Raw genomic sequence first — 54,867 nt, forward strand, 5'->3', positions numbered from 1 at the left:
CATCCGGGCTCCAGCGGTAGACGCGGAATTCGCGGGTGTTCTTCGCACCTGCCGGCTTCGGCCACACCTTGCCTTCGCGCATCTGGGAATTCTTGGGAAGAGCGAGTTCAACCATGTCCAGTTCCTCTTAGTACACGCGAGCCTTGGGCGCGATCTTCTTGGGATCGATGCCCTCTGCGATGAGCTCGGTGTGAACCGGGCGGTAGTCGAGCTTGACGTCGCCGGCGTCGTTGACCCAGGCGAGCGTGTGCTTGCGCCAGTTGACGTCGTCGCGCCCGGCGAATGCGCCTTCCGTGTAGTCTTCGCGTGCGTGGGAGCCGCGGCTTTCCTTGCGGGCCTCGGCGCCATAGATCGTGGTGATGGCGTTGGCCATCAGGTTCTGTAGCTCGAGCGTTTCCACGAGGTCGGAGTTCCAGATCATCGAGCGGTCGGTGACCTTGATATCACGCATTTCCTGCCAGATGGCCGAGATGCGTTTGCAGCCCGATTCCAGCGATTCCTGCGTGCGGAACACGGCAGCGTCTTCCTGCATGGCGCGTTGCATCTTCTCGCGCAGCACGGCCGTCGGCGTGCCGCCGCTGGCATGGCGAAGATCGTCAAAGCGATCCATGATCTTGTCGCAAGCGGCGACATTCAGATGCGGCACCGGTGCGGCACGGTCTATCACCTCGCCGGCGCGGATTGCCGCGGCGCGGCCGAAGACCACGAGGTCGATCAGCGAATTCGAACCGAGACGGTTGGCGCCATGCACCGAGGCGCAGCCGGCTTCGCCGACAGCCATCAGGCCGGGGATGATGCGTTCCGGATTGGCGCTGTCGGCGTTCAGCACTTCGCCCCAGTAGTTGGTCGGAATACCGCCCATGTTGTAATGGACCGTCGGCAGGACCGGGATCGGCTCGCGGGTGACGTCGACACCGGCGAAGATCTTGGCGCTCTCGGAAATCCCCGGCAGGCGCTCGTGCAGAACGGCCGGATCGAGATGGTCGAGATGCAGGAAGATATGGTCCTTGGCCTTGCCGACACCGCGGCCTTCACGAATCTCCAAGGTCATGCAGCGCGAGACGACGTCGCGCGAGGCAAGGTCCTTGGCCGAAGGCGCATAGCGTTCCATGAAGCGTTCACCTTCGGAATTCACGAGGTAGCCGCCTTCGCCGCGCGCGCCTTCGGTGATGAGACAGCCCGAACCGTAGATGCCGGTCGGGTGGAACTGCACGAACTCCATGTCCTGCAGGGGCAAGCCGGCGCGGGCCACCATGCCGCCGCCGTCGCCGGTGCAGGTATGGGCAGACGTTGCCGAGAAATAGGCGCGGCCGTAACCGCCGGTCGCCAGCACCACCATCTTGGCGGCGAAGCGATGGATCGTGCCGTCATCGAGGCACCAGGCGACGACGCCGGTGCAGCGGCTGCCGTCTTCCGACATGATCAGGTCGAGCGCGAAATACTCGATGAAGAATTCCGCGTTGTTGCGCAGCGACTGGCCGTAGAGCGTGTGCAGGATGGCGTGGCCGGTACGGTCGGCAACGGCACAGGTGCGCTGTACCGGCGGGCCTTCGCCGAAGTTCTGCATGTGGCCGCCGAACGGCCGCTGATAGATCTTGCCTTCCTCATTGCGCGAGAAGGGAACGCCGTAGTGCTCCAGCTCATAGACCGCCTTCGGCGCTTCCATGGTGAGATACTGCATGGCGTCGACGTCGCCGAGCCAGTCGGAGCCCTTGACGGTGTCGTAGAGATGCCACTGCCAGCTGTCGGGCGTCATGTTCTGCAGCGAGGCGGCGATCCCGCCCTGGGCTGCGACCGTGTGCGAGCGGGTCGGGAACACCTTGGTGATACAGGCCGTGCGGAAACCCTGTTCGGCCATGCCGAGCGTGGCGCGAAGGCCGGCGCCACCGGCGCCGACGACGATCACATCGTATGAGTGATCGACATACTTGTAGGCCTTCCCATTCTGAGCGGGTGAAGTCGATGCCATGATACGGTTATCCTACGAATGCAATTTTCAGAATGGCGAAGAGACAGAACCCCGCCATCAGGATCGAAAAGAAGGTGTTCAGCATCAGCAGGGCGAGCTTGGCGAATTCGCCATGCACGTAGTCCTCGATGATCACCTGCATGCCGAGACGCATATGAATGGTGCCGGAAATGACCATCAGGCCCATGACGACCGCAACAAACGGGCTCGACAGCGCGTGAACCACGTCCGCGTAAGGCTCGCCAGCGTGAACGATCATGAAAATGATAAAGAAGAGAAAGAGCGGCACATTGGCAACCGCAGTGACGCGCTGACGCCAGAAATGATCGGTGCCTTCCTTGGCCGAGCCAAGGCCGCGAACCTTACCCAGAGGGGTGCGCATATCCATGAGAACAACCTTCAGAAGCGAATGAGGAAGCCGATCACCCAGACCAGCACGGTCAGACAGAGCGATATGACGATCGAAGCCTGGGCCATCTTGGTCGAGACGTCCTTATCGAGGCCGTAGCCGAGATCCCAGACGAAGTGACGGAAGCCGCCGACCATGTGGTGCAGCAGTGCCCAAGTATAGCCGAGCAACACGAGCTTGCCGATGATGCTGCCGAGTATCCAGTTGACCCAATCATAATAGGCCTGGCCGGTTGCAGCTCCGATCAGCCACCAGGCGACCAGCAGCGTGCCGACATAAAGTGCGCCACCAGTAATGCGGTGGACGATCGACATGACCATCGTGGGGATAGGCTTGTAAATTTGCAAATGCGGCGACAGGGGCCGTTTATTTGTGACATTCGCCATCAGAACCTCGCGGCGTCTTCTCTGCGCTCCCGGATTTCGGAGCATTCAAGGCAACCACACGAATGACAAATTTGTTTGTGTGCGTCGCATCAATGGCGACGTTTAATCACGGAAGCCCCTAACGACAAGTATAATTGCACCCCCAATTTAATTTAATCGATTTGCGTCTCTGGGTGGCGTGAACTGCGCTTGACGGCGCGGCGGCCCCGCTGCGCAAGCGGCATGGCCAGACGTCTTCTGGACAAGCGGCGGCTTTTGGCGCATTTTGCGGTTAACGCTTTGTTAACCATCTCGTTTCCGGAGATCCGCACGATGCTGAAGACCCTATCCATGCTCGTTTCTCTCGCGGCAGCGGCTCTGATCGCGCTGCCGACCTCAGCAGGCGATTTCGGCCAGAATTCGTTCTCTCGCCACGGTGGCAAGCAATTCATGAGGCATCACGCGCCGACGATCGTCGGCCGACCCTTTCGTGGATGGAACGATGGACGCGTCCGCTTCTCAGATGGATACGGCCGGTTCGGCCATCGTCCCGGTCGCGCGGCTCTGATCAAGCGCGCCTCATGGCCGTATCGCGGCTACAATGGTTATAGCGGCTATGGCGGACGCAACGTCATCATCTTGGTTCAGCCGCAGCCAGGTGGAGGGGTCAGCGGCACCTATTCGGGATCGTCATACGTCTATGATGCCGACGGTGGGACCTATGTCGCCAGCAGCGGCTATGGCTTCCCTGCCCCGCAGCGAACCACCAACCTCGCGCCAATGGCCAAGGTGATCAACGTCACCGCCAAGAGCAGCAGCTGTTCATACGAGGCTGGCGTCTGCGTTATCAGGCCATGAGGCGCCAAACGGTCGTTTTCTTCACCTCGCTGTCTTCCAACGCCCGGGTAACGGGAACCTGATAGATTGCGCAGAATTCCAAGCGCTTCTTGGGAAGATAGGCGCGTCCCGGATCCCCAACGAGGACTGCGATACCCTGACGGCTGAGCGTCTCGAACCATGGAACGATCGCTGCCGCAAAGTCGCTGTCGTAGAAGACGTCGCCCGCGACCAACATATCCGCCTCGACCTTGTCGCCGATCAGATTAGCACCGGTAAAATCGACCTCGACCTGGTTCAGGCCGGCATTCAGTCGTACCGCGGTTTCGGCCCACGGGTCGATGTCGGCGGCAACGACCTTGGCCGCTCCCGCCATCTTTGCCGCAATCGCCACCAAGCCAGAACCTGTGGCGAAGTCGAGAACGCGCTTGCCGGCAACGATATGCGGATGATCAAGTATGTAGCGCGCCAGCCCCTGACCACCCGCCCAGGCGAAGGCCCAGAAGGGTGGCGGCAGACCGATCTCGGCAAGCTCCTCTTCCGTCTTCAGCCACAACTCATGCGCTTCGTCCGCTAGATGCAATCGAATTTCCGGCACATGCGGCGGCGCCATCGGGCTGGTGTTGGCGCGGATGAAGATCTCGGGATCGGTTTTCAACGGCGTCTCAACGCGGCGGATTATCGAGGCCACCTAGCCGGCAAATCTCCAGATACTCATCGTCAGTCACCGGCTGGACCGAAAGCCGCATGGAGGTGACGAGCGACATCTTGGCAAACCTCTCGTTGGCCTTGATGTCCTTCAGCGAAACCGGTTTGGGAATGTCGCAGACGGCGCGAATGTCAACGCAATCCCAGCGGTCGTCGCCTTTGGCTGTCGAGTCCGGATGCGACAAGACACACACCTCGACGATGCCCACGATCTCGAGACCTTCGTTGGAGTGATAGAAGAAGCCCTTGTCGCCAAGCTGCATCGCCCGCATGTTGTTGCGGGCGAGATAGTTGCGGACACCCGTCCACTCGATGCCCTTCTCGCCGGCCGCCTTTTGCTGCTCCCAGGACCAGGAAGCCGGTTCTGATTTGTAAAGCCAATGCGCCACGCTCATGCCTCCGGATTGTTGAAGACCCAATTGAAGGGCTTGATCTCGACGCTCTCAAAAAGCCCGGCCCTCGTGTAGGGGTCGCTGTCCGCCAGCGCCTTGGCCGCTTCGATCGTATCGGCATGAATGATGACGAGGCTGCCGCATGGCTTGCCCTCACCGTCGAGAAACGGGCCGGCCATCTTCAACACGCCCTCAGCATTGAGCTTGTTGAGATGTTCCACGTGAGCGGGCCGGGCCTCCATGCGGACGCTGAGATGATCGGGCTTGTCCTTGCAGAGAAGAGCAAAGAGCATATCGAAACTCCTATTCTGTGGTAATCGGGCGCGTCATGAGCTGATCGATCGCCTCGGCAATGCCGAGCTTACCGTCGATGATAGCGGAAACGGCATCGGTGATCGGCATGCTAACAGCGAGCGACTGCGCCAGGCGCGATGCAACAGCGGCCGCAAAGGCGCCTTCGACGAGCTCGCCGTGGGCAGGATCGACTGTCTCGCCGCGGCCGAGTGCAATCCCGAAGCGCAGGTTGCGCGATTGGTGGCTGGTAGCGGTCAGCACCAGGTCGCCGAGGCCGGACAGCCCGCGCACGGTATCCGCCTGTCCACCTTTGGCGACGACGAAACGCGACATCTCGGCAAGCCCGCGTGCAATCAGCGCCGCACGCGCGGAGTCTCCAATGCCGGCCCCCTCGACAATGCCGCATGCAATCGCCAGAACATTCTTCAGTGCGCCGCCGAGCTGCACGCCGACCCGGTCGGACGAGGCATAGAGCCGGAAAGTTCGACCGGAGATTGCATGTGCCAGCCTTTCGGCAACATCCATATCAGCCGCAGCAATCGCCATCGCCGTCGGCAATCCCTTGGCGATATCGGCGGCAAAGCCGGGTCCCGACAGGGCAGCAACCGCATGACCGGGTATTTCGCGCTCCAGCATGTCGGTCAGCAGATTGCCCGTCGCCCTCTCGATGCCCTTGGCGCAGGTCACGACGATGGCACTGCTCCCCAAATAGGGTCGGTACTGTCTTGCGGCATCCGCCTGCGCCTGCGAGGGCATCGCGAAGAGCACGATATCGGCATCGCCGATCGCATCGGGTTCGGCGGAAAAGGCGAGAGACTCCGGCAACGCGATGCCCGGCAAGACCGCATCGTGCAAACGCTCAGCTTTCAGGTCCGCGATCAGTTCAGGATCCCGACCGACCAGCGTCACCGCGTTGCGCTCCGTCAGGGCGATCACCGCGGCAAGCGCGGTTCCAAAAGCACCAGCTCCGACGACGGCAATCTTTTCGCTCATGCTTTCGCTCCCCGTTTGCCGAAGCCAAGCAAGGTTTCGGCGTTGGAATCCAGCGGCCAGCGCGAGCGCGGCTGCACATCGAGGTCATCAGGCGCCACGCCTGTCGCCATCCGCTCCAGACCAGCCCAGGCAATCATCACGGCGTTGTCGGTGCACAGCCGCAGCGGCGGCGCGACGAAACGAAAGCCGTGCTTGCCGCAAAGCGACTGCAGCGTGCTGCGAACCTCCAGGTTGGCAGCCACACCGCCGGCCACCACGAGGGCCGGTCTGCCGTCGACATGAAGGGACTCGGACTTGAAACGCTCCAGCCCGCGGCCGATGCGATCCTTCAGCGTCCGTGAGATCGCCTTCTGGAATGAGGCGCAGATGTCCGCCACATCCTGCTCCGTCAACGGCGCGATTTCGGTCGCGGCCTGGCGCACGGCCGTCTTCAGGCCGGAAAACGAGAAGTTGAGCTTGGCCTCTCCCACCAGTGGCCGCGGAAAATTGAAGCGATCCGGGTTACCACTCTTGGCCGCGCGCTCGACCGCCGGCCCGCCGGGATAAGGCAGACTCAGCAGTTTCGCCGTCTTGTCGAAGGCTTCGCCGAGCGCGTCATCAATGGTCGTGCCCCAGCGCTCGTATTGCCCGACACCACGGACAAGAATAAGCTGCGTATGGCCGCCAGAAACGAGCAGCATCAAGTATGGAAATGCGAGCCCATCCGTCAGCCGCGCTGTCAATGCATGCCCTTCAAGGTGATTGACGGCGTAGAGCGGCTTTCCGGAGGCCTTGGCAATCGCCTTTCCGGTCATGAGGCCGACGAGCAGACCGCCGATAAGGCCAGGCCCGGACGTTGCCGCGATGGCATCGATATCCGAGAGCGACACATTGGCACGTTTCAAGGCTTCGTCGATCAGCGTATCGAGTGCCTCGACATGGGCGCGAGCGGCGATCTCAGGCACAACGCCGCCATAGGCGCTGTGTTCCTCGAGTTGGCTCAGGACGACGTCGGAACGCACCGTCGGCCGCCCGTCGACGGCTCGCTCGACCACTGCCGCCGCAGTTTCGTCGCAGCTTGTTTCGATGCCGAGGATGCGTAGAAAGGGCGCCATGAAACCTGATCGTTGATTGCGATGGGTCTTAAACCTGTTTACGAGGAACTCCGGTAACAACGGATCAATGCGGATGCAAACAAAACCTTTCCGGATCGGCACCCGAGGCAGCCCGCTGGCACTCGCCCAGGCTCACGAAGCCCGCGACAGGCTGATGGCGGCGCACGGACTGCCGGAAGAGATGTTCGAAATCGTCGTGCTGAGCACCAAGGGCGATCGCATCACCGATCGCTCGCTGGCCGAGATCGGCGGCAAGGGCCTGTTCACCGAAGAACTGGAGCAGCAGCTTGCGAGCGGCGACCTCGACATCGCGGTGCATTCGGCCAAGGACATGCCGACACGGCTTCCGGAAGGGCTCTGTCTTTCTGCCTACCTGCCGCGCGAGGATGTCCGGGACGCGGTGATCGGACGCACCGCGCCAAAGCTGATCGACCTGCCCCACGGCGCGACCGTCGGCTCCTCGTCGCTTCGCCGCCAGGCGCTGATCCGCCGCATGCGTCCCGATATCAAGGTCATCACCTTCCGTGGCCTCGTCGATACACGGCTGAGAAAGCTGCAAGAAGGCCAGGTCGATGCCACTCTGCTTGCGCTCGCCGGATTGAAGCGGCTCGGCAAGGTCGACGTGATAACCGATATCCTCGCCGCGGAAACCTTTCCGCCCGCACCGGCCCAGGGTGCGATCTGCATCGAAAGCCGCATTGGTGACGCACGCATCGATGCACTCCTTGCCCCCATCAACGATACGGCGACCTTCGACACGGTCTCCTGTGAGCGCGCCTTTCTCGCAGCCCTGGACGGCTCCTGCCGCACACCGATCGGCGGCTATGCCATCTGTGAAGGCGACCAGGTACGCTTCTCCGGCTTGATCATCACGCCGGATGGCCGCAACCAGCACGCCGTCAGCGTTGACGGTCACAGGCGCGATGCGGCTGCGTTGGGCACGCGTGCCGGGCAGGAGATTCGGGCGCGCGCCGGCAGCAGCTTCTTCGACGACTGGAGCTGATGTCCTGATGCGTGTCCTCGTGACCCGTCCTCAGCATTCGGGCGAGCGCACCGCCGAGCGTCTTCGCGAATTGGGGCACGAACCGATATTGCTGCCGCTGTCGCAGCCGGTTCACGATGGCGATGCGGCGGTGCGCGGCCTCGAGACGACCGAAGGCGGTATTGTGATCACCAGTGCTGAAACGATCAGGGCGCTTGCAACGCATAGCGCCGAGCTCGCGGTGCATCTCACGCGGCCTGTTTTTGCAGTCGGGGATGCGACGGCCGAGGAGGCGCGGACGATCGGTTTCACCGCAGTCACGGCGTCCGGCGGCAGCGGCACCGAGCTCGCCGAGACAATCGCGGAAAGGGCAGGCGGCGGCTTTGTTCTCTACCTTGCCGGCCGACCAAGGGCCGAGACCTTCGAGAAGCGCGCGCGCGAAATCGGCCTAAGGATCACCGTCGTGGAATGCTACCGGATGGAACCGACATGGATTGCGCCGCAAACACTGCAAACGATCGTCGCGCATCAGCGGCCGGACGCGATCCTCTTTTTCTCGCGCCAGACAGCGGAAAACTTCTTTCGCGTGATCGAGGCGCACATGAGTCCCGACGGGCTAGCTGGAATGCGCTTTCTCTGCCTTAGCAAATCCGTTGCAGAAGCAGTCCCCATACCGCTGCAGGGCGCAGTAAGCATCGCCAGCGTGCCGGAGGAGCGCAGCCTTTTGTCGCTCCTTTGAACGCTTGCCCGCCCAAATTTGATCTAACCTCTTTCCTTGACTGGCATCACTGACTACTTTCGTTGCATTGCATAAATATGAGGATCTCATGGCACCAGGAAATCCGCCTCGCCACTCGAAGAGCACCGAAGAGCCGGTCACTGTCGATCTGGACGCGCAGGAATTTGCTTCTGCCAGGGACGCCGAAACGAAAGCCGATGAACCGGACGCGAGCCCCTCGGATGAGGCCCGAGCGCAGTCCGAATCGCCCAACGGACCGCCGCCTCACGAAGCGCCGACAGCTGCTGCCGACCCCGCGGCCGATGAGCCGGTTCCACCGGCGCCGCCTGCCCCGCAGCGCGGCAGCACGTCGGCTCTGGTCGCCGCCGGTATCGTTGGTGGCCTGATAGCACTTCTCGGCGCCGGGGCCATTCAATATGCAGGCTACCTGCCCGGCTCATCCGCTCCTGTTACAGCATCTGCCGATGTCACCAATCTCTCCGCCGAAATTGACGGGCTGAAGCAATCGCTCGCCAATCTCGCCGCTGCCCCCTCCACGTCCGATAACAATGCGCTAGAGCAGCGTATCGCTGCGTTGGAAACGACGGCCAAAGCACCGCCGCCTGCTGCCACCGACACGACTGCGGTCGATGCCCTCAATCAGAAGATCGCCGACCTGAACGGCCAGATCGATCAGCTGCGTGGCGCCATCTCTCAAGCCGCGGATCAGAAAACCTCCGACGGCGCCGATATCGAGCAACGTCTGACTGAGGCGGAGAAGAAGCTGAACGAACCGCGGCAGGACGTTGCTGTTGCCAAGGCGATCGCCGCCGCCGCGCTGAAAGCAGCAATCGATCGCGGCGGGCCGTTCGTTGCCGAGCTTGACACTTTTGCCAGCGTCTCCCCTGATGACCAGGCTGCCGCGGATCTGCGCAATTTCGCCGAGACCGGCGTTCCCTCACGCGCCGAGCTGATCCGCCAGCTACCGGATGTCGCAACGGCGATCGTCGATTCCGTCAATCAGGCCGACCCCAACCAGAGCTGGTCCGACCGATTGATGGCAAGCGCCAAATCGTTGGTTAAAGTTCGCCCCGTCGGCAATATCGAAGGCGAGAGCGTTGAGGCGATCGCCGCCCGTATAGAAGACAAGGTGAAGAACGGCGACCTACAGGGGGCCGCAACCGAATGGATCGATCTGCCGGCTCAGGCCAAACAGGCATCGGCCGCCTTCAAACAATCGCTGGAAGCCCGCATCCGCGTCGAGGATCTCGTGGGCAGCGCCTTGTCCAAGGCCGTTTCCAACGCCGGCAAGGAGGGCTGAGGCATGGTCAGGCTCGTCATATTTGCCTTCCTGGTGCTGGCTCTTGGCTACGGATTTTCCTGGCTAGCCGATCGCCCCGGCGATCTTTCGCTGATCTGGGAAGGGCAGCTCTACCAGACCCGGCTCATCGTTGCGGCGAGCGCCCTGATTGCACTCATTGCAGTCGTGATGATCCTGTGGCGGCTGCTGCGGATGATCTGGATGTCGCCCTATTCCATCACCCGCTATTTTCGTGCCCGCAAGCGCGATCGCGGCTATCAGGCACTATCAACAGGCCTGATCGCAGCGGGCGCCGGCAATGCGCTGATGGCGCGCAAGATGGCCGCCCGCTCCCGCGGTCTGATCCGCGCCGATCAGGAGCCGCTGATTGCCCTGCTGGAGGCGCAGGCTGCTTTGATCGAGGGTCGCCACGACGAAGCCCGCGCCAAGTTCGAGGCGATGACCAACGATCCAGAGACCCGCGAACTCGGGTTACGCGGACTGTATCTCGAAGCCAAGCGGCTCGGCGCCAATGAGGCCGCGCGTCAATATGCGGAAAAGGCTGCCGACAACGCGCCCTATCTTCCGTGGGCTGCCCAGGCGACGCTCGAATATCGGAGCCAGGCAGGTCGCTGGGACGACGCCCTACGGCTGCTGGAACAGCAAAAGGCCGGCCGCGTCGTCGAAAAGGCACAGGCCGAGCGGCTTCGCGCCGTACTGCTGACCGCTCGCGCAACCGAGAAGCTAGAGAACGATCCAGCGGGAGCGCGCGACGACGCCACACATGCGCTCAAGCTCGCCGCCGACTTCGAGCCTGCCGCCATCATCGCGGCGAAGGCGCTGTTCCGCGAAGACAAGCTGAGGAAGGCGGCGTCGATCCTCGAGCAGGCGTGGAAGTCGGCCCCGCACCCGGATATCGGCCGGACCTATGTGCGAGCCCGCAGCGGCGACTCTGCTGCTGACCGCCTGAAGCGTGCCGAGCGCCTGGAGGGGATGCGGCCAAACAACGTCGAATCCCTGCTTCTCGTGGCGCAGGCCGCTCTCGACACGCAGGATTTCGCGAAGGCCCGCGCCAAGGCGGAGGCTGCTGCCCGTGTCGAGCCACGCGAATCCGCCTTTCTGCTGCTCGCCGACATCGAGGAGGCCGAAACCGGTGATCAGGGTCGCATTCGCCATTGGCTTGCCCAGGCCCTCAAGGCGCCGCGCGATCCGGCATGGGTGGCAGATGGCTTCGTTTCCGACAAATGGCTGCCGCTCTCGCCCGTCACCGGCCGACTGGATGCTTTTGTCTGGAAGGCTCCGTTCGACCATGTGGAGAAGGCGGCCGATGAAAGCACGACGATCTCGATCGACAGCGCGCTGAGAACGCTGCCGCCGGTGCGCGAAGCCCGTTCAGAAAGCCCGGCCAACGACCACCGCATCATCGAACTCGAGCGGGCCGCCACGATCGCTGAGGCGGCGCGTCCATCTCCAAAACCGCCTGCACCAACCAAGCGGGCGGCAGAAGCTGCAATTTCACCCGAACCGCGCCCCTTCTTTGGCGGCCTGCCGGACGATCCCGGCGTTCGCAATCCAGCGGCAGAGCCAGAACCCAAGACACGGCTTCGCCTTTTCTAGACAAACAGGACCTAAATGTTCGAACGCTTCCAGGAATTTTTTCAGAATCTGACTTCCGACAATGCAAAGAAAGGCTTCGCCCCCGATGATCCGCGCATCGCGGTGGCCGCGCTCTGCATGCAGGTCATGGAGGCGGACGGTCAGGTCAAGGACAGTGAGACGAAGCGGCTTCGTAAGCTGCTCAAGGATCAGTATGGGCTCGACCGCAAGCAACTCGATGCGCTGATGGCCGCCGGCCAGGAGGCGGAAAGCGATGCCGTCGACTACTACCGCTTCACCTCGGATCTCAAGCGCCACCTCAACACGGAACAGCGGCTCGAACTGATCGGAGTCCTCTGGGACATCGTCTATGCCGATGGCGAGCGCAGCGAGATGGAGGATGACGCGATCTGGCGTATCGCCGAACTTCTTGGCGTTTCGGCTCGTGAGCGCATCCAGAAGCGGCAGGAGGCAGCGCGACGGGTCACGGATACCGAGGTAGTGCAGGACGATGCCGACTGACCGCTTTCCGGAGACGGGCGAACATCCCGTCCTGATTGTTCTGCATCAGGAGCGTTCCAGCCCTGGCCGGGTCGGTCAGCTTCTGGTCGAGAAGGGATATCGCCTCGATATCCGGCGCCCGGTTCTCGGCGATAGACTGCCCTCCACGCTCGCCGAACATGCGGGCGCCGTTGTCTTCGGTGGCCCTATGAGCGCCAACGATACAGATGATTTCGTCAAGACGGAGATCAACTGGCTCGATGTGCCGCTGAGAGAGAAACGCCCGTTGCTCGGCATCTGCCTTGGCGCACAGATGCTGGTGAGGCAGCTCGGCGGCAAGGTTCAGGCGAATGCCGACGGTTCCACCGAGATCGGTTGGTATCCGCTACGTCCCACCGAGAAGGGCCGCCTGCTGATGCACTGGCCCAAGATGGTCTATCACTTCCATCGCGAAGGTTTCGACCTGCCGCACGGTGCCGAGCTGCTCGCGGAAGGCGATACCTATCCCAATCAGGCCTTCCGCTATGGCGGCCATGCGTGGGGTCTGCAGTTCCATGCCGAGCTGACACGCGCGATGATGCACCGCTGGGTGGTTCACGGCGCCCATCGCTTCATTCTTCCGAACGCGCAGCAGGGTCGCGAGCATCTGGAAGGACGCATGCTCTTCGACGCGCCGCTGAAAGCGTGGCTGAACGAGTTCCTTGATATTGTTTTCGAGGGCAAGACGTCCAAATCCGTCGCAACATCCAGGGCCGTCCTTCCCGCTTAGCAGCGTGCGCCCGGCACAGCGTCGTGCTAGAATCGCGCACACCACCACTCTGGTAATATTCACAAGCAAAATTGCGTTCCGAGCCAAGATTAGATCTTTGAATTGCCGTGCCCGAGCAATGACGACCAAAGCTATCTCCGGAGGAATTCCATGGCTAACTACGAACAGAGACTTGCCGCGATGGGATTGGTTCTACCGCAACCCCTGAAACTGCCTTCCAACATGGTCCTTCCGTTTCCGTGGGTGAATGTGCGCGGCAATCGCGCATTCGTCTCAGGCCATGGTCCGCAGAATACCGATGGTACGCCCGCCGGCCCATTCGGAGCCGTTGGCGAGAACATCTCCATTGAGGAGGCCAAGGCATCCGCGCGGAAAGTAGCTCTTTCCATGTTAGGCAGCCTGAAGCGGGAGTTGGGCAGCCTTGATCGCATTACCGGCTGGTGCCGCGTGCTCGGTATGGTGAATTGCGCGCCGCGCTTTGCCAATCCGCCAGCCGTAATCAATGGTTTTACCGAACTGATCATCGAGGTGTTCGGGCCGGAGGTGGGCAGTCACTCCCGATCCGCGATTGGCGTTGCCGGCCTGCCGCTGAACTTTCCGGTCGAAATCGAAGCAGAGGTCATCATCTCGGCCTGAGGGCCGTCACACTTTTCCTAGCCGCTCCGGCGCATCAAGCGTGTCGATCTTGCGGAGCTTCGGAAAGCTCGTTGCCCAAATCGCCGCCACGGCAAGCGTGCCAATACCGCCGATGATAACCGCAGGGACGGCGCCAAAAATGGAAGCCATCGTGCCTGCTCGAAATTCGCCGAGTTCGTTCGAGGCGCCCACGAAGACCATGTTGACGGCATTGACCCGACCGCGCAGTTCGTCCGGCGTCCAGAGTGCGATCAGGCTCTCCCGCACATAGACGGAAATCATATCGGCCGCACCCATGATGGCCAGCGCCGCGATCGATAGCTCCGTGCTGGTCGAGAACCCGAAAACGACGGTGCCGATGCCGAATAGGGCGACGCCGACGAACATGGCGACGCCGGCACTATGCCTGAGCGGATAGGCGGCGAGAAAAATTGCCATGGCGATCGCGCCAACCCCGGGCGCCGAGCGTAGAAGGCCGAGCCCCCAAGGACCGAGGGTCAGGATATCGCGGGCGAAGATCGGCATCAGTGCCGTTGCGCCGCCCAAGAGCACCGCGAAGAGATCGAGCGAAATCGCTCCAAGCACGACTTTCTCCGCCCGAATGAAGCGGAAGCCGCCGAGGATCATGTCCCAGCTTTTGGCTTCACCAGTCGTCTTCTGCGGTGGCTTGGGGATCATATAGAGCAGTGCTGCACCAAGGGCCGCGAAGATAACAGCGACCGTGTAGGCCGTATGAGGGCTGACGCCGTATAACAGGCCGCCAAGAACGGGGCCTGTGATCGCCGCGAGTTGCAATGAAGACGAATTCCAGGCAATGGCGTTCGACAAATCCTCTGTTGGCACAAGGTTCGGCGCCAGCGACTGCACTGCCGGCGACATGAAGGCGCGCTCGATGCCGAAAACCAGCAGAACGGCAAATACAGGCAACGGCGAGAACGTGCCGGTTATCGTCATCAATAGCAGCGCCAGCGTACACATGGCGCTGACGAGCGAGCAGATGGCGGCGATCGCACGTCGATTGTGCCGGTCGGCGACGGATCCTGTGACAAGGATCAGGACCAGCGATGGCAGAAATTGTACGAGGCCAATCAGTCCGAGATAGATGGCGCTGCCGGTCTGGTCATACATCTGCCAGCCGACGGCAACACTGACGATCTGCTGCGAGAACGACAGCAGAAACCGTGCAAAGAAGAACCGGGTGTAGGACGAATGCCGGAACGCAGCAAAACGATCTCCGGTTGGCGAAAAGGACATGAAGGCTTTCCAAGGCAACAGGCCAGACGCCAACGCACGACGCCGCTGTTAAACATGATTTACAATGCGTTTCGAGACAGCACTTGCTCGTTTAGTCGTCAATGTCTACATGTCTGTCAACAACGAACTGGAGATTGCAATGCTTGCGCTTTTTCAAACCATTGATTTGGCTTTGAATCTCTACACTTGGGTGCTGATCGCCAGCGCTATCTTTTCCTGGCTGTATGCTTTCAACGTGATCAACTCCAGCAACCAATTTGTCAATTCGGTCGGCATGTTCCTCTACAACGTGACCGAACCGCTGCTGCGACCGATCCGCCGCGTGCTGCCGAACCTCGGCGGCATCGACATCTCGCCGATCATCCTGTTGCTGATCATCTTTTTCGTGCGCTCGCTGATGTGGAATTCAATCTTCCCGCTGGTGGCATGAGCCAGCCCTGGGCTGCATTCACCGACCACATCTTTCTTGCAGTTCGCCTGACGCCCAATGGCGGGCGCGACGCAATCGACGGCGTGGACACCGACGCCGAGGGCAAGTCCCACCTCAAAGCCAGAGTGACTGCCGTTGCTGAAAAGGGAAAGGCGAACAAGGCGCTGATCGCGCTCGTCGCCAAGTCGCTTGGCGTCGCGAAATCATCGATCAGCCTCGCCTCAGGCGATACGTCGCGTAAAAAAACCCTCCGGATCGAAGGCGACCCGGAGGATTTGATCAGGACATTGGGTGCTCTCGTCGAGAGCTGATCAGGCCTTTTCCTTCTTGGCGCGTTCGATCGCCTCAAGGATCAGGGCGCCGGCTTCCTTGGAATCACCCCAGCCGAAGATTTTCACCCACTTGCCGGGCTCGAGATCCTTGTAGTGCGAGAAGAAGTGCGCGATCTGCTTCAGCGTGATCTCCGGAAGGTCGGTATAGTCCTTTACCTTCTCGTAGCGCAGGGTCAGCTTCGGCGACGGTACGGCGATGATCTTCTCGTCCTTGCCGGAATTGTCTTCCATCTTGAGAACGCCAATCGGGCGCACGTTGATGACGCAGCCCGGAACGAGCGGACGCGTGCTAGCGATAAGAACGTCGATTGGATCGCCGTCTTCAGATAGCGTGTGCGGCACGAAGCCGTAATTGCCCGGATAGGTCATCGGCGTATAGAGGAAGCGATCAACGACCAGCGTCCCGGCCTCCTTATCCATCTCGTACTTGATCGGGTGGCCGCCAACGGGCACTTCAACGATTACGTTGACATCTTCCGGCGGGTTCTTGCCGATGGAGATCGCGTCAATGCGCATAGAGCTTCCCTCTAAAGGTTAAGTCGATGGTTGCCAGATACTGGGAATCATCCCGCAACGCAACACGCCCGTGCGGATTTGAGGCTGTCTTAAAACGACGGTCAAGGCAATACGCGGCTTGCGGGTCGTTGCCGCGCAAGCGCCGCACCGGATCCGAGCAACGTCCCTCGTCGTCTGATGAGATGCGGCGCAGGTACCGGCCCAGCTGCCTCAGCCTTCTCCAGAGGTGGAGACCAAGCATGACCCGACGCTGCAGCCGGTCGGCGACTATGCCCGTCACCAGCCCCGCCTATCGAGATCATGACCGGCAACGTCGCCGTAATAAAGGTCACGGGATTGCCGTTATCGCCGTGAGGCCACCGGCTCATACTGTAAGAGGAAAAACGGAGAGACCGGCCTCAACCCCAGATGAAGCCGATTTTCTTTAGCTGCTTCTGGTCGAAAGTTTCCATGCCCTCGCAATAGTCGACGCCACCGTGGCTGCGATAGAACTGCGCTCCGGTCTCGTTTTCCTCGAGGCACCAGACGACCAGTCCATTGCAGCCGAGCGACTTCAGAAGCCGTCTTGCTTCGCCGAAGAGCATGTGCCCGAGGCCAATCCCCTGGTACTCCGGCCGGAGATAGAGTTCGTAGATCTCGCCTTCCTGCGGCAGCGCACGGGCACGATTGAGGCCAAGTGTCGCGTAGCCTGCGACCATGCCGGCCACGTCGAGAACGAGTAGTGTTGCGGGTCCGCGGGTCGCCTTGCGCCACCAGTTCTCCCCGCGACGCTCGATCATTTGCCGCAACGCACGATGCGGAATAATCCCCGCATAGGTGTGCTGCCACGCAAGCCGATGCACTTCCGATATAGCTCGGGAATCCTGCGGTTCGGCCCGCCGAACATCGATCGACAACGTCTTCATAACGCTTACTCTGGTCCCATTGTCGGCAATTAACCATATGCGCCCAACGCATTCAGGTCGCTTGCCCACAGACTTAACGTGTGGACGACGGCTGAAATTTAACGCTTTTTTAACTATTGCGACAAGCCGGATTCGACGCAGCACACAATAAAAAACCCCGGCACGATGGCCGGGGTTGAAAGACTTCAAGGCGTCTGGATGGCTCAGGCGATCTTTGCCTTGCTGAAGCGCTTGCGATCGTTTGCGTCGAGATACATCTTGCGCAGGCGGATCGACTTCGGCGTCACTTCCATCAGCTCGTCGTCCTGGATCCAGGACAGAGCGCGGTCGAGCGTCATGCGGATCGGCGGCGTCAGCTTTACGGCTTCGTCCTTGCCGGCAGCGCGGATGTTGGTCAGCTGCTTGCCCTTGAGAACGTTGACTTCAAGATCGTTGTCGCGGGAGTGGATGCCGATGATCATGCCCATGTAGACCTTTTCGCCCGGCTCGATCATCATCGGGCCGCGATCTTCCAGGTTGAACATGGCATAGGCCACAGCTTCACCCGCAGCGTTTGCGAGCAGAACGCCGTTGGTACGGCCACCGATTTCGCCCTTGTAAGGCTGGTAGTCCTTGAACAGACGGTTCATCACGGCGGTACCGCGCGTGTCGGTCAGGAGTTCCGACTGATAGCCGATCAGGCCGCGCGTCGGCGCATTGAACACCAGGCGAACACGGTTGCCGCCCGAAGGACGCAGCTCGGTCATTTCGGCCTTGCGCTCGGACATCTTCTGGACGACGACGCCGGAATGCTCTTCGTCGACGTCGATGACGACTTCTTCGATCGGCTCCATCAGCTGATCGTTCTCGTCGCGGTGCATCACGACGCGCGGACGCGATACGGCGAGCTCGAAACCTTCGCGGCGCATGGTTTCGATCAGAACGGCAAGCTGCAATTCGCCACGACCCGACACGTAGAAGGAATCCTTGCCTTCTGCTTCCTCGATCTTCAGCGCGACGTTGCCTTCGGCTTCCTTGTAGAGACGATCGCGGATGACGCGCGAGGTCACCTTGTCGCCTTCGGTGCCGGCCAGCGGGCTGTCGTTAACGATGAAGGACATGGTGACGGTCGGCGGATCGATCGGCTGTGCGGTCAGCGCCTCGGTAACAGCCGGATCACAGAAGGTGTCGGCAACCGTGCCCTTTGAGAGACCGGCGATGGCCACGATGTCGCCTGCATGTGCTTCCTCGATCGAGGTGCGCTCGATGCCGCGGAAAGCGAGGATCTTCGAGATACGGCCGTTTTCGATCAGCTTGCCGTCTTGGCTCAGAACCTTGACGGCCTGGTTCGGCTTGATCGAACCGGAATTGATGCGGCCGGTGATGATGCGGCCGAGGAAGGGGTTGGCTTCGAGGATTGTGCCGATCATCGTAAACGGGCCCTCGTGGACTGTCGGCTCCGGAACGTGCTCGAGCACCAGGTCGAGAAGCGGTGCCAGACCCTGGTCCTTCGGACCTTCCGGGTTGACGTTCATCCAGCCATCGCGGCCCGAACCGTAGAGGATCGGAAAGTCGAGCTGCTCGTCGGTCGCGTCGAGGTTCGCGAAGAGGTCGAAGACTTCGTTGATGACTTCTTCGTGCCGACCATCAGGACGGTCGATCTTGTTGATCGCGACGATCGGGCGAAGGCCGACCTTCAACGCCTTGGAGACGACGAACTTCGTCTGCGGCATCGGGCCTTCGGAGGAGTCGACCAGAACGATCGCGCCGTCCACCATCGACAGGATACGCTCGACTTCGCCACCGAAGTCGGCGTGGCCGGGGGTGTCGACGATGTTGATGCGAACACCCTTCCACTCGACGGACGTTGCCTTGGCAAGAATCGTGATGCCGCGCTCTTTTTCCAGGTCGTTGCTATCCATGACGCGTTCTGCAACGCGCTGGTTCTCGCGGAACGAGCCGGACTGTTTCAGAAGCTCGTCAACCAGTGTCGTCTTGCCATGGTCAACGTGCGCGATAATCGCGATGTTGCGAAGTGCCATATGTCTATATCTCTGAGGCTGGGGCGCCGCGCTGGGAGAAGGCGCCAATTTCATTTGGGCGGCTCATACAGTGTTTTTCGCTTCTGCGAAAGGGGGGAAAGCCGATTGCCTGCCACCCATGGCGTCAACTCGATATCTGCGGGTCGATGGTCGTCCGCCACAGTTCCGTGTCGTTCCGGTCTATCAGCCGCACCCTCAGTTGCTCGGTCTGCCCATCGATATCGATCAGCCCGAAAAATTGCATGCCGGCCGATGGCGGCAGGTTCTGCTCCGGGCCGCCGGGTGCTGCCTTCATGAACTTCACCTGCGGCCGAAGGTCATGTCGAGTTGTTGCGGGCCGTAGGTTCCGGAATGGAGAGGTCCAGCCACGAATTCCCAGAACGGGAGGAACTCGCGGAACGTCGCCTTGCCGGGATCGTAGGAGTGCGCTGCCGTATAGTGCACGTCGGCCGTCAGCCAGACCATGTTGGATATGCAGGCATCGCGGACGAACCGCAGCAGGTCGGCAAACTCCAGCTCGCGACCGAGTGGCGCGCCATTGTCGCCGTTCGAGATTGACTCGCTTCCCCGCCGATGTCCGTAGTCGTCCCAGATCACAAGCCCGATCGGCAGATCGCAGGCAACCTTCCACGTCGCCGTCGAGCAAGCAGCGCCAGCGTCTTGCCCTTGGAAAGCGAAATGCCGATGCCCTTCAGAACAGGCGTTGCACCATAGTGCAATTCGACGCCGGCCCTCGAAACGGCAGCACTCGTCTATGAAGGCTGAGAGGTCATGAAAAAACCGGCATCGGTTAAGGTCGATGCCGGTTGCTTATTAACCTTCAGTGACAGTCATGTGACGAAGCGGTCAGATGTTGTCACCCGCCAATACTTTAGCTTTTGCGCATCCAAGATGCGCAAAACATGACTTGTCAGGCGTCGCTGCCGGACAGTTCTTCGAAGGTCGCAAGTCCCTTCTTCACCAGCATTGCATCCGGGCTCGGCAGCTTGCCTCGGAAGGCCTTGTAGGCATCCTCGGGATCGATGGCGCCACCGACGGAATAGATGTTGTCCTTCAGCTTGGCTGCCATTTCCCGGTTGAACGCGTCGCCCGTCTCCTCGAAGGCGGCGAAGGCGTCCGCATCAAGCACCTCGGACCACATGTAGGAATAGTAGCCGGCTGAATAACCGCCGGAGAAGATGTGCTGGAAGTGCGGCGAGGCGTGACGCATGACGATCGATTTCGGCATGCCGAGCTCCGAGAGCACCCCGGCCTGCACCGCCATCGGGTCCTCGACCTTGTCGCGCGTGTGGAACGCCATGTCGACAAGCGCGGAGGAGGTAAACTCGACCGTATTGAAGCCGGAATTGAAAGTGCGGGCCGCCAGAACCTTGTCCAGCAGCGCCTGTGGCATCGGCTCGCCGGTTTCGAAATGCACCGCATACTGCTTGAGGATCGCTGGCACCGTCAGCCAGTGCTCGTAAAGCTGCGACGGCAATTCAACGAAATCGCGCGAGACGCCCGTGCCGGAGACCGAGGGATAGGTGACGTTCGAGAGCATTCCGTGGAGCGCATGGCCGAATTCGTGGAACAGCGTGCGCGCATCGTCGAGCGACAGAAGCGCGGGCTTGCCTTCGGCAGGCTTGGCGAAATTGCAGACATTGTAGATGATCGGCAGCTCGCCCTGTCGTCCGTCCTTCAGCGGCAGCTTGTGCTGCGACTGGAATGAGCTCATCCAAGCGCCGGAGCGCTTCGAGCTGCGAGCGAAATAATCGCCAAGGAAGAGCGCCACCAGCGTGTCCTCTCGGTCGCGGATCTCGAAAACGCGAACATCGGGATGATAGGCGGGAACGCCTTTCTTCTCGACGGCACGAATGCCGAACAGCCGGCCGGCGACGTCGAAGCAGGCATCGATGATCTTCTCGAGCTGGAGATAAGGCTTCAACTCGGCTTCGGAGAAGTTGAACCGCTGTGCGCGGATCTTCTCAGCATAGTGCCGCCAGTCCCAGGGCATGACCTCATGGTTCTTGCCCTCTGCGGCGATCAGCTTGGCGATGTCGGCCTCTTCTTCGCCGGCCCGCTTGACAGCTTTCGCCCACACCTGTCGAAGTAGGTGGTTCACCGCACCGGGCGTCTTCGCCATCGTGTTGTCGAGCTTCAGTTCCGCGAAGTTACCATAGCCGAGGAGCTTCGCCACCTCGTCGCGAAGCGCAAGCATATCGCGGATGATGCCGCGATTGTCCGTCACACCATCGTTCTCGCCGCGCGCTACCCAAGCCTCGAAGGCCTGCTCACGCAGATCGCGCCGCTCGGAGAAGGTGAGAAACGGTTCGATGATCGAGCGCGACAGGGTCACGGCAAATTTGCCCTCTTCGCCTCGCTCGCGTGCAGAAGCCGCCATCGCATCCTTCAGGAATTCGGGAATGCCGTCGAGATCGGCGCCGTCGGAAAGGATCAGCGCCCAGTTCTTTTCATCGGCAAGCACGTTCTGCCCGAACTGGGTGCCGAGGCCGGCGAGCTTTTCGTTGAGGCCCGCAAGCTTCTCCTGCTCGGGCTTCGGCAGCTTCGCGCCGGATTTGACGAAACCCTTCCAGTGCCGCTCCAGCACCCGTGTCTGCTCCAGCGACAGACCAAGGCTTTCGTGCGCTTCCCACAGGGCATCGATGCGGGTAAAGAGGGCCGCATTCATGCCGATCTTGGAGTAGTGACGCGACATCTTCGGCGAAATGTCCCGCTCCAGTGTTTGGATTGTGTCGTTGGTGTGAGCGCCTGCCCGGTTCCAGAACAGTGCGGATACGCGCGACAGCTGATCGCCTGCAATCTCTAGAGCAGCGACCGTGTTCTCGAATGTCGGCGCTTCCGGATTTCCGGCGATCTCATCGATCTCCTTCTCGTGTGCGGCGAGTGCGGCATCGAAAGCGGAAGCGAAGTCACCGTCGTTGAGCGCATCGAACCGAGGCAGGCCGTGAAGGCCGTTCCATTCGAAGAGTGCCGGATTGAATTGTGGTGTGGAAGGCATGCGGACATCCTTTGTGGCAGGCAACTGAACAGGCAATATAGGGATGCCCGTACGCAATTGGTATTGCCGATCGGACGCTCTTTCCGCCGCCTGACTGTGAAAAGTTCACGGCAAGAAATGATGCATGAGAATTAACCAATCGTTAACGATTGACGCGGCTTCGGCGCGCGCGATAGCTTTGCTCGTCATCTTCTTGCAATTGGATATGGGCCATGGAAATCCTTTCTGTGCGGTCTTCGCCGAATTTCCTTTTCAGAAGAAATTCCGATAATTCTAATAGTTACAATGAATTAGAAGCCAAAATCGGCACAGCTGCGAAGCCTTCGACGGCATTCCACATTGATGAAACTGGCGGCGATACGCCGGATTTCTCCGCGATCAGCGCCAGCGAACTGCGCCAATATGCAAGGCAGAGCTTCGATGCGGGCGCGATCAATCAGGATACATTCGCCGCCATCTCCGAACCGCTGCCGATGCGAACGATCGACCCAGCCGGCAACATCCTCGACCTCTCCGATATCACCGATGCGACGAGCTTCAATTTCCGGGACTACTACAAAGATCAGCTGCAGATCGCGACGTCGATCGGCGACCCGGAAACGGTGGCAACGCTCAATTCGGTCGTCAGTTTCCTCGACGTCTGATCTCAGGCTTTCCGCCACCCGAGCAGGCCCGGTGTCGCGTGCCAGAGCGCCTGCGCTGCGAAACCCATGAACAAGACACCGGAGCAGCGGACGATCAGCCGCTCGTGCGAGCGATAGAACCGCCGCACCGTGCCGGCGCCAATGATCGTGATCAGGATCATATCGGCGACAATAAAGCCCAGAAACGAAACCGCAAGCAGGACCGGCAACGTGTGAAACTGCAACGCGCTCGCCGAGCCGGCAACGAGAGCCGTGAACGTTGCGAGCGCCACGGGATACCCTTTCGGGTTGGTGACGCCGAAGATCAGGCCACGGCGGAACGGCCGTTCGACGACCAACAAAGCCTGTCCGTCTCCTTTCGGCTTTGCCCTCACAGCATTCCAGCCGATCCAGGCAAGGTAGAAGCCACAGAGAAGACCGAGCGCGTCGAAGACAAAGGTCCCGATCGTCTTTGCGCCGATGATTGCAATCAGCGCCAGTGACGCCCACAGCAGATCACCGACCAGATGGCCACCGACGAACAGCGCGCCGGCGCGACGTCCCTGCCCCGCACCGATGCCAAGCAACGCGAGGAACGCCGGACCGGGAATCAGCACATAAAGAAGGGCAGCCAGAAAGGCGCCCGCAAGCAACGATTGGGTCATCGAAAGAACTCCGGAAGGAACCATCGCAGCTTATGCGCCAATCGAGGCCCGTCAAGCGATGATGGCGACCCATAAGATTTTTGAATTGCCGGATCACGCAGCTTCCGACAGAAGGAAGGGGTCGCCCTTTGGGCGGCTTCGCACATGCCACCAAGAGCGAGTACCCCTATGCCCCCATTCCGGATGAGCCAACGGCGAACCAGCATGCTCGGCGCGCTTCTCGCAACAATCGGCCCGATCTCGATGTCGATCTATACCCCTGCGATGCCCGAGCTCGTGCAGGCATTCCGGACGTCCGACTCGGCAATCAAGATGGCGCTCTCCGTCTATTTCGCCGGTTTCTCGGTTGCGCAATTGCTTGCGGGCCCGCTCTCGGACGCCTTCGGCCGGCGCGCGGCGACGCTCCTCTTCATCGGTATCTATGTCGCCGGTAGCCTGCTTGCCGCCTTTGCGCCTGGCATCGAATGGTTGCTCGCCGGCCGTCTCATCCAGGGCATCGGCGCCTCCGTCGGGATCACGGTCGCCCGCGCCATCGTGCGCGACCAGTTCACCGGAACCGAGGCCTCCCGTATCATGAACCTGATTGGGATCATGATCGCCATTGGGCCGGCCGCGGCACCGACAATCGGCGGTTTGGCGCTTGCCGCCTTCGGCTGGCAGTCCGTCTTCTTCCTTCTCATCGGTTTCGGTCTGCTGATCTGCCTTTCGGTGGTCGTCTTCATGCGCGAAACCAGCGTGCCCGATCGCCGCCGTGCCCTGCCCGGACCGCTTCTGGCCGCGTATACCGAGCTTGCACGTGAAAGCCGTTTCGTCTCCGCCTCGCTCGTGCTCGGCGGCTCGATCGGGCCCTCTATGCGCAGGCCACGCTGCTCCCGTTCATCCTCATCAAGGTCGTCGGCCTCTCGCCGACAGCCTTCGGCCTCGGAATGCTGCTGCAGTCCGGTTCCTACTTCCTGGGCTCCATCTGCCTGCGTTATGCGGCGCCGCGCTTGGGCGGTGACGGTTCCGTGCGCGTCGGGCTCGGGTTGCTCGGGTCCGCGGGCATCATGATTGCGCTCTCTGTCCACTTCGTGACGCCCACCTATCTCTCGATTATGGGGCCGATCGCGTTCCTGGCCTTCGGACTTGCCTTCCTGACGCCGCACATGACAACCTCGGGCCTCTACCCCTTCCCGCATATTGCCGGCTCGGCGTCCGCAATGATGGGCTTCATCCAGATGGGTGGCGGCTTTGCAGGCGGCGTCGCGGGTTCGTTGATCGGCATGCCGCTTCTGGCGTTCGGAACCGTGATCCCGACCATGGCACTGATCTCCATTGCGAGCTACGTCTGGTTCGTCCGCGCCTCACGGCGCGCCGCAAAGGTTTCCCACGCCACGATTGGCGCATGAAAAGGCCCGCCGAAGCGGTAATGCAGTTCACTTAGTGAGCTGCGGGCAAGTTTGATGGTTCAGGATGGGGATTCGTTTTCCCATCCTGTTTTTGTTTGTGATGTCACGCACCCTTGGACATTCGGCCGAATTATCGGCTCTTTCGCAGGCGATCGACCCGGACTGGATCGCTCAGGCTCTCGCCACGACAGGCAAGGCGAGCATCCGCAAGCGCAAGCTGCCAGCCGAGCAGGTCGTCTGGCTGGTGATTGCGTTGGCCCTTTATCGTCATCAGTCGATCCCGGAGGTGGTGGCTCATCTTGATCTGGTTTTGCCCGATGAGGTCAACGCGGATATTGCCAAGAGCGCGTTGACACAGGCACGGCAGCGCTTGGGTCAGGCACCGTTGGCGCAGTTGTTTGCAATGAGTGCATCATGCTGGGATGAACGCCACCAATCCGGGCGTGCCTGGCGGGGTCTTTGTCGTTATGCCGTGGACGGCAGCACGCTGCGGACGTCCGACAGCCCGGAGAACCGGGCGCATTTTGGAGCGCAGGCCTACGCGTCTGGCGTTGTCGCAAGCTATCCGCAATTGCGGCTGCTGACGCTGACGGCGCTGGCGACGCATCTGGTGCGTGATGCGGTGTTCGGAGCCTATGGCACAAACGAGATGCTCTATGCCAAAAGCCTGCTCGACCGGGTTCCGGACCATTCGCTGACGGTCTTCGACAAGGGCTTCTTCAGTGCCAGCCTTCTCTTGCAATTGCAGACGAAGGGACATGAGCGTCACTGGCTGATTCCGGCCAAAGCCAACAGCACATGGGAACGACTGGATCCGCACCCCACCGATTATCGGGTGCGCATGAAGGTCTCGCCCCAGGCGCGGCAGGCAGAACCGGACTTGCCGGCCTTCTGGGAGGTCAGGGCCATCGAGACGACCACCAGCCATGGCAAAAAGCGCATATTGTTGACATCGCTGATGGACAGACAAACTTATCCGGCAAGCGAAATCGTCCATCAGTATGAAGAGCGATGGCGCATCGAGACAAGTTATCGCGAACTCAAGCAGGAGCTTCTCGGTAGCGAACTGACCCTGCGAAGCGGCACGCCGGAGACTGTCTATCAGGAGGTCTGGGGCGCGTTGCTGGCCTACAATCTGGTGCGGCTCGAAATGGCAGAGGTCGCGACCGAAGCCCAAGTCGAGCCAACCCGACTAAGCTTTATCACAGCCCTGCATTACCTGCGTCACGAATGGGGATGGATGGCGATCGAAGCACCCGGCAAAATCCCCGCCCACCTCACCAGATTGAGAAACAGATTGGCAGACTTGCTGCTGACAGAAAAACGGGGGCGATCATGCCCCCGTGTCGTCAAAAAACTGCCTGCCAGATACCCGATAAGAGCCGTAAGCAAACCTAAGTGAACTGCATTACTGCGTAAGCGGGGCCTTTGACTCTATCGAGCTGTTCTCGCTTACTTCGTGATATTGCGCTTTGCGAGCGTGCGCAGACGCAGTGCGTTGAGCTTGATGAAGCCGGCGGCATCCTTCTGGTCGTAGGCGCCCTGGTCGTCTTCGAAGGTGACGAGCTTGTCGGAGTAGAGCGACTTCGGGCTCTCGCGGCCGATGACCATGACATTGCCCTTGTAGAGCTTCAGCGTCACTTCGCCCTCGACATGCTCCTGGCTCTTGTCGATCAACGCCTGCAGCATCTCGCGCTCCGGCGAGAACCAGAAGCCGTAATAGATCAGCTCGGCGTAACGCGGCATCAGCTCATCCTTGAGGTGCGCGGCACCGCGGTCGAGCGTGATGGATTCGATTGCGCGATGCGCGGCAAGCAGGATCGTGCCGCCGGGCGTTTCGTAAACGCCGCGCGACTTCATGCCGACGAAGCGATTTTCCACGAGGTCGAGGCGTCCGATGCCGTTGTCGCGGCCGTAATTGTTAAGGGTTGCAAGCAGCGTCGCCGGGCTCATGCGAACGCCGTTGATCGAAATAGCATCGCCCTTCTCGAAACCCACCTTGACGATCGTTGCCTTATCTGGAGCGGCTTCCGGCGAAATCGTGCGCATATGCACGTATTCAGGAGCTTCCTGCGCCGGATCTTCCAGAACCTTGCCTTCGGACGAGGAGTGCAGCAGGTTGGCGTCGACGGAGAACGGCGCCTCTCCCTTCTTGTCCTTGGCGACCGGGATCTGATGCTGCTCAGCGAATGCCAGGAGATCGGTACGGCTCTTGAAGGCCCAGTCGCGCCACGGCGCGATGATCTTGATATCCGGGTTCAGCGCATAGGCGGAGAGCTCGAAACGAACCTGGTCGTTGCCCTTGCCGGTTGCGCCATGCGCGATCGCATCGGCACCGGTCTTGCGGGCAATGTCGATCAGGTGCTTGGAGATCAGCGGACGCGCAATCGACGTACCGAGCAGATAGACGCCCTCATAGACGGCATTGGCACGGAACATCGGGAAGACGAAGTCTTTCACGAACTCTTCGCGCACGTCCTCGATGTAGATTTCCTTGATGCCGAGCATCTCGGCCTTCTTGCGCGCCGGCTCCAGCTCTTCGCCCTGGCCGAGATCGGCCGTGAAGGTCACGACTTCGGCGCCGAGCTCCGTCTGCAGCCACTTCAGGATGATCGAGGTATCGAGGCCGCCGGAATAGGCGAGCACGACTTTCTTCACGTCTTTCTTAGATGCCATGATGATGAGGTCCGTTGCAAAAGGGCGGCGGCAAACCCGCCAAGCCCGTATGGCTGGGCACTTTTAGCGAGATTGACGCACGACGCAAGGGCAACGGCGACCATAGACGGCGCGGATAATGTTTGACAGGCCGAAAGCGCAACCCATATCTGCCAGCGTCCTGACAATGCTGAGGAGAGGCTGGCCGTGACAAGAATCCAAGACATCATCAAGAAATCCAATGTTGCCGTCATCACCGGCGGAGCCTCCGGAATCGGGCTTGCCGCGGCAAAGCACTTTGCCCGAGCCGGCATGAGCGTCGCCATTGCCGATCTCGGCGGCGAACGGCTGGCAGAGGCCGCCAAGCAGCTGAAATCGATCTCTGGAGAGGAGCACGTGCTGGCCGTTGAAACCGACGTTGCGCAGAAGGACTCCCTGGACGCTCTGGAACGGACCGTGATCCAGCGCTTCGGCCGCGTGCATATTCTTATGAACAATGCTGGCATCGGCCCCGAGACGTCGATGTTCAGCGCCCAGGCCGATTGGGACAGCATCCTCGGCGTCAACCTGCTTGGCGTCGTCAACGGAACGCGCACCTTCGGCCAGCACATGCTCTCGCACGGCGAACCGGGCCTTATCATCAACACCGGTTCGAAGCAGGGCATCACCACCCCGCCCGGCAATCCGGCCTACAATGTTTCGAAGGCCGGCGTGAAGGTGTTCACCGAAGCGCTGGAGCACGAATTGCGAAACACAGAGGGCTCGACGATCTCTGCCCACCTGTTAATCCCCGGCTTCGTCTTCACCGGCCTGACAAAGGGCGATCGTGCCGAAAAGCCGGCCGCTGCCTGGACGCCGGAACAGACCGTCGACTTCATGATCGAAAGCCTGGAACGCGGCGAGTTCTACATCCTCTGCCCCGACAACGACGTGGCCCGCTCGGTGGACGAACGCCGCATGGCCTGGGCGATTGGCGACATCATCGAGAACCGTCCGCCGCTCTCGCGCTGGCACAAGGACTATGCCGACAAGTTCAAGGCCTACCTCGAACGCAAGGAATAGGTCGCATTAGAACGTTTGATTAGACATTTTCTGAAAGCCGGATATGACGCTAAGCTTTCATCCGGCTTTCGGAGTGTACCATGGACTTCCTGCCCAGCTTTCCGACGCTTCTCGCCTTTGCCGCTGCGACCCTTCTGCTTGCGGCGACACCCGGCCCCGATATGACCCTGTCCATCAGCCGGGCGCTGGCGCAGGGCAAGAAGGCGGCGTTGTTCGTCGTTCTCGGCACGAGCCTTGGCATCGTCGTTCACACCATGCTGGTCGCCTTCGGCGTTTCGGCCTTGATCACCGCATCGCCCACGGCCTTCCTGATCCTGAAGACAGGCGGTGCAGCCTATCTGCTCTGGCTTGCCGTCCAGGCAATCCGGTACGGCTCGAAGTTCTCGGTCAACAAGGTTGAAGCGTCAAAGGGCACGCCGCTTGCCAACATCTCCTCGGGCTTCTGGGTCAACCTGTTGAACCCGAAGGTTATCATCTTCTTCATGACGTTCTTGCCGCAGTTCGTCAGCGCCGGCGACCCGACAGTGACGCAGAAGCTGCTGTTTCTCGGGTTCTGCTTCATCGTCATCGGCATGCCGGTCAATGCTGCCGTCGTCTTCGCGGCCGACTGGCTTGCCGGCTGGCTGCAGAACAACAAGAAGGTTCTGCGCGGCATGGATTTTACCTTCGCCGGCGTGTTCTCGGTTTTCGCGGCAAAGATCCTGCTGACGCAGGCGCGCTAAGCGCCCCGCGGCTCAACCGATCAGCAGCGCGTCGTCATCCAAGGTCTGGCCGCGCATTTTGCGGAACATGGCGATCAGGTCTTCGACCTGCAGCGTCTTGCGGCTGTCACCGCTGACGTCGAGAACGATCTCCCCACCATGCAGCATGATCGTGCGGTGCCCATAATCGAGCGCCTGGCGCATGGAGTGTGTGACCATCAACGTCGTTAGCTTGCGTTCCGAGACGATCTTCTGCGTGAGGCCCATGACGAATTCGGCCATGCCAGGATCAAGCGCCGCCGTATGCTCGTCGAGCAGCAGCACTTCGGAGCCGGCAAGCGTCGCCATGACTAGCGACACCGCCTGCCGCTGACCGCCGGAAAGCAGGTCCATGCGGTCCTTCATCCGGTTTTCGAGGCCGAGGTTGAGCTCGGCAATGCGATCACGGAAATGCTCGCGGCGCTGCGGTCCGAGCGCCGAGACAAGGCCGCGCCGCTCACCGCGACGGGCTGCCAGCGCAAGGTTCTCCTCAATCGAAAGCGAGCCGCAGCTCCCCGTTAGCGGATCCTGGAAGACACGGGCGACGAGGCCGGCGCGGGCCGCCGTGGACTTGCGCGTGACATCGGCGTGGCCAATCAGAACCTGGCCTTCGCTGGCAAGCACATCGCCGGCCAGAACGCCAAGCAGCGTCGACTTGCCGGCTCCGTTCGAACCGATGACAGTGACGAACGAACCTTCTTCGATAGTAAGGCTAACGCCGTTCAGTGCCTGCTTCTGCAGCGGCGTCCCCTTGCCGAAGATGACCTTGATATCCTTGAGGGTTATCACGATGCGGCACCTCCGCGGCGAAGGCGGGGAAGAATGAGCGCAACGGTAACCAGGACGGCCGTCACGAAATTGAGGTCGGATGCCTGCAGCCCGATGACATCGGTCGAGAGCGCCAGCTGGATAGCGATACGGTAGAGGATGGAGCCGAGGACGCAGCCGATCAGCGCGATCAGCAGACCCCGCCGGCCGAGCAGCGTTTCGCCGATGATGACCGCCGCAAGACCGACGACGATCGTTCCGACACCCGAGGTGACGTCGGCAAAGCCGTTCGTCTGCGCAAACAGCGCACCCCCGAGGGCGACCAGCGCATTCGAGATCGCCATGCCGAGATAGATCTGGCGGCTGGTATCGACGCCCCGCGCGCGGGCCATGCGGGCATTCGCACCAGTCGCGCGCATCGCCAGACCCGAGTCGCTCTCGAGGAAGCGCCAGACGAGGACGACGGCGACAACGACGAGGACGCCGACGAACAGCGGACGAACGTAGAAATCACGCAGCCCATGACCGAAGAACGGGCTGATCATCGTATCCGCATTGATCAGCGCGACGTTCGGCTTGCCCATGACGCGCAGATTGACCGAGAAGAGCGCGATCATCGTCAGGATCGAGGCCAGCAGATTGAGGATCTTGAATCGTACATTGAGCATCGCCGTGACGAGACCAGCCGCAGCACCAGCGACCATGGCAACGAGAGCAGCAAGCCAGGCGTTGACGCCGGCGACAATCAGCACCGCTGTCACGGCAGCACCCAACGGGAAGGAGCCGTCGACGGTCAGATCCGGAAAATCCAGCACCCGAAATGCGAGGTATACGCCGAGCGCTACGAAGGCATAGACCAACCCCAGCTCCACGGCTCCCCAGAATGCGATCTGACTCACGGCTCCTGCCCTTTCTTCTGACCTGTCCCGCCTCTTAGCGGACCCGAGCTTCTAATGCCATCAGCCGCCCCCGCATAAAACGGGAGCGGCTGGATGGTTGGTTATGAAATCTACTTCGATCAGTCGATGGTCTTCGTCGCGCGCTTCAAAACGCTTTCCGGCAGTGTGACGCCCATCTTTGCTGCCGCACCCTTGTTGATGACGAGATCGCTGCCGGCAGCAACCTTCACCGGAATGTCCCCTGGGTTTTCGCCCTTGAGGATGCGAACGACGATCTCTCCGGTCTGCTTGCCGACGTCGTAGTAATTGAAGCCGAGCGCAGCAATCGCACCGCGCGAGACGGAGTCCGTGTCTGCCGTGAAGAGCGGCAGCTTGCTTTCTTCGGCAACGGCAACGGCACCTTCGAGCGCAGAGATGATGGTGTTGTCAGTTGGGATATAGATGGCATCGGCACGGCCGACGAGCGCGCGCGCAGCGCCCTGCACTTCGGCGGACTTGGTGGCGGCCGACTCAACGACCGTCAGGCCGGCCTTCTCGGCCTCAATCTTCAGGACGGCAAGCAACGATACGGAATTGGCTTCGCCGGAGTTGTAGAGGTAGCCGATCGTCTTGGCGTTCGGCAGGATTTCCTTGATGAGTGCAACATGCTCCGCAACCGGCGACATGTCGGACAGACCGGTGACGTTACCGCCGGGCTGGTCCATGTTCTTCACGAGCTGCGCGCCGAGCGGATCGGAAACGGCGGTGAAGACAACCGGAATGTCGCGCGTTGCGGAAACGACGGCCTGCGCGGAAGGGGTGGAAATCGGCACGATGACATTGGGGCCTTCGCCGGCGAACTGGCGGGCGATCTGCGCTGCCGTTGCCGGATTACCTTGGGCGGACTCGAACATGAACTTCAGGTTCTCGCCGTCCTTGTAGCCTGCGGCCGTCAGCACATCGAGGACACCCTTGCGTGCGGCGTCGAGAGCCGGATGCTCGACGATAGCCGTGACCGCGACGGTCACATCTTCCGCCTTGGCAGGCAGGGTGAGAGCCAGCGTGGCCGCGACAGCAAGCAGAATTGAACGCATCGGGTATCCTCCAGACATGATTTTGGCCTGCTTCTAGGAAAAGCAGGCCATGAAATCAATCATCCGGAGGTGTTTGAAGGATCAAACTTGCTGATCAATCATCCGCGCCGTGGTTGGCGATCATCATAGCCTCGAAAGCCAGCCGTTCGGTCTTGCGCATGCGCTCCGATTCCGACTTCAGCTGGCCGCAGGCTGCGAGAATGTCGCGGCCGCGCGGCGTGCGGATCGGCGAGGCATAGCCGGCCGAGTTGATGAAATCGGCAAACTTCTCGATCTGCGCCCAATCGGAACACTGATAGTTGGTGCCCGGCCATGGGTTGAACGGAATGAGGTTGATCTTGGCCGGCACGCCCTTCAGCAGCTGGACGAGACCCTTGGCATCCTCGAGGCTGTCGTTGACGTCCTTCAGCATCACATATTCGAAGGTGATGCGGCGGGCGTTCGACAAGCCCGGGTACTTCCGACAGGCGTCGATCAGTTCCTTCAGCGGGTACTTCTTGTTGATCGGTACGAGGATGTCGCGCAGGTCGTCGCGCACGGCATGCAGCGAGATTGCCAGCATCACGCCGATTTCATCGCCGGTGCGGAAGATTTCAGGCACGACGCCCGACGTCGACAGCGTCACGCGACGCTTCGACAGCGACAGGCCGTCGCCATCGGTGGCGATCAGCAACGCCTGCTTCACGGCATCGAAATTGTAGAGCGGCTCGCCCATGCCCATCATCACGATGTTGCTGACCTTGCGGCCTTCGGCTGGCATGATGGTGCCCTGCGGCGCTTCACGGTCCGGGAAATCGCCCAGGCGATCGCGGGCCAGTAGAAGCTGCGAGAGAATTTCTTCCGCCGTCAGGTTGCGCACCAGACGTTGCGTTCCGGTATGACAGAAGGAACAGGTCAGCGTGCAGCCCACCTGGCTTGAGATGCAAAGCGTTCCACGGCCCTCTTCCGGGATATAGACAGCCTCGATCTCGACCGGACGTCCGGCACCGCGCGGCGGGAAGCGCAGCAGCCACTTGCGGGTGCCGTCGTTTGACACCTGCTCCTCGACGATCTCGGGGCGCGCGATGGTGAAATGCTGCTTCAGCATCTCGCGCATGTCCTTGGCGACATTCGTCATGTGATCGAAATCGGAGACGCCGCGCACGTAGATCCAGTTCCAGAGCTGGGCCACGCGCATCTTGATCTGTTTTTCGGCCACGCCCCTTTCGCGCAGCGCAGCGCCCATTTCTTCTCGGCTCAGGCCGATCAGCGAAGGCTTCAGCGCGGCATCGGCACTGCGCATCGGGGCGCCGGCAGGCTTGGTAACGGTCATCGCATCCATGACGGACATAATCTCTAATCCCGAATTCAACATGCGATCCTCCCAGTAAGCCGGATGACTTGGGGCACGGAGGGCATGATGGCAGAGTTGAATGCGGAGTACGGCGGCAAAGCCGCGATCTATCCGCTGTTGTGCGGGCCTTTAGCATCATTTTTGCCGCGCGTCACTAGAGATGGAAAACGACGAAGGCCGGCGCAAGGCCGGCCTTCGAATTCAATGAACAGTCACGAAGCGCTTATTTGCAGCCTTCAACCTGTTTCAGCGCGGCCGAAATGCCGGAGAGCGAATAGCTGTAGGAGGTCGACGTGCCTTTGCGAGACGTAGCGTTGACGGTCATCGCGTGACCGTTCTTCATGGCCGCGACGAGTGCCGGCTCCTGAGCTGCGTTCTCAACCCAACCGGCCTTGTCCTTGGTGAACATCACAAAGGTCTTGTTGTCGATAACGACATCGATCTTCGAGTTCTCCTTGACCGTGTAGCCCATCATTGCCTGCGGCTCGTAGGAAATGTTCTGGCCGGGACGCTGCGACACGATGAAGAAATTGTCACCGTGATCGATGCCCGCCGGCTTCTTTTCCGTCGGCACAGACAGCACGTAGCAGACGGTGCTCGCGCCGGACTTGTACGAATAGGCGCCCCAGGCCTGGAACTGCTGGATACGTGTCGGCGCCGTCGAAGCCGGCGTTGCCTGCTGCTGCGCTGCCGGCGCTGCAGGCTGCGACTTCTTGGACTGAGCGGATGCAATGCCGGCGCCGGTGAGAACAAGGGAAAGGGCGATTGCGGTACTTCTTACAAACATGGATATCCTGCCGGTTCTTGCGATTCGAGCCCGAAGCGAACGGGCGGCGCATAATCACGATCTGCTTTATTTTGACTTAATTCAGGTTACCAAAGCGTCAACAGGGACTGCGAGAAGTCCCTGCCTGTGTCATTTTCGCCCAAGTGTCAACGTCGGGCGCTGGCGCCTCGCCGGTGATGGCGTGATGCCGCGTGCGCACGCAGACCATCGTCATGAATGATTTAAGACATAAAGATTCAGGCAAGAGTTTGACCTTTTCAGAAACCGTTGTACGTCAGTAAGCGTTGGAAATCCGTTGGAGAATTCGCTGAGCCAGGGGACTTTGCACGGAACATGAATGCCGAGGAGAAACAGCGCTTCGCCGCCCTCGCCAGGGCCGTTGCGGAACGCCGCGACCAGGAGGCATTCGCCGTGTTATTCGACTACTTCGCACCGCGCCTCAAATCTTGGTTACTACGGCAAAGGATGGCAAGCAGCGAGGCAGAAGAACTGGTTCAGGACGTGATGATCGTGCTTTGGCACAAGGCCGGACTCTACGATGCAACCCGATCGTCTCTGTCGACCTGGCTTTTTCGCATTGCCCGCAACCGGCGGATCGATCTTCAGCGTCGGGCCAGAGCGCGTGTCTTGGATCGGGCAGACCCGGCATTGCAGCCGGTCGCTGAAAGCGGCGCCGACGAGATCCTCGCAAACGACGATCGCGACGCCCACGTGCGCGCCGCTGTCAGCCAACTCCCGCAAGAACAACGGGAAATGCTCCGCGCCGCCTTCTTTCTCGGCCAATCCCATTCGCAGATCGCGGAGGCGACGGGCTTGCCGCTTGGGACCGTAAAGTCCCGCATCCGGCTTGCCTTCGGAAAACTCAGGAAGGTTCTTGAGGCCGAGAGCGCCTGACGTACCGACGCGGCTAGATCGTCTTCATGCCTTCAGGCTTGTCGGCGAGCGCCCGGTCTGCTGCTTCATAATGCCTCGGCTGCAGGTGCCTGCTGACCATCGCGAAGGCGGCGGAGAGGACTGCTACGTCGTCCGAAAAACCGATCACGGCAAAAACATCAGGGATCATGTCGATCGGCATGACGAAATAGGCAAGCGCCGCCAGAAGCACGCCGCGCACCCTCGTCGGCGTCTGCGGATCCATCGCGCAGTAGAATGCGGCAACGACATCGCGCGCGAATGGAATCTGCCGCACGGCCTTCTTGAAGGTCGGCCAGAATTTCTTGCGTACAGTCTGCTCGCGCCGGCTCTGCGTATCATCGTCACCCGGCAGAAGGATCTCACCGAATTTGACGTCGTCCATCCCGATTGGTCCTTTCGTACACGCGCACATATGGTGATGGCTGCACCGGATTCAATCAAGCCGGCATGCTGCCGCCTTCTCCATCGCCGTCGCTAGCCGGAAGTCAAGCTCGGTCAGGCCGCCAGCATCGTGGGTGTTGAGCTTCACCTCGACGCGCGAATAGACATTGAGCCACTCGGGATGATGATTGAGCCTTTCGGCCGCGAGCGCCGCTTCGGTCATGAAGCCGAAAGCCTCGACGAAATTGCGAAACTTGAAGCTTCGCGATATCGACGTGCCGGTGTCATCGAGCGACCAGCCATCCAGCTTGGCGAGCTCGGCAGTGATAGCTTGCCGTTCCAGTTTTTCCCGTTTCATGCGATTGTCCCTCCTCTTTCCATCATGGACCACAGATGAAACGCATAAGCATCCTGTTTGTTTGCATGGGCAACATCTGCCGTTCTCCCCTTGCCGAGGGCATCTTCTCGCATCTTGTCGACGCGGCCGGCTTTGCTGATCGTTTCGAGATCGATTCTGCCGGCACCGGTGGCTGGCACCAAGGCGAGCATCCGGATCAGCGTTCGATCGCGACGGCCAGAGGTCACGGGATAGACATCTCCCGGCAAAGCGCCCGTCGGATAACGACGGAGGATTTCAGCGACTTCGGTCTGATACTCGCGATGGATCGCACAAATATCGCCGAACTGCATCGGATCCGCCCGGAAGCCACAAACATCCACCTATTCGGCGATTTCGCATTGGCGAGCGGCGAGGATATACCCGCCCCTATTACGGCGGCAGGGACGAGTTCGAACATGTCTACGCCAGGCTCTTCACCGGCTGCAGGAAGCTGCTCGAGACGCTGGGAACGGATAATGCCTCGTGGAGCGGGAAGATCTCTTCCGTCAAATAGGGACCGCCGCCGACCGATTCCCTTGACGACAGCAGGACGAAGCGGGGAACAGTGAAGGCCGAGGTCTGGAAGTTTCCGCGACCGGCCAGATAACGCACCACATCGTCGACCCGCGACGATTTCAGCCGCGCGAGCGTGACATGCGGCGTGAACTTACGGGGATCCGGCGGCAATCCGATACGCTGGCAGATCCGCTCGATTTCTGCCTGTAGCGCATACATCTCGGGCGAAGGCGAGACGCCGGCCCAGACCGAATGCGGCTTCTTGGACCCGAATGCGCCGATACCATCGAGACGGATCTGGAATTCGGGCCGGTCGATGCGGTCGAGCCGATCGACAATTTCGTCTGCCGTTCGTCCATCGACATCGCCGATAAACCGCAAAGTGATGTGGTAATTTTCCACATCGATCCATCTTGCACGAGGGAGACCACCGCGCAGCAATGAGAGGCTCATCGCGGCATTGCGCGGAATTTCGAGGGCGGTAAACAGTCTCGGCATAACGAGCACTCCCCGAATCTTTTGCAGGTGCTCACACGGAATCACGCATTGGGCACCTGTGCAAGCCCTTAATTCTTCACAGTAGAAATCGTTGCCAAGAATTGCGTGATAGCCGGCTCCATCTTTTCGACCATCACATCAACCCCCTTGCTGTTGGGGTGCATCCCATCCTCAAGCTGCAGACCGGCATGAAGGACTACGCCTTCGAGAAAGAAGGGATAGAGCGCAACGCCATGTTTTTGCGCGAGTTTCTGGTAGATCGGGTTGAAGCGCGCCGCATAGTCCCCGCCCATGTTCGGCGGCGCCAGCATACCCACGAGAAGGACGGCAATCCCACGTTCCTTTAGCCGGACAATCATCTGATCGAGGTTTTTTTCACTTTCTTCGGGAGGGATGCCGCGCAGCGCATCATTAGCACCTAGTTCGAGAATCACGCCATTAGTGCCGTCAGGAATCGACCAGTCGATCCGCGCAAGACCGCCGGTCGTCGTGTCGCCGGACACTCCCGCATTGGCGATTGATATGTCGACCCCTTTGGCTTTCAGTGCTGCTTGCAGTTTTTCTGGAAAGCCATCTCCGGGAGGGAGTTGGTAGCCCGCCATCAGGCTGTCTCCAAAGCCGACCAGGCTGATTGTCCTTGCGCTAGCCGCGACCGCAAAGAGCAGCGAAGCAACAATGACGGCGATGTGAAGGCCGGCAACTTTAAATCTCATTCCGCTTTCCCTAGATTGGCAAGACGATCGGCATCTATATAGGGCGAATACTGTTGGCAAAAACCATCATCGAGTTGAAGCGCGCCGATTTGACGCTTGGCAGCGCCGCCGCCTCTGTCCATGTGCTGAAGGGCATCGACCTGACGATTGCCGCCGGCGAGTCGGTCGGCATCGTAGGGCCGTCGGGCTCTGGCAAATCGACATTGCTGATGGTGCTTGCAGGGCTTGAGAAACTCGATAGTGGCGAGATCAATGTCAGCGGCACACCATTGCATGCCCTGAGTGAAGACCATGTGGCCGACTTCCGTGGCCGCAACATCGGCATCGTCTTCCAATCTTTCCACCTGATTGCCAACATGACGGCGCTGGAAAACGTTGCTGTGCCGCTGGAGCTTGCCAACCTTCCCAACCCCTTCGAAATCGCACGCCGCGAATTGAAATCCGTCGGTCTTGGCGATCGATTGAACCACTATCCCGGCCAGCTTTCCGGCGGCGAACAGCAACGCGTGGCAATTGCCCGCGCCCTCGCACCCTCGCCGGCATTGCTGATTGCCGACGAACCGACCGGCAACCTCGACACCGACACCGGCCGCCAGATTGCAGATCTCCTGTTTTCGAAGCAGGCTGAGCGCGGCATGACGCTGCTGCTTGTCACCCATGACACCGCCCTTGCCAAACGCTGCTCCCGGCAGATTCGGGTTCGTTCCGGCCAAATTGAGGGCGATAGTGCGCCAGCGCAGCCCGAGGCGGCGATTGCATGACATTGCTGACCCCGCGCGCCTCCCTTGCCTTTCGTCTCGCGCTCCGCGAGCTTCGCGGCGGGCTCGGCGGCTTCTACATCTTTCTGGCCTGCATCGCCCTCGGCACCGGTGCCATTGCGGCGGTCAATTCGGTTTCGCAGTCGATCACCGACACGATCGCCACGCAGGGTCAGGAGATCCTTGCCGGCGACGTGCGCTTCGAGCTCAACAACCGCGAGGCGACGGAAGCCGAAATGGGCTTCCTGCGCGGCTTCGGAAAGGTGTCGGCGTCGACCGGCCTGCGCTCGATGGCGCGCAAGCCCGACGGCTCGGATCAGGCCCTGGTCGAAGTCAAGGCGGTCGACGGCGCTTACCCACTCTTCGGTACCTTCGAAGCCGAACCGAACTATCCGTTGCACGCGCTTCTATCCGGGCAGAGCGGCACCTATGGCGCAGTGGCCGCGCCGCTTCTGCTCGAGCGGCTCGGCCTCTCCATTGGCGACGAGATCCTGCTCGGCAATGTCATCTTGAACATCACCGGCACGATCAAGACTGAACCCGACGCGGTCTCGGAAGGTTTCGGCTTCGCACCCCGCCTCCTCGTGAGCAGGGACGGGCTCAAGGCATCCGGCCTCATCCAGACCGGCAGCTTGGTCGAACACGTTTACAAGATCCGCATGGACGACCCAGCCGAGAGATCCACGATCCGCGATCGGGCTACGAAGGACTTTCCGTCCGCCGGCTGGTCAATCCGCACGAGCGATCGGGCAGCGCCTTCGCTAACCGAAAACATTGAGCGCTTCTCGCAATTTCTAACGCTGGTCGGACTGACGGCCCTGATCGTCGGTGGTGTCGGCGTCGCAAACGCTGTGCGTGCTTTCCTGGATTCCAAGCGCACCACGATTGCAACGTTCAAGTGCCTTGGCGCGCCGGCAGCGACTGTGGTCCTGATCTACCTGTTCCAGATCGCGATCATTGCCTTGGGCGGCATGGTCATCGGCCTCGTCATCGGAGCGCTGGCGCCAATCGTGGCGTCGCAATTTCTGGCGCAATTCCTGCCTGTTTCGACCGATCTGACGTTCTACCCCGGGGCCCTGTCCCTCGCCGTCCTTTTCGGCATTATGACAACGCTGGCCTTTGCCATCATGCCGCTCGGACATTCCCGCGAGGTTCCGGCGACAGCTCTCTTCCGTGAACAAGGTTTCGAGGCGCGGGGTCTGCCGTCGTGGCCCTACATCCTTCTTGCCGCGGTATTTCTCCTTGCCCTTGCCGGTCTCGCCATCGCAACCGCTCACGATCGCTTCATCGCGATCGTCTTTGTCGGGGCGATCGCCTTCTCCTTCGTGATCTTGCGGCTTGTCGCTGCCGGTATCGCTTGGCTCGCGCGTCGCAGCCCACGGGTGAATTCACCCGCCCTGCGGCTCGCAATCGGCAACATCCATAGGCCCGGCGCGCTGACGCCCTCCGTCGTCCTGTCTCTCGGTCTTGGCCTTGCACTGCTCGTCACCCTCACCCTGATCGACGGCAACATGCGGCAGCAATTGACCGGGCGCATGGCCGCCGGCGCGCCGAACTTCTTCTTCGTCAACATTCAGGGTTCGGAACTCGAGAAATTCCGTAGCGTCATCAAAGCCAGTTCCCCGGATGGCCACTTGGTCGAGGTGCCGATGCTGCGCGGCCGCATCCTCGCCTTCAACGGCGAGGATGTGACGAAGCGGAAAGTCCCGCCGGGCGGCCAGTGGGTACTGCGCGGCGACCGCGGCATCACGTATGCGCAAACACTGCCGGAAAATGCATCGTTGACCGAGGGTTCATGGTGGCCGAAGGATTATAGAGGTGAGCCGCTTGTCTCCTTTTCTGCCGAGGAAGCGAAGGAACTCGGTCTGAAGATCGGCGACACCGTCACCGTTAACGTGCTTGGGCGTAACATCACAGCCAAGATTGCCAATCTGCGCAAGGTCGAGTGGGAAACGCTTTCCATCAACTTCGTGATGGTGTTCTCGCCGAATACGTTCCGCGGCGCCCCGCACGCCTGGCTGGCGACGCTCACCGACCCGGCCGCGACCACTACCCAGGAGGCCGCGATTCTCAAATCCGTGACAAATACCTATCCGACGATCACCAGCGTGCGGGTCAAGGATGCGATCGATATCGTCAACACACTGGTGGCGCAGCTTGCGACGGCGATCCGCGCCGCCGCCTCCGTTGCACTTATCGCCTCGGTGCTCGTTCTTGCGGGCGCTCTGGCTGCCGGCAACCGCGCCCGTACCCATGATGCGGTCGTCCTCAAGACACTGGGCGCGACGCGACGAATGCTGATCCGCGCCTTCTGCTACGAATACCTCATTCTCGGGGCAGCAACCGCAGTCTTCGCCCTCTTTGCCGGCGGCGTCGCGGCCTGGTTCATCACCGCCCGGATCATGCGCATCCCCTCCCACTTCCTGCCCGACGTCGCCGGCCTGACACTCATAACGGCGCTGGTGCTCACCGTCGGCATTGGGCTCATCGGTACCTGGCGCATCCTCGGCCAGAAAGCGGCACCCGTTTTGCGCGAGCTTTGATTGACCAAACGGAGAAATTCCCTTCACCTTACGGCGATTTAACCCGATCGCGGGTTGCAAGGGCCTTGTTTGCGAAAGGCGAAAGGCTCATATTGTGTGCAGGCATGCTGGGCTCCGCAGCGGCGCCCGGGTTGCGCACCCGCCACCGTGTCCACACCGGAGCTTATAAGAGGAAACTATGGCTGACCTTCGTAATTACCAAGGCCGCGTACAAACTGGCGAGATGATCGACCAGGGCCTACGCAGCTATATGCTCAGGGTCTACAACCTGATGGCGCTGGGCCTGGCGATCACCGGTGTGGCCGCCTATCTCGGCTTCAATTTCGCCGTCCAGGACAATCAACTGACGCAGTTTGGCGTGGTGCTCTTCCAGTCGCCGCTCCGTTGGGTGGTCATCCTTGCCCCGCTGGCCGCCGTGTTCTTCCTGAGCTTCAGGATTAACCGCATGAGCGTTGCCGCCGCGCAGACGACCTTCTGGGTCTATGCCGCGCTGGTGGGTCTGTCGCTTTCGTCGATCTTCCTGGTCTACACGCAATCGAGCATCACGCAGACGTTCTTCGTGACGGCGGCCTCCTTTGGCGCGCTCTCGCTGTATGGCTACACGACCAAGCGTGATCTCTCCGCGATGGGCTCGTTCCTGATCATGGGCCTCTTCGGTCTGATCATCGCGTCGGTCGTGAACATCTTCCTGGCGTCGTCTGCCCTGCAGTTCGCGGTCTCTGTGATCGGCGTGCTGATCTTCGCAGGCCTGACCGCCTACGATACGCAGCGCATCAAGGAGCTGTATTACGAAGCCGACGGCGCAGAGGTTGCCGGCCGCAAGGCGATCATGGGTGCACTGACCTTGTATCTCGACTTCATCAACCTCTTCATGTTCCTCCTGCAGTTCATGGGTGACCGCAAGTAAGGAACAGGGATGTTGTCGAAAAAGGCGGCTTCGGCCGCCTTTTTTGTTGCCTGGTCCTACGGAGAGTGATTTCTGGAATGGTCCATTGTTCATATCCTCCCGGCCGACCGAATGCCCATCTTCCTCCGCGACGCTACCTCATTCGACCTCCCCACCATCACGGCCATCTATCGCGAATCCGTCCTGAATGGTGTCGCAAGCTACGAGATCATCCCGCCGGAGCAGAGCGAGATGGCGGCACGATTTTCCGCAATCACGGGCCAGGACTATCCCTACATCGCCGCCATCGATGAGGATGGCAGCCTGCTCGGTTACGCCTATGCCTCAGCCTTCCGGACGCGGCCGGCCTATCGCTGGATGGTCGAAGATTCGATCTACCTGGGGCCTGAAGCACGCGGCAGGGGCGTTGGAAGGCTGCTGCTCGCCGAACTGATCCGACGCTGCACGGATCTCGGCTTTCGCCAGATGGTGGCCGTGATCGGCGGCGCACATCCGGCATCGATTGCCCTGCATCGCGCATTGGGCTTTGAGGAAACCGGCCGCCTGAGAGCAACAGGTTACAAGCATGGCCGCTGGCTCGATACGATGATCATGCAGCGAGCCCTTGGTGAAGGCGCAGCCACGGACCCCGATGCCTCGACTTATCCCGGTACCCTTTTCAAAGCTTGAGCCGAGCTACTTCTCGACCAGCTTCAAGGCCTTATTGAAGACCTTCAAAACCTGCTGCAGCTCGTGGCCGCGCTTCAGGATGACGCCGTGAGTGTTGAAAACGGAATAGGCACCCTGCTTGGTGGCAAGCTTCGGATTCTTCTCGATGCGAAAAAGCGGCATTTCGCCCGATCGCTTGAAAACCGAGAAGATGGCGCAGTCTCTCAGATGATCGATCGCGTAATCTCGCCACTCACCCTCGCCGACCATGCGGCCGTAAATCCACAGGATCGCGTCGAGCTCGCGACGGTGAAAGGTGACCGGCGGTGGGTCCTTGCTCTGCTTGTACTCCTTGAGATCTACGACGACTGAGGAACTGTTCTCGGCGGACCGGCTTTCGCCGCGCCGCAAATCCGGCTGATCTGTCATCAGTCTCCCTGTGCCTCCGCTCGTGACAGGAGAATGACAGTTTGCCTTAGCGTTTATAAATTGCAAGCAGGTGATCAGTCACATTAATCATAGTCTGTGCAATCTCCCGAGCGCCGCAATTCAGTCAAAACAGCGCCTCATTTGCAAGGGAAATTCCCTCACGACTGCGCCGCGGGGCCATTCGGACCCGTCGTCGCACCCGAATTGCGCATGATCTTTTGCCAGATTTGGTCTGCTGAAACGGTTGTGTGTGAGTTTGGCGCCAGCGCGCCAAAGGGCCCGGCTGACCGTATCGACCTTAACCCCAGCCCCGAATACGATCAGCCGGGCCACCCCGTTTTCCATCCGCAGAAGCAGATGAAACGGTCAGATGTTCTTCCCGGCCATGACAACCGTCGCTCCGAGGATCGCAGATGGATTGCCATCGGCGGTGGAGGATTGAAGTAGAATCGCGCAGCCCTCAAGGTCCGGCTTCTGCATCACGCTGGCCGGCAGCGTCAAGCTCGTTTCCTTGCCCTCCCACATGCCGACGGTCTCAACATCGGCAACGCTGTTGAGGTATGCAATCTTCTGTCCGCTGTTTTCGCCCTTCTCGACGTCGATGGTCTTCTCGCGATTGAAGTAGACCATGACGACATTGGCCTTGCCCTGTCCTGCGCCGATCTTGATCTCGAGTTGGTCGTCGCGCATCTGCGCAGTCACCGGCACTGACAACCCCATGCCTTCGGCTGCATAGCCATCGATCTTCTTATTGATCGCGCCGAGATCGGCTCCCGCTACGTGGTCGCGGCCGTTGACGATGACCTGCGGCGTATAGACGTTGGCGCGTCCCATCGTCTGCGCGTAGCCATACTGCCGCTCCGTATTCTCCTTGGAACTCAGCGTATCGGCCCATCCCATATAGTTCCAGTAATCGACGTGATAGGCGAGAGCGATAACGCCGCCGGCCTCGACGAGCTTGCGGAAAGCCGCATCGGCTGGAGGACAAGAAGAACATCCCTGCGAGGTGAAGAGTTCAACCACACCTTTCGGCGCGTCCTGGGCAAAAAGTGGGCCGGCAAGCGCCACACCTGCAACCATGGAAATCAGAAACCGCGGGGACATTCACTGCACCTTTTTATTCAGTACCTACCGCCACCTTCGCCGCAGGTTCCGATGTATGAACGTAGAGATAGTGGTTCTCGCTCCAAACGGAAAGTCACGAACGGGTGAGACCAAGCTTCGTGGAAGCCAAGCTGAAACACATCGTCGTGACCGGGCATCCAATATCTCGCGCTCAAACAAAAACCGCCGGAAATCTCTTTCCGGCGGTCATTGTCACGGAAGCCCGTTAACAATCAGGCAGCGAGATCGCGCAGAACCGTCTGCAAGATGCCGCCGTTGTTAAGGTAGATCACTTCATCGAGCGTATCGACACGCGACAGCAGTGGAACGTCCTTCACGGTGCCGTCGCCATAGGTGATCTTGGCGATCTTCTTTTCGCGCGGCTTGATGTTTTCAAGGCCTTCGATAGTGACGATTTCGTCGCCCTTCAGACCGAGGCTTGCCCAGGTCGTGCCTTCTTCGAACACAAACGGGATGACGCCCATGCCGACCAGGTTCGAGCGGTGGATACGCTCGAAGGACTGCGCGATCACAGCCTTGACGCCAAGCAGGTTGGTGCCCTTCGCCGCCCAGTCGCGGGACGAGCCGTTGCCGTATTCGACACCTGCGAAGATGACGAGCGGAACGCCCTCGGCCTTGTACTGCATGGCCGCGTCGTAGATCGATTCTTCTTCCTTGGAGGGATAGTGGATCGTGTAGCCGCCTTCCTTGCCGTTCGGGCCGAGCATGTGGTTGCGGATGCGAATGTTGGCAAATGTGCCGCGCATCATCACTTCATGGTTGCCGCGGCGCGTACCGTACTGGTTGAAGTCCGCGACGCCGACATTGTGCTCGAGCAGGTAGGCACCGGCCGGAGACGCCGCCTTGATCGAACCGGCCGGGGAAATGTGGTCGGTGGTGATCTTGTCGCCGAACAGGCCGAGAACGCGGGCGCCCTTGATGTCGGAGATACCGGAGCCGGACTTGCCCATGCCCACGAAGTAAGGCGGGTTCTGAACGTAGGTCGAATCGTCGTCCCAGGCATAGGTCTGGCCAGGAGGAACCTGAACGGCCTGCCAGTTCTCGTCGCCCTTGAAGACGTCAGCATACTTCGTCTCATAGAGCTCGCGCGTAACGTACTTCAGGATGAATTCCTGAACTTCGTGCGAAGTCGGCCAGATATCCTTGAGGAACACCGGATTGCCGTTCTGGTCTTCGCCGATCGGCTCTTTGGTCAGGTCCTTCTGGACCGAACCGGCAAGCGCATAGGCAACGACCAGCGGCGGGGACGCCAGGTAGTTCGCCTGAACATCAGGAGAGATACGGCCTTCGAAGTTACGGTTGCCCGACAAAACGCCCGAAACGATGAGCCCCTTGTCGTTGATTGTCTTCGAGATCGGCGCCGGCAGCGGACCGGAGTTGCCGATGCAGGTCGTGCAGCCGAAGCCGACGAGGTTAAAGCCGAGCTTGTCGAGGTCAGCCTGCAGGCCGGACGTCGCAAGGTATTCGCCGACCACCTGCGATCCTGGAGCGAGCGAGGTCTTGACCCACGGCTTGGACTTCAGGCCCTTGGCAACGGCGTTACGGGCGAGAAGGCCGGCAGCGATCAGAACCGACGGGTTGGAGGTGTTGGTGCACGACGTGATGGCGGCAATCGCAACGTCGCCATGGCCGAGATCGAAGTCGGTGCCTTCGACCGCGTAGCGGTTGGAGAGCTGGCCCGGCTTCTTGTAGTCGGCGTCCATCGAACCAGCGAAGCCGGCCGCGATGTTTTCGAGCGGGATGCGGCCTTCGGGACGCTTCGGGCCGGCCATCGCAGGCACGACGTCGGCGAGGTCGAGTTCGAGCGTGTCGGTAAAGACGAGGTCCGAACCGTCGCCGTCGCGCCACATCCCCTGAGCCTTCGAATAGGCTTCGACGAGCGCGATGCGGTCCTTGGTGCGGCCCGACATGTTGAGGTAGTTGATGGTTTCGCCGTCGACCGGGAAGAAGCCACAGGTCGCGCCGTATTCCGGACCCATGTTGCCGATCGTCGCGCGGTCTGCCAGCGGCATGTTGTCCATGCCCGGGCCGAAGAATTCGACGAACTTGGAAACGACGCCCTTCTTGCGCAGCATCTGCACGACCATCAGCACCAGGTCAGTCGCCGTGACGCCTTCCTTGAGCTTGCCGGTGAGCTTGAAGCCGATGACTTCAGGCAGGAGCATCGAGACCGGCTGGCCGAGCATGGCCGCTTCGGCTTCGATACCGCCAACACCCCAGCCGAGAACGCCAAGGCCGTTGATCATCGTCGTATGGCTGTCGGTGCCGACGCAGGTGTCGGGATAAGCGATCGTCTCGCCGTCCTCTTCCTTCGTCCAGACGGTCTGGCCGAGGTATTCGAGATTCACCTGATGACAGATGCCGGTGCCGGGAGGAACGACGCGGAAGTTCTTGAATGCCTGCTGGCCCCACTTCAGGAAGCGGTAGCGCTCGCCGTTACGCTGGTATTCCAGCTCGACGTTTTTGGCAAAAGCCTGCGGCGTGCCGAATTCGTCGACGATAACAGAGTGGTCGATGACGAGGTCGACCGGAACCAGCGGATTGATCTTCTCCGGGTCGCCACCGAGGGACACCATCGCGTCACGCATCGCGGCCAGATCGACGACGGCGGGAACGCCGGTGAAGTCCTGCATCAGCACGCGCGCCGGGCGATAGGCGATTTCGTTTTCGACAGCACCCTTGTTATCAAGCCATTCGGCAACCGCCAGAATGTGTTCCTTGGTCACCGACTGACCGTCTTCGAAGCGCAGCAGGTTCTCGAGCAGAACCTTCATCGAGTAAGGAAGCTTCGAAACACCCGGCAGGCCATTCGCCTCAGCCTTGGGCAGGCTGAAATAGACGTAGTCCTTACCGTTCACGGTGAGCGTGGAACGACAATTGAAGCTGTCAAGAGATTTAGACACGAGAGACCCCGTTTCTGATAGCGAACACAATCGTGCGGACGCCTATGCACGGAATGCACATCAGGATGCGGGTACGGCCATTTCCGCTGTCCGCACGTGGAGCAAAGCCCATGTTCGGCGCAAGGATGAAATTCACGCCGACCGCTGGCGTGGTTGCGGGTCTTATAGATAATTTCTAAGAAAGGTGCCAGAGAGAGCGTGGCCCATTTCGGATTTTTTTGCATTGCGATGACTGAAAAATTAAACGACGGAAAAGTCATGTATCTCGAGGCCGCCAATCTGGCCGCGCGCCGGGGAGAAGAGCTCATTTTCGAGGGCGTATCCTTTCGCCTGGAATCGGGCGAAGCGCTGGTTTTGACAGGCAAAAATGGATCGGGAAAGTCAACTTTGTTGCGCGTCGTCGCCGGTTTGCTGCATCGGGAAAGAGGCTCGGTTGGCTTCACCGATTCGCATGGCAACACTCACCGGCGCGTCGGCGAAATCAGCCACTATCTCGGCCACCGCAATGCGATGAAAAGCGAGTTGACGGTCGCCGAAAACCTCGACTTCTGGCGTTGCTTTCTGGGAGATACGCACGGAGGTTCGACCGTTTCCATCGATGAGGCAGCCGAGGCGGTCGGGCTCGCGGGAATAACGCAGCTTCCCTTCGGCTACCTTTCGGCTGGCCAGCAACGTCGCTTTGCCTTCGCCAAGCTGCTTGTCGCCTACCGGCCGGTCTGGATTCTCGATGAGCCTACCGCTGCGTTGGACACAAGCGGCGACCGCCTTTTTGCAGAGCTTATCGAGGCGCATCGGCGCAGGGGCGGGATCGTGCTTGCCGCAACCCACCAGCCGTTGGGCCTTGAGGGTGCGCAGGAGCTGCGGATGGCGGGATTTTCTCACACTGGTCCGGGAGTGTGGGCATGACGGCCCTTCTGCTGCGTGACCTCAAACTTTCCATTCGCGCCGGCGGCGGCGCGCTGATCGGCGTTCTCTTCTTCCTGACCGTTGTCGCGGTCATCCCCTTCGGCGTCGGGCCTGACCTCGCACTTCTGTCTCGCATCGGCCCGGCGATCGTGTGGATCGGTGCGCTGCTTGCCGCGCTTCTCGGCCTCGACCGCCTGTTTCAGGCCGAACGCGACGATGGCTCGCTCGATCTCATGCTGATGCACGAACATCCGCTTGTTCTGACGGTGCTGGTGAAGTGCCTGGCACACTGGATCGCCACCAGCCTGCCGCTGGTCATCGCCTCGCCGCTGCTTGGCCTCTTCATGAATATGAGTGAGACGGCGATCGGCGCGACGATGCTGACGCTCCTCGTCGGCTCGCCCGCGATTACCTTCATCGGCGCCGTCGGCGCAGCCGCTGCTGTCGCCTTGCCGCGTGGCGGACTGCTGGTCTCGATCCTGGTGCTGCCGCTGACCATTCCGGTGCTTATTTTCGGCGTCAGCGCCACTTATGCGGCGGTCGAAGGCCCATCGCCCTTTCTGCCGCCTTTCCTCATTCTGATCGCACTCACTCTGTTCTTCGCCGTCATCGGCCCGGCCGCGGCCGCACTGGCACTACGCAACACGTCGGATTGATGGGGCGCTCGATTGCGGCATCGGGCATATCGCGGTAAGGAAACGGCATGAGCGAAACGAGCCTAGCCATCACGAAATTCAGCGATCTCGCCAACCCGACGCGGTTTCTGGCGCTGGCGGCACGCATCATTCCCTGGATGGCCGGTTTCACGGCCCTCTGTTTTATCGTGGGGCTGTCTCTCAGCTTCACGACCGAAGGCGACTATCAGCAAGGCGAAACGGTTCGTATCATGTATGTCCACGTGCCGGCGGCCTGGCTGGCGATGATGGGCTATACGATCATGAGCCTCTCAGCGATCGGTACGCTGGTCTGGCGCCATCCGCTGGCGGATGTATCGGCAAAGGCTGCCGCCCCGCTCGGCGCCGCTTTCACGCTGATTGCCCTGGTGACAGGTTCGCTCTGGGGTAAGCCGATGTGGGGCACCTGGTGGGTATGGGACGCCCGGCTCACCTCCGTCTTCGTCCTGTTCCTGATGTATCTCGGGCTCATCGCCCTCAATCGCGCGATCGACGACCCGTCAAAAGCCGCCCGCGTCAGCGCCGTCCTGATCCTCGTTGGCTTCGTCAACATCCCGATCATCAAGTTCTCCGTCGAATGGTGGAACACACTGCATCAATCCGCGAGCGTACTGCGCCTCGACGGCCCAGCCATCGATCCGGAGTTCCTGCGGCCACTGCTGGTGATGGCCGTTGCGTTCACCGCGCTCTTCTTCACGCTGCACATCATGGCCATGCGCAACGAAATCTGGCGACGCCGCGTCACCGCACAGCGCCGCTTGGCAGCACGCTTGGCGAGCCGCGAGGGACAGTCATGACGCATGCTTTCTATGTCTATGGCGCCTATGGCTTTGCGGCCCTCGTCACCATCGCAGCCACGCTTTGGACGTGGGCGGACGGCCGTGCGCGCCGCAGCGAGATGGCAACCCTCGAAGCCGCCGGAATCCGCCGCCGCTCCGCGCGGACAAAGGATGGCGAATGAGCACCACACCGGAAACGAGCCGTGCCAAGCGCGGATTTGGGCGCTATGCCGTCGCCTTGATCCCGTTGATCGTCTTTGCCGGCATTGCAGCCACCGCGGCAAAGATGCTTTACGACCAGGACGTCCACGGCAAGGATATCTCGGAAATCCCCTCTGCACTGATCGGCACGAGGGCGCCGGCACTGAACCTTGCGCCGCTTGAGGGTACCAACCTGCCGGCGCTGACTGACAGCGCCATCAAGGGCAAGCTGACCCTCGTCAACGTCTTCGCCTCCTGGTGCATTCCCTGTCGCGAAGAACATCCGATCTTGAAGGAACTGGCAAAGGACGGCCGCCTCAACGTGGTTGCGATCAACTACAAGGACAGGAACGACAACGCACTTCGCTTCCTCGGCGAACTCGGCAATCCCTTTGCCGCCATCGGTGTCGATCCCAAGGGGCAGGCAGCCATCGATTGGGGTGTGTACGGCATCCCGGAAAGCTATCTCATCGCTCCCGACGGCACGATCCTCTACAAGCGGGTCGGCCCGTTCGACGAGGTCAGTCTGAAGGAAGGGCTTTTCCCCGCCATGGAGATGGCGCTGGCCAAGCCGGCGTCCTGACTAGATCCCGCCTTGCCAGGTCTTGATCGCCTCAATCGGCCAGATCAGCATCAGCACGTTGAGCGTCAGGTTGTCGCGAATGAGGTAGCCGGTCAAGAGCTCGAAGAAAATCGCGATCGCGACCGTTAGTGCGACGGGCGCTCGCGAGGCGAACAAGAACCCGACCACCATGAACACGGTGTCCATCGCGGAATTCAGAATGCTGTCGCCGTAATAGTCGAGCGAGATCGTTGCCGTCCGATAGCGGTCGATGATCAAGGGTGAATTTTCCAGCAATTCCCAACCGGACTCGATCATGAGCGCCAAAAGCAGCCGCACGGCGATCGGCTTTCCGCGCATAAAGAGGTGTGCGATGCCGTAGAAAATGAAGCCGTGGATGATGTGGGAGGGCGTGTACCAGTCGGAAATATGCTGCGAGTTACCGCTGGAATTGACGGTGCCTTCCCATAGCTTGACATATCCGCAGGTGCAGATGGGTGTGCGACCCATCATGTATTCGGCGATGATCTGGACGAGCAGAACGGCAACGCACGCAGCAAACCAGAAGGTCTGATGCTTCTCCCTGTCTGCCGTATTCAGTGTTGTCAATTCTCGGTCTCTCCCGCCGGCGTGACCGTATGCTTCATGATCAGTGGCATCTGTGCAAGCGTGAAGATGATGGTGATTGGCATTGTGCCCCAGACCTTGAAGGCGATCCAGAAATCATCGGAGAAATTGCGCCAGACGACCTCGTTCAGCACCGCGAGGAAGAGGAAGAAGATGCCCCAACGGATCGTCAGCTTGCGCCATCCCTCCGCATCGAGCTGGAAGGCCGCGTTGAAGACGTAGCCGAGCAACGATTTGCCGAAGGCGAGGCCGCCAAGCAGAGCAACGCCGAAGAGCGCGTTGACGATGGTCGGCTTCATCTTGATGAAGGTCTCATTCTGCAAATAGATCGACAGCGACCCGAAGATGACGACCACGATGCCCGACACGAAGGGCATGATCGGCAGATGCCCGAGCACGACCTTAGAAACGATCAGTGAGATCACCGTTGCCGCCATGAAGAGGGCCGTCGCCACGAATAGTGGTCCGCCAAGCTCCGAAAGAGCCGGGAACCGCTCGACCAGCCAGGGGCCGCGTAGGTTGGCGAAGAAGAAGATCAACAGCGGGCCAAGTTCCAGCGCCAGCTTCAGCATCGGGTGATGCCGGTCGGCCGCGCTTGGGGTGATATCGCTCTCTGTCGTCATTCTATCTCAAATCCGTTTGGGAACACGAAACCCTTGCCCGTGCTTGTCGGCATATCTGTGGCATTATTGGCCGAGACCGGCAATGGCATGCGCGAAATCCTCGGCCTCGAACGGCTCCAGATCCTCGACGCTTTCTCCGACACCGATGAAATAGACCGGCAGCTTGTGCTTGGCCGAGATCGCCACGAGAATGCCACCCCGCGCCGTGCCATCGAGCTTTGTCATGATCAGGCCGTTGACGCCGGCGACATTGCGGAAGATCTCCACCTGCGACAGCGCGTTCTGCCCCGTCGTGGCGTCGAGCGTCTGCAGCACGGTATGCGGCGCATCCGGATCGAGCTTGCCGAGTACGCGAACGATCTTCTCGAGTTCCGCCATCAGTTCCGCCTTGTTCTGCAGGCGGCCGGCCGTATCGATGATCAACACATCGCACCTCTTGGCCTTCGCCTGCTCGAAGGCGTCATAGGCAAGACCCGCGGCATCGGCGCCGAGCTTGGTGCCGATGAATTCCGACTTGGTGCGGTCAGCCCAGATCTTCAGCTGTTCGATGGCAGCGGCGCGGAACGTATCGCCGGCCGCGACCATGACCTTGAGGCCGGCACCCGAAAGCTTCGCGGCCAGCTTTCCGATCGTCGTCGTCTTGCCGGTGCCGTTGACCCCAACGACCAGGATGACGTGCGGCTTATGGCTCAGATCGAGCTGTAGCGGCTTTGCGACAGGCTTCAGCACCTTGGCGATCTCGCTTGCCATGATGCGGCTGACATCCTCGCCGGTGACGTCCTTGCCGTACCGCTCGGATGCGAGCGTATCGGTAACCCGCATCGCCGTCTCGACGCCGAGATCGGCCTGGATCAGCAGATCCTCCAGATCCTGCAGCGTCTCGTCATCGAGCTTGCGCTTGGTGAAGAGTGCCGCGATCTGGCCGGTAAGCTGCGAGGAGGTGCGGGCTAGGCCGGCGCGCAGCCGCTGGAACCAGGAAAGCTTTGGCGGAGGGACCAGGGCCACAGGCTCGGAAGCCGTAGGACCCGTGGCAAATCCCTTGGGAAGGACGGGAGCGGCAAAAGGATCACTTGAAGAGCTGTCGTCTTCCCCTGTTCGGTCGGATATCTCTTCCGCGGCCGGAGAGATAGGATCGGCGATGGGCTCCTGCTCCGCGTCAGCTTCTGCGGCCAGCCCTGCCGCAGGCGCCTCTTCAGTTTCGCCGACAGATGCCACTTCCGCGACACCACCCTCATCCTCTGGCCGATCGCCACTCCCCGGCTGAAGAGGCAAAGCAGCAGGAAGCGTGTCTTCGATAGTGCTTTCGGCAGGCGCCCCGGTCTCGGCTTGCGCTTCCGCCTCAAGCAGCGAGAGCGGCACAAGGCCCATATCGCCAGCCTGCACCTCAGCTGGAAGAACATCGGAAACATCGTCCTCTTTCGGCGCGAGCGCTTCCGCCTGCTCGGCAAGCTCCTCCACGGAGGCATCCTTGCCTACGTCATCGGCAGGCCCGCCGGCCGTCTCCATCTCTTCCGCCAGGACCGGATCGGCGGCAACGGGAAGGTTCTCCTCACGCGAATGCGGCTCCAGTTCGGATTCGAGTACCCTCGCCTCGACCGCCTCCGGCGCCTGTTCTTCCTCCGGCTTGGGGCCGAAGGTGAAGACCTTTTTGATGAAACTGAACGCCATGAGGATTCCGTAAACTCAGGCCGCGTCGGCGGCCGTCAATTGCATGTCGAGGTGCTTGCCGTTGTGGCCCGTAATTGCCGCCTGCACGAAGCTTCGAGGCGCAAGCCCCGCTGCGGCGACAAGCGTGAAGTTTTCGGTGTGCGCCAAACCGTTGTTTTCCACCAGCAGCCATTGCCGCGTTCCCACCATTCCGTCGAGATGGGACTGATGCAGGCGATGTCCAGTGGTGCGAAGCCGTGCAGCCCGCTCCTTGACCAGCGCGCGATCGAGCTGTGGCATTCGCGCGGCAGGCGTCCCTGGCCGCGGGCTATAGGGAAAGACATGGAGATGGGCGATATTGGCCTCTTCCGCCAGCCGCACGGCATTGGCGAACATCTCTTCGCTCTCAGTCGGAAAGCCGGCTATCATATCGGCGCCGAAGCTCATGTCCGGTCGCACGCCGCGCACGTCGTTGATAAAGGCCAAGGCATCCGCGCTAGAATGGCGGCGCTTCATCCGCTTCAGGATCATGTCGTCGCCATGTTGCAGCGAAAGGTGGAGATGCGGCATGAAGCGCGCATCGTCGGCGATAAGATCCAGCAGATGCCTGTCCGCCTCAATGCTGTCGATCGATGAAAGCCGCAGGCGGCGAATATCCGGCACCTGTTTCAGAAGCGTCTTGGCAAGCAGTCCGAGCGTCGGCTCCCCAGGCAGATCGACCCCGTAGCTGGTTGCGTCGACCCCGGTCAGCACGATCTCTCGGTAGCCGCTTTCGACGAGCTTGCGCGCCTGGTCGACGACTGCCCCCATCGGCACGGAACGCGAATTGCCACGGCCATAGGGAATGATACAGAACGTGCAGCGGTGGTCGCAGCCGTTCTGGACCTGGATGAAAGCCCGCACATGACCATCGATGTGCTTGACCATCTGCGGCGCCGTCTGGCGCACGCTCATGATATCGTTGACGCGCAACTTCTCTTCCGCTGAAACGCCGAAATCCGGAAGCGTGCGATAGGAGGCGCTTTTCAGTTTCTCTTCGTTCCCGAGAACGACATCGACCTCGGCCATGCCAGCGAAGGTCTCTTTTTCCGTCTGCGCCGCACATCCGGTAACGATAATGCGGGCATGCGGGTTGTCGCGCCGTGCGCGTCGGATCGCCTGGCGAGCCTGGCGCACAGCCTCGCCGGTGACCGCACAAGTATTCACGAGGATGGCATTGTTGAGCCCGGCCTTCTCGGCCTCCGCCCGCATCACTTCGGATTCGTAGGTGTTCAGACGACAGCCGAAGGTAATGACCTCGACGCCGCTCACCGCGCTTGCGCTCCCTGTGTCGCATCCCGCGACCACGCACCCGTCGACGGATCGAGCGCGCCGGACCACTCCCACTCGGCAGGGCCCGTCATGATGACGCGACCATCATGCTCGCGCCATTCGATCGTCAACACGCCCTGGTTGGGGCTGCTTGCGACCGTCACCGCGACTTCACGCCCCGTCCGTCCGGTGCGGGCGGCAGAAACGGCCGTGGCGCAGGCGGCAGACCCGCAGGCAAGCGTCAGTCCCGCGCCCCGCTCCCAGGTGCGCGTCGTGATCGAGCTTAGAGAGGTCACCTGCGCCAGCGTTATGTTGGCGCGCTCGGGGAACATCGGATGGTTTTCGAGCAACGGGCCGAAGCGCCCGAGATCGAAGGACATTACATCCCTATCTACCCAGAAGATCGCGTGCGGATTACCCATCGAAGTGACGGAAGGTGAATGCATCACCGGATTGTCGATCGGCCCGATTTGCAGCTCGATGCGGCTCGTGTCGTGGAATTCCTCCGCAAGCGGAATCTTGTCCCAGTCGAAGACCGGCTTACCCATATCGACGGAGATCGTCCCGTCCTCGTGTTCGACGGCATTCAGAATGCCTGCCACCGTCTGGAAGGTGAAAACCTTCTTGCCGGTTTCCGCGGCGAGTGCCTGTACGACGCAGCGCGTGCCGTTGCCACAGGCCTGCGCCTTCGATCCGTCGGAGTTCAGGATATCGATCCAGGCATCCGTGCCCGATGCCTTCGGATCGTGGATTGCCATGATCTGGTCGAACTGCGTGTCCGGCTCGGCATTCAGCGCGATTGCCGCGGCA

At 60.7% G+C, this 54,867-nt stretch carries 57 protein-coding genes and 3 pseudogenes (2 of these 60 only partly in view); 26 read left to right on the forward strand and 34 right to left on the reverse strand.

The annotated features are described in order from the left end of the window. The 4 genes in view from LPU83_RS57765 to sdhC are tightly spaced (at most 12 nt apart) and all read right to left on the reverse strand, a layout consistent with a single transcriptional unit that may run on beyond the window. Positions 1-115: the 5' end (the start) of a succinate dehydrogenase iron-sulfur subunit gene (locus LPU83_RS57765; protein ID WP_024316816.1), read on the reverse strand. Its footprint begins 665 nt before the window's first position; only the first 115 of its 780 coding nucleotides appear in the window; it begins with the start codon at positions 113-115; its stop codon lies beyond the left edge, outside the window. 12 nt (positions 116-127) lie between these two features. Then, positions 128-1,969 carry a succinate dehydrogenase flavoprotein subunit gene (sdhA, locus tag LPU83_RS57770; RefSeq protein WP_037070106.1) on the reverse strand — a complete coding sequence of 614 codons (1,842 nt, stop codon included), beginning with the start codon at positions 1,967-1,969 and terminating at the stop codon, positions 128-130. Between the two features lie 7 nt (positions 1,970-1,976). Continuing rightward, on the reverse strand, positions 1,977-2,357 hold the full coding sequence (sdhD, locus tag LPU83_RS57775) for a succinate dehydrogenase, hydrophobic membrane anchor protein (protein ID WP_024316814.1): 381 nt from the start codon (positions 2,355-2,357) through the stop codon (positions 1,977-1,979). A gap of 11 nt (positions 2,358-2,368) precedes the next feature. Further along, positions 2,369-2,764, reverse strand: coding sequence for a succinate dehydrogenase, cytochrome b556 subunit (gene sdhC, locus LPU83_RS57780; RefSeq protein WP_024316813.1), 396 nt, complete (start codon positions 2,762-2,764; stop codon positions 2,369-2,371). A 312-nt stretch (positions 2,765-3,076) separates the two neighbouring features. Here sdhC and LPU83_RS57785 point away from each other — a divergent pair, with 312 nt between their 5' ends. Beyond that, entirely contained in the window at positions 3,077-3,601 is a 525-nt protein-coding gene (locus LPU83_RS57785) for a hypothetical protein (protein WP_024316812.1), read from the forward strand. Here LPU83_RS57785 and LPU83_RS57790 read toward each other — a convergent pair. From LPU83_RS57790 to tsaD, 5 genes are read right to left on the reverse strand one after another with little or no spacing between them, the layout of a single operon-like run. After that, the gene (locus LPU83_RS57790) at positions 3,591-4,238 is read right to left on the reverse strand and encodes a class I SAM-dependent methyltransferase (RefSeq protein ID WP_024316811.1); all 648 of its coding nucleotides are present in this window, start codon (positions 4,236-4,238) and stop codon (positions 3,591-3,593) included. The two genes, LPU83_RS57785 and LPU83_RS57790, sit on opposite strands and share 11 nt — an antisense overlap. Positions 4,239-4,245: 7 nt before the next feature. After that, positions 4,246-4,677 (reverse strand): EVE domain-containing protein, encoded by a 432-nt coding sequence (locus LPU83_RS57795; RefSeq protein ID WP_024316810.1) that lies wholly within the window; start codon positions 4,675-4,677, stop codon positions 4,246-4,248. A 2-nt stretch (positions 4,678-4,679) separates the two neighbouring features. After that, positions 4,680-4,973: a YciI-like protein gene (locus LPU83_RS57800; RefSeq protein WP_024316809.1), complete on the reverse strand. Its 294-nt coding sequence runs from the start codon at positions 4,971-4,973 to the stop codon at positions 4,680-4,682. A gap of 10 nt (positions 4,974-4,983) precedes the next feature. After that, positions 4,984-5,967 carry an NAD(P)H-dependent glycerol-3-phosphate dehydrogenase gene (locus LPU83_RS57805; protein ID WP_024316808.1) on the reverse strand — a complete coding sequence of 328 codons (984 nt, stop codon included), beginning with the start codon at positions 5,965-5,967 and terminating at the stop codon, positions 4,984-4,986. Next, positions 5,964-7,061 carry a tRNA (adenosine(37)-N6)-threonylcarbamoyltransferase complex transferase subunit TsaD gene (gene tsaD, locus LPU83_RS57810; RefSeq protein WP_024316807.1) on the reverse strand — a complete coding sequence of 366 codons (1,098 nt, stop codon included), beginning with the start codon at positions 7,059-7,061 and terminating at the stop codon, positions 5,964-5,966. The genes LPU83_RS57805 and tsaD overlap by 4 nt, the downstream gene beginning before the upstream one ends. Before the next feature lie 73 nt (positions 7,062-7,134). On the opposite strand from tsaD, the gene hemC reads away from it, so the two are divergent. From hemC to LPU83_RS57845, 7 genes are all read left to right on the forward strand, one after another. Further along, positions 7,135-8,064: a hydroxymethylbilane synthase gene (hemC, locus tag LPU83_RS57815; protein ID WP_024316806.1), complete on the forward strand. Its 930-nt coding sequence runs from the start codon at positions 7,135-7,137 to the stop codon at positions 8,062-8,064. Between the two features lie 7 nt (positions 8,065-8,071). Continuing rightward, complete coding sequence (locus tag LPU83_RS57820) at positions 8,072-8,782, forward strand: uroporphyrinogen-III synthase (RefSeq protein ID WP_024316805.1); 711 nt, start codon at positions 8,072-8,074, stop codon at positions 8,780-8,782. An 88-nt stretch (positions 8,783-8,870) separates the two neighbouring features. Further along, positions 8,871-10,082 carry a COG4223 family protein gene (locus LPU83_RS57825; protein ID WP_024316804.1) on the forward strand — a complete coding sequence of 404 codons (1,212 nt, stop codon included), beginning with the start codon at positions 8,871-8,873 and terminating at the stop codon, positions 10,080-10,082. 3 nt (positions 10,083-10,085) lie between these two features. Next, a complete protein-coding gene (locus tag LPU83_RS57830) occupies positions 10,086-11,678 on the forward strand; it encodes a heme biosynthesis protein HemY (RefSeq protein ID WP_024316803.1) in 1,593 nt (530 codons plus the stop codon). Positions 11,679-11,693: 15 nt separating this feature from the next. After that, positions 11,694-12,179 carry a tellurite resistance TerB family protein gene (locus LPU83_RS57835; protein ID WP_007794220.1) on the forward strand — a complete coding sequence of 162 codons (486 nt, stop codon included), beginning with the start codon at positions 11,694-11,696 and terminating at the stop codon, positions 12,177-12,179. Then, positions 12,169-12,927, forward strand: coding sequence for a glutamine amidotransferase (locus LPU83_RS57840; RefSeq protein ID WP_024316802.1), 759 nt, complete (start codon positions 12,169-12,171; stop codon positions 12,925-12,927). The genes LPU83_RS57835 and LPU83_RS57840 overlap by 11 nt, the downstream gene beginning before the upstream one ends. 150 nt (positions 12,928-13,077) lie before the next feature. Continuing rightward, on the forward strand, positions 13,078-13,563 hold the full coding sequence (locus LPU83_RS57845) for a RidA family protein (protein WP_024316801.1): 486 nt from the start codon (positions 13,078-13,080) through the stop codon (positions 13,561-13,563). A gap of 6 nt (positions 13,564-13,569) precedes the next feature. Here LPU83_RS57845 and LPU83_RS57850 read toward each other — a convergent pair whose 3' ends face one another. After that, entirely contained in the window at positions 13,570-14,817 is a 1,248-nt protein-coding gene (locus tag LPU83_RS57850) for an MFS transporter (protein ID WP_024316800.1), read from the reverse strand. Positions 14,818-14,956: 139 nt separating this feature from the next. On the opposite strand from LPU83_RS57850, the gene LPU83_RS57855 reads away from it, so the two are divergent. Next, positions 14,957-15,247: a YggT family protein gene (locus LPU83_RS57855; RefSeq protein ID WP_016556606.1), complete on the forward strand. Its 291-nt coding sequence runs from the start codon at positions 14,957-14,959 to the stop codon at positions 15,245-15,247. Beyond that, a complete protein-coding gene (locus LPU83_RS57860; RefSeq protein ID WP_024316799.1) occupies positions 15,244-15,558 on the forward strand; it encodes a DUF167 domain-containing protein in 315 nt (104 codons plus the stop codon). Before LPU83_RS57855 ends, LPU83_RS57860 begins: the two co-directional genes overlap by 4 nt. On the opposite strand, the gene ppa is transcribed toward LPU83_RS57860, so the two are convergent. The 5 genes and pseudogenes from ppa to LPU83_RS57885 form a co-directional block, all read right to left on the reverse strand. Continuing rightward, a complete protein-coding gene (ppa, locus tag LPU83_RS57865; RefSeq protein ID WP_024316798.1) occupies positions 15,559-16,095 on the reverse strand; it encodes an inorganic diphosphatase in 537 nt (178 codons plus the stop codon). It lies immediately after the preceding gene. Between the two features lie 398 nt (positions 16,096-16,493). Beyond that, positions 16,494-17,000, reverse strand: coding sequence for a GNAT family N-acetyltransferase (locus tag LPU83_RS57870; protein ID WP_024316797.1), 507 nt, complete (start codon positions 16,998-17,000; stop codon positions 16,494-16,496). Positions 17,001-17,203: 203 nt separating this feature from the next. After that, positions 17,204-19,021: a translational GTPase TypA gene (typA, locus tag LPU83_RS57875; RefSeq protein ID WP_024316796.1), complete on the reverse strand. Its 1,818-nt coding sequence runs from the start codon at positions 19,019-19,021 to the stop codon at positions 17,204-17,206. Positions 19,022-19,145: 124 nt separating this feature from the next. Continuing rightward, positions 19,146-19,669 (reverse strand): annotated as a pseudogene (locus LPU83_RS57880) (alkaline phosphatase D family protein); the annotation flags it as partial. 262 nt (positions 19,670-19,931) lie between these two features. Next, positions 19,932-22,019 carry a M3 family metallopeptidase gene (locus LPU83_RS57885; protein WP_024316794.1) on the reverse strand — a complete coding sequence of 696 codons (2,088 nt, stop codon included), beginning with the start codon at positions 22,017-22,019 and terminating at the stop codon, positions 19,932-19,934. A gap of 212 nt (positions 22,020-22,231) precedes the next feature. On the opposite strand from LPU83_RS57885, the gene LPU83_RS57890 reads away from it, so the two are divergent. Continuing rightward, a complete protein-coding gene (locus tag LPU83_RS57890) occupies positions 22,232-22,663 on the forward strand; it encodes a hypothetical protein (RefSeq protein WP_024316793.1) in 432 nt (143 codons plus the stop codon). 2 nt (positions 22,664-22,665) lie between these two features. Here the strand turns inward: LPU83_RS57890 and LPU83_RS57895 are convergent, their stop codons facing one another. Beyond that, the gene (locus LPU83_RS57895) at positions 22,666-23,307 is read right to left on the reverse strand and encodes a LysE family translocator (protein ID WP_024316792.1); all 642 of its coding nucleotides are present in this window, start codon (positions 23,305-23,307) and stop codon (positions 22,666-22,668) included. Positions 23,308-23,511: 204 nt separating this feature from the next. On the opposite strand from LPU83_RS57895, the pseudogene LPU83_RS57900 reads away from it, so the two are divergent. Together LPU83_RS57900 and LPU83_RS57905 are read left to right on the forward strand one after the other, a co-directional pair. Beyond that, a pseudogene (locus LPU83_RS57900) lies at positions 23,512-24,695 on the forward strand (multidrug effflux MFS transporter). A gap of 64 nt (positions 24,696-24,759) precedes the next feature. Next, positions 24,760-26,097: an IS4 family transposase gene (locus tag LPU83_RS57905; protein WP_197901934.1), complete on the forward strand. Its 1,338-nt coding sequence runs from the start codon at positions 24,760-24,762 to the stop codon at positions 26,095-26,097. A 50-nt stretch (positions 26,098-26,147) separates the two neighbouring features. On the opposite strand, the gene LPU83_RS57910 is transcribed toward LPU83_RS57905, so the two are convergent. Next, positions 26,148-27,371 carry an argininosuccinate synthase gene (locus tag LPU83_RS57910; RefSeq protein WP_024315286.1) on the reverse strand — a complete coding sequence of 408 codons (1,224 nt, stop codon included), beginning with the start codon at positions 27,369-27,371 and terminating at the stop codon, positions 26,148-26,150. 186 nt (positions 27,372-27,557) lie between these two features. Between LPU83_RS57910 and LPU83_RS57915 the strand changes: the two genes are divergently transcribed. Then, complete coding sequence (locus LPU83_RS57915; RefSeq protein ID WP_024315287.1) at positions 27,558-28,412, forward strand: SDR family NAD(P)-dependent oxidoreductase; 855 nt, start codon at positions 27,558-27,560, stop codon at positions 28,410-28,412. An 80-nt stretch (positions 28,413-28,492) separates the two neighbouring features. Further along, positions 28,493-29,134: a LysE family translocator gene (locus LPU83_RS57920; RefSeq protein WP_024315288.1), complete on the forward strand. Its 642-nt coding sequence runs from the start codon at positions 28,493-28,495 to the stop codon at positions 29,132-29,134. Positions 29,135-29,146: 12 nt separating this feature from the next. Here the strand turns inward: LPU83_RS57920 and LPU83_RS57925 are convergent, their stop codons facing one another. From LPU83_RS57925 to LPU83_RS57945, 5 genes are all read right to left on the reverse strand, one after another. Next, positions 29,147-29,941, reverse strand: a complete 795-nt coding sequence (locus LPU83_RS57925) for an ABC transporter ATP-binding protein (RefSeq protein WP_024315289.1) — start codon at positions 29,939-29,941, stop codon at positions 29,147-29,149. Beyond that, a complete protein-coding gene (locus tag LPU83_RS57930; RefSeq protein WP_024315290.1) occupies positions 29,938-30,819 on the reverse strand; it encodes an ABC transporter permease in 882 nt (293 codons plus the stop codon). Before LPU83_RS57930 ends, LPU83_RS57925 begins: the two co-directional genes overlap by 4 nt. 119 nt (positions 30,820-30,938) lie before the next feature. Beyond that, positions 30,939-31,892 carry an ABC transporter substrate-binding protein gene (locus LPU83_RS57935; protein WP_024315291.1) on the reverse strand — a complete coding sequence of 318 codons (954 nt, stop codon included), beginning with the start codon at positions 31,890-31,892 and terminating at the stop codon, positions 30,939-30,941. 94 nt (positions 31,893-31,986) lie between these two features. Beyond that, positions 31,987-33,222, reverse strand: coding sequence for a dual-specificity RNA methyltransferase RlmN (gene rlmN, locus LPU83_RS57940; protein WP_024315292.1), 1,236 nt, complete (start codon positions 33,220-33,222; stop codon positions 31,987-31,989). A gap of 226 nt (positions 33,223-33,448) precedes the next feature. Further along, positions 33,449-34,012, reverse strand: a complete 564-nt coding sequence (locus LPU83_RS57945) for an invasion associated locus B family protein (protein WP_024315293.1) — start codon at positions 34,010-34,012, stop codon at positions 33,449-33,451. 333 nt (positions 34,013-34,345) lie between these two features. Here LPU83_RS57945 and LPU83_RS57950 point away from each other — a divergent pair, with 333 nt between their 5' ends. Next, a complete protein-coding gene (locus LPU83_RS57950; RefSeq protein ID WP_024315294.1) occupies positions 34,346-34,906 on the forward strand; it encodes a sigma-70 family RNA polymerase sigma factor in 561 nt (186 codons plus the stop codon). 13 nt (positions 34,907-34,919) lie between these two features. Here the strand turns inward: LPU83_RS57950 and LPU83_RS57955 are convergent, their stop codons facing one another. Both LPU83_RS57955 and LPU83_RS57960 read right to left on the reverse strand, forming a co-directional pair. Then, positions 34,920-35,309: a YkvA family protein gene (locus LPU83_RS57955; protein WP_007794295.1), complete on the reverse strand. Its 390-nt coding sequence runs from the start codon at positions 35,307-35,309 to the stop codon at positions 34,920-34,922. A 51-nt stretch (positions 35,310-35,360) separates the two neighbouring features. Further along, complete coding sequence (locus LPU83_RS57960) at positions 35,361-35,666, reverse strand: 4a-hydroxytetrahydrobiopterin dehydratase (protein WP_024315295.1); 306 nt, start codon at positions 35,664-35,666, stop codon at positions 35,361-35,363. Positions 35,667-35,701: 35 nt separating this feature from the next. Between LPU83_RS57960 and LPU83_RS57965 the strand changes: the two are divergent. Beyond that, a pseudogene (locus tag LPU83_RS57965) lies at positions 35,702-36,201 on the forward strand (low molecular weight protein-tyrosine-phosphatase). Here the strand turns inward: LPU83_RS57965 and thpR are convergent. Beyond that, a complete protein-coding gene (thpR, locus tag LPU83_RS57970; protein ID WP_024315297.1) occupies positions 36,108-36,701 on the reverse strand; it encodes an RNA 2',3'-cyclic phosphodiesterase in 594 nt (197 codons plus the stop codon). The pseudogene LPU83_RS57965 and the gene thpR overlap by 94 nt on opposite strands. Positions 36,702-36,769: 68 nt before the next feature. Then, positions 36,770-37,414, reverse strand: coding sequence for an arylesterase (locus tag LPU83_RS57975; protein ID WP_024315298.1), 645 nt, complete (start codon positions 37,412-37,414; stop codon positions 36,770-36,772). 53 nt (positions 37,415-37,467) lie between these two features. Here LPU83_RS57975 and LPU83_RS57980 point away from each other — a divergent pair, with 53 nt between their 5' ends. From LPU83_RS57980 to LPU83_RS57995, 4 genes are all read left to right on the forward strand, one after another. After that, complete coding sequence (locus LPU83_RS57980) at positions 37,468-38,175, forward strand: ABC transporter ATP-binding protein (RefSeq protein ID WP_024315299.1); 708 nt, start codon at positions 37,468-37,470, stop codon at positions 38,173-38,175. After that, positions 38,172-40,715, forward strand: a complete 2,544-nt coding sequence (locus LPU83_RS57985; RefSeq protein ID WP_024315300.1) for an ABC transporter permease — start codon at positions 38,172-38,174, stop codon at positions 40,713-40,715. Before LPU83_RS57980 ends, LPU83_RS57985 begins: the two co-directional genes overlap by 4 nt. 178 nt (positions 40,716-40,893) lie before the next feature. After that, complete coding sequence (locus LPU83_RS57990; RefSeq protein ID WP_024315301.1) at positions 40,894-41,622, forward strand: Bax inhibitor-1/YccA family protein; 729 nt, start codon at positions 40,894-40,896, stop codon at positions 41,620-41,622. A 111-nt stretch (positions 41,623-41,733) separates the two neighbouring features. Next, positions 41,734-42,291 carry a GNAT family N-acetyltransferase gene (locus LPU83_RS57995; RefSeq protein ID WP_024315302.1) on the forward strand — a complete coding sequence of 186 codons (558 nt, stop codon included), beginning with the start codon at positions 41,734-41,736 and terminating at the stop codon, positions 42,289-42,291. A gap of 6 nt (positions 42,292-42,297) precedes the next feature. Here LPU83_RS57995 and LPU83_RS58000 read toward each other — a convergent pair whose 3' ends face one another. The 3 genes from LPU83_RS58000 to acnA all read right to left on the reverse strand — a co-directional run bounded on the left by LPU83_RS58000 (position 42,298) and on the right by acnA (position 46,727). Further along, entirely contained in the window at positions 42,298-42,699 is a 402-nt protein-coding gene (locus tag LPU83_RS58000) for a DUF2794 domain-containing protein (protein ID WP_024315303.1), read from the reverse strand. A gap of 366 nt (positions 42,700-43,065) precedes the next feature. Then, positions 43,066-43,803 (reverse strand): DUF1223 domain-containing protein, encoded by a 738-nt coding sequence (locus LPU83_RS58005; protein WP_024315305.1) that lies wholly within the window; start codon positions 43,801-43,803, stop codon positions 43,066-43,068. Positions 43,804-44,036: 233 nt separating this feature from the next. Beyond that, positions 44,037-46,727: an aconitate hydratase AcnA gene (acnA, locus tag LPU83_RS58010; protein ID WP_024315306.1), complete on the reverse strand. Its 2,691-nt coding sequence runs from the start codon at positions 46,725-46,727 to the stop codon at positions 44,037-44,039. 258 nt (positions 46,728-46,985) lie between these two features. Here acnA and ccmA point away from each other — a divergent pair, with 258 nt between their 5' ends. From ccmA to LPU83_RS58035, 5 genes are read left to right on the forward strand one after another with little or no spacing between them, the layout of a single operon-like run. Next, the gene (ccmA, locus tag LPU83_RS58015; RefSeq protein WP_024315307.1) at positions 46,986-47,633 is read left to right on the forward strand and encodes a heme ABC exporter ATP-binding protein CcmA; all 648 of its coding nucleotides are present in this window, start codon (positions 46,986-46,988) and stop codon (positions 47,631-47,633) included. Further along, on the forward strand, positions 47,630-48,289 hold the full coding sequence (gene ccmB / locus LPU83_RS58020) for a heme exporter protein CcmB (protein ID WP_024315308.1): 660 nt from the start codon (positions 47,630-47,632) through the stop codon (positions 48,287-48,289). Before ccmA ends, ccmB begins: the two co-directional genes overlap by 4 nt. A 47-nt stretch (positions 48,290-48,336) precedes the next feature. Beyond that, the gene (locus tag LPU83_RS58025; protein WP_024315309.1) at positions 48,337-49,104 is read left to right on the forward strand and encodes a heme ABC transporter permease; all 768 of its coding nucleotides are present in this window, start codon (positions 48,337-48,339) and stop codon (positions 49,102-49,104) included. Continuing rightward, complete coding sequence (gene ccmD / locus LPU83_RS58030) at positions 49,101-49,268, forward strand: heme exporter protein CcmD (protein WP_024315310.1); 168 nt, start codon at positions 49,101-49,103, stop codon at positions 49,266-49,268. Before LPU83_RS58025 ends, ccmD begins: the two co-directional genes overlap by 4 nt. Next, positions 49,265-49,870, forward strand: a complete 606-nt coding sequence (locus tag LPU83_RS58035) for a DsbE family thiol:disulfide interchange protein (RefSeq protein WP_024315311.1) — start codon at positions 49,265-49,267, stop codon at positions 49,868-49,870. The genes ccmD and LPU83_RS58035 overlap by 4 nt, the downstream gene beginning before the upstream one ends. On the opposite strand, the gene LPU83_RS58040 is transcribed toward LPU83_RS58035, so the two are convergent. The 5 genes from LPU83_RS58040 to dapF all read right to left on the reverse strand — a co-directional run. Continuing rightward, complete coding sequence (locus tag LPU83_RS58040) at positions 49,871-50,449, reverse strand: DUF2585 domain-containing protein (RefSeq protein WP_024315312.1); 579 nt, start codon at positions 50,447-50,449, stop codon at positions 49,871-49,873. A gap of 5 nt (positions 50,450-50,454) precedes the next feature. After that, on the reverse strand, positions 50,455-51,099 hold the full coding sequence (locus tag LPU83_RS58045) for a septation protein A (RefSeq protein ID WP_024315313.1): 645 nt from the start codon (positions 51,097-51,099) through the stop codon (positions 50,455-50,457). Between the two features lie 63 nt (positions 51,100-51,162). After that, on the reverse strand, positions 51,163-52,767 hold the full coding sequence (gene ftsY / locus LPU83_RS58050; protein WP_024315314.1) for a signal recognition particle-docking protein FtsY: 1,605 nt from the start codon (positions 52,765-52,767) through the stop codon (positions 51,163-51,165). Between the two features lie 15 nt (positions 52,768-52,782). Further along, a complete protein-coding gene (gene mtaB / locus LPU83_RS58055) occupies positions 52,783-54,057 on the reverse strand; it encodes a tRNA (N(6)-L-threonylcarbamoyladenosine(37)-C(2))-methylthiotransferase MtaB (protein ID WP_024315315.1) in 1,275 nt (424 codons plus the stop codon). Next, on the reverse strand, positions 54,054-54,867 hold the 3' portion of the coding sequence (dapF, locus tag LPU83_RS58060) for a diaminopimelate epimerase (RefSeq protein WP_024315316.1). It continues 92 nt past the right edge of the window; 814 of the gene's 906 nt are visible here — the last part of the coding sequence; the start codon falls outside the window, past its right edge; its stop codon occupies positions 54,054-54,056. The genes mtaB and dapF overlap by 4 nt, the downstream gene beginning before the upstream one ends.

The sequence above is a fragment of the Rhizobium favelukesii genome, from assembly GCF_000577275.2.
In the GTDB taxonomy this organism is placed as follows: Bacteria; Pseudomonadota; Alphaproteobacteria; order Rhizobiales; family Rhizobiaceae; genus Rhizobium; species Rhizobium favelukesii.

What these genes read in the sequence shown, in the direction of transcription:
- sdhA (WP_037070106.1), bottom strand. Translation starts at nt 1,969, where the DNA reads ATGGCATCGACTTCACCCGCTCAGAATGGGAAGGCCTACAAGTATGTC.
- sdhD (WP_024316814.1), bottom strand. Translation starts at nt 2,357, where the DNA reads ATGGATATGCGCACCCCTCTGGGTAAGGTTCGCGGCCTTGGCTCGGCC.
- sdhC (WP_024316813.1), bottom strand. Translation starts at nt 2,764, where the DNA reads ATGGCGAATGTCACAAATAAACGGCCCCTGTCGCCGCATTTGCAAATT.
- LPU83_RS57785 (WP_024316812.1), top strand. Translation starts at nt 3,077, where the DNA reads ATGCTGAAGACCCTATCCATGCTCGTTTCTCTCGCGGCAGCGGCTCTG.
- LPU83_RS57800 (WP_024316809.1), bottom strand. Translation starts at nt 4,973, where the DNA reads ATGCTCTTTGCTCTTCTCTGCAAGGACAAGCCCGATCATCTCAGCGTC.
- LPU83_RS57805 (WP_024316808.1), bottom strand. Translation starts at nt 5,967, where the DNA reads ATGAGCGAAAAGATTGCCGTCGTCGGAGCTGGTGCTTTTGGAACCGCG.
- tsaD (WP_024316807.1), bottom strand. Translation starts at nt 7,061, where the DNA reads ATGGCGCCCTTTCTACGCATCCTCGGCATCGAAACAAGCTGCGACGAA.
- hemC (WP_024316806.1), top strand. Translation starts at nt 7,135, where the DNA reads ATGCAAACAAAACCTTTCCGGATCGGCACCCGAGGCAGCCCGCTGGCA.
- LPU83_RS57820 (WP_024316805.1), top strand. Translation starts at nt 8,072, where the DNA reads ATGCGTGTCCTCGTGACCCGTCCTCAGCATTCGGGCGAGCGCACCGCC.
- LPU83_RS57825 (WP_024316804.1), top strand. Translation starts at nt 8,871, where the DNA reads ATGGCACCAGGAAATCCGCCTCGCCACTCGAAGAGCACCGAAGAGCCG.
- LPU83_RS57830 (WP_024316803.1), top strand. Translation starts at nt 10,086, where the DNA reads ATGGTCAGGCTCGTCATATTTGCCTTCCTGGTGCTGGCTCTTGGCTAC.
- LPU83_RS57835 (WP_007794220.1), top strand. Translation starts at nt 11,694, where the DNA reads ATGTTCGAACGCTTCCAGGAATTTTTTCAGAATCTGACTTCCGACAAT.
- LPU83_RS57840 (WP_024316802.1), top strand. Translation starts at nt 12,169, where the DNA reads ATGCCGACTGACCGCTTTCCGGAGACGGGCGAACATCCCGTCCTGATT.
- LPU83_RS57845 (WP_024316801.1), top strand. Translation starts at nt 13,078, where the DNA reads ATGGCTAACTACGAACAGAGACTTGCCGCGATGGGATTGGTTCTACCG.
- LPU83_RS57850 (WP_024316800.1), bottom strand. Translation starts at nt 14,817, where the DNA reads ATGTCCTTTTCGCCAACCGGAGATCGTTTTGCTGCGTTCCGGCATTCG.
- LPU83_RS57855 (WP_016556606.1), top strand. Translation starts at nt 14,957, where the DNA reads ATGCTTGCGCTTTTTCAAACCATTGATTTGGCTTTGAATCTCTACACT.
- LPU83_RS57860 (WP_024316799.1), top strand. Translation starts at nt 15,244, where the DNA reads ATGAGCCAGCCCTGGGCTGCATTCACCGACCACATCTTTCTTGCAGTT.
- ppa (WP_024316798.1), bottom strand. Translation starts at nt 16,095, where the DNA reads ATGCGCATTGACGCGATCTCCATCGGCAAGAACCCGCCGGAAGATGTC.
- LPU83_RS57870 (WP_024316797.1), bottom strand. Translation starts at nt 17,000, where the DNA reads ATGAAGACGTTGTCGATCGATGTTCGGCGGGCCGAACCGCAGGATTCC.
- typA (WP_024316796.1), bottom strand. Translation starts at nt 19,021, where the DNA reads ATGGCACTTCGCAACATCGCGATTATCGCGCACGTTGACCATGGCAAG.
- LPU83_RS57885 (WP_024316794.1), bottom strand. Translation starts at nt 22,019, where the DNA reads ATGCCTTCCACACCACAATTCAATCCGGCACTCTTCGAATGGAACGGC.
- LPU83_RS57890 (WP_024316793.1), top strand. Translation starts at nt 22,232, where the DNA reads ATGGAAATCCTTTCTGTGCGGTCTTCGCCGAATTTCCTTTTCAGAAGA.
- LPU83_RS57895 (WP_024316792.1), bottom strand. Translation starts at nt 23,307, where the DNA reads ATGACCCAATCGTTGCTTGCGGGCGCCTTTCTGGCTGCCCTTCTTTAT.
- LPU83_RS57905 (WP_197901934.1), top strand. Translation starts at nt 24,760, where the DNA reads ATGGGGATTCGTTTTCCCATCCTGTTTTTGTTTGTGATGTCACGCACC.
- LPU83_RS57910 (WP_024315286.1), bottom strand. Translation starts at nt 27,371, where the DNA reads ATGGCATCTAAGAAAGACGTGAAGAAAGTCGTGCTCGCCTATTCCGGC.
- LPU83_RS57920 (WP_024315288.1), top strand. Translation starts at nt 28,493, where the DNA reads ATGGACTTCCTGCCCAGCTTTCCGACGCTTCTCGCCTTTGCCGCTGCG.
- LPU83_RS57935 (WP_024315291.1), bottom strand. Translation starts at nt 31,892, where the DNA reads ATGCGTTCAATTCTGCTTGCTGTCGCGGCCACGCTGGCTCTCACCCTG.
- rlmN (WP_024315292.1), bottom strand. Translation starts at nt 33,222, where the DNA reads ATGTCCGTCATGGATGCGATGACCGTTACCAAGCCTGCCGGCGCCCCG.
- LPU83_RS57945 (WP_024315293.1), bottom strand. Translation starts at nt 34,012, where the DNA reads ATGTTTGTAAGAAGTACCGCAATCGCCCTTTCCCTTGTTCTCACCGGC.
- LPU83_RS57950 (WP_024315294.1), top strand. Translation starts at nt 34,346, where the DNA reads ATGAATGCCGAGGAGAAACAGCGCTTCGCCGCCCTCGCCAGGGCCGTT.
- LPU83_RS57955 (WP_007794295.1), bottom strand. Translation starts at nt 35,309, where the DNA reads ATGGACGACGTCAAATTCGGTGAGATCCTTCTGCCGGGTGACGATGAT.
- LPU83_RS57960 (WP_024315295.1), bottom strand. Translation starts at nt 35,666, where the DNA reads ATGAAACGGGAAAAACTGGAACGGCAAGCTATCACTGCCGAGCTCGCC.
- thpR (WP_024315297.1), bottom strand. Translation starts at nt 36,701, where the DNA reads ATGCCGAGACTGTTTACCGCCCTCGAAATTCCGCGCAATGCCGCGATG.
- LPU83_RS57975 (WP_024315298.1), bottom strand. Translation starts at nt 37,414, where the DNA reads ATGAGATTTAAAGTTGCCGGCCTTCACATCGCCGTCATTGTTGCTTCG.
- LPU83_RS57985 (WP_024315300.1), top strand. Translation starts at nt 38,172, where the DNA reads ATGACATTGCTGACCCCGCGCGCCTCCCTTGCCTTTCGTCTCGCGCTC.
- LPU83_RS57990 (WP_024315301.1), top strand. Translation starts at nt 40,894, where the DNA reads ATGGCTGACCTTCGTAATTACCAAGGCCGCGTACAAACTGGCGAGATG.
- LPU83_RS57995 (WP_024315302.1), top strand. Translation starts at nt 41,734, where the DNA reads ATGCCCATCTTCCTCCGCGACGCTACCTCATTCGACCTCCCCACCATC.
- LPU83_RS58000 (WP_024315303.1), bottom strand. Translation starts at nt 42,699, where the DNA reads ATGACAGATCAGCCGGATTTGCGGCGCGGCGAAAGCCGGTCCGCCGAG.
- LPU83_RS58005 (WP_024315305.1), bottom strand. Translation starts at nt 43,803, where the DNA reads ATGTCCCCGCGGTTTCTGATTTCCATGGTTGCAGGTGTGGCGCTTGCC.
- ccmA (WP_024315307.1), top strand. Translation starts at nt 46,986, where the DNA reads ATGTATCTCGAGGCCGCCAATCTGGCCGCGCGCCGGGGAGAAGAGCTC.
- ccmB (WP_024315308.1), top strand. Translation starts at nt 47,630, where the DNA reads ATGACGGCCCTTCTGCTGCGTGACCTCAAACTTTCCATTCGCGCCGGC.
- LPU83_RS58025 (WP_024315309.1), top strand. Translation starts at nt 48,337, where the DNA reads ATGAGCGAAACGAGCCTAGCCATCACGAAATTCAGCGATCTCGCCAAC.
- ccmD (WP_024315310.1), top strand. Translation starts at nt 49,101, where the DNA reads ATGACGCATGCTTTCTATGTCTATGGCGCCTATGGCTTTGCGGCCCTC.
- LPU83_RS58035 (WP_024315311.1), top strand. Translation starts at nt 49,265, where the DNA reads ATGAGCACCACACCGGAAACGAGCCGTGCCAAGCGCGGATTTGGGCGC.
- LPU83_RS58045 (WP_024315313.1), bottom strand. Translation starts at nt 51,099, where the DNA reads ATGACGACAGAGAGCGATATCACCCCAAGCGCGGCCGACCGGCATCAC.
- ftsY (WP_024315314.1), bottom strand. Translation starts at nt 52,767, where the DNA reads ATGGCGTTCAGTTTCATCAAAAAGGTCTTCACCTTCGGCCCCAAGCCG.